This is a genomic window from Streptomyces sp. NPDC002577, assembly GCF_053594815.1.
The window spans coordinates 1-54642 of sequence record NZ_JBSFWK010000057.1 but is presented as its reverse complement, the minus strand read 5'-3'; the positions used below and the strand labels follow the sequence as shown (position 1 = coordinate 54642).

Sequence of the window (54642 nt, the reverse complement as noted above, 5' to 3'; positions counted from 1 at the left end):
AACGGGCCGAGCATCGCAACGGGACACCACCCGCACCGGACACCGTCACCGTCACCATCACCCGGCAGGACAGAACCTAAGTCACCGCCATTGGGGCTAGGCCGGCCTAGGCCGTGGCGGAGAAGGCGAGAACGGCCGTACCGTCATGGACCGACTTCACCCTGATGGTGAGCCCGTTGAGGATGCAGATGCCGCCGGCACCGCTCGTGGTCTGCAACGAGTTGCCGTTTCCGGTCGCCCGCATGGACACGGTGTCGGGGGTGACCAGGGTGACGGAGACCAGGTCGATCCCGAAGCGGCTGTCGACGGGGATCTCCGTGGGCTCGGACACCGCGATCTCGCATCTCCCGTCGAAGCACGCCTTCACATCGGAGTCGCGGGCGACCAACGGCGCAGAGTCCAGGTCCCGTGAGTTCGTCGAGTCCGTCGAGTTCCTCGAGTTCCTCGACGAGGACGAAGAGGACCCGCCCGAGGCGGAGTTCGACGCCCCCGCCGTCAGTCGCTCGCCGATCCGGCCGTCCGAACCGGAGGCCTGCCATCCACAGCCGACCACCCCCGCGAGGCCCAACACGGCCACCGCCGTCGCCGCCGTCACGGTGCGCCTGCGGCCGGCAGTCCTGTGCTCCGGTCCGGCCCCGGCTGCGGCCCGCACTTCGACTGCTCCTGCGTTCATGGTTTCCGTTCTCAACGATCAACCCGCCATCTCGTCCACGATTCTGTACATTCCGTGCGTCACCGGGCGGCATCGGCCCAGCCCGGCCCGCACTTGTGTAACGGGTGAACCGAGGAACGGTCCCGGAGCGGATGGAGCACCTTGACCCGGATGGAGCACCACGGCACCCTCGGCAGAGCCCGATGTCCTCAGCCGACGCGCGCGGCGGGACACCGACCCATGACCATCGAGGAGCACGATCCCGAATGGCTGTGCCCACTCGCGGCGAGCGGCGCCCGGCGATGACGCTCGACGACCTCGTCACCCGTGCCGCGTCCCTCGTACGGCCGGACCGGCGCGCGCTCCTCGGCATCACGGGCAGCCCTGGGGCCGGGAAGACCACGCTCGCCGAACAGCTGGTCCAGCGGCTCAACGCCGACGGACCGCCCTGGGCCGCCCATGTACCGATGGACGGCTTCCATCTCGCCGACGTCGAACTGGACCGCCTGGGCCGCCGCGACCGCAAGGGCGCGCCCGACACCTTCGACTCCGCGGGCTACGCCGCGCTGCTGCGCCGCCTGGGCGACGAGGAGGACGACATCGTCTACGCGCCGGGTTTCGAGCGCGTTCTGGAACAGCCGATCGCGGGCGCCATCCCCGTGCCGCGCACCGCCCGGCTGATCGTTACCGAGGGCAACTACCTTCTGCTGACCGAGGGCTCGTGGGCGCGTGTCCGGTCCCTGTTGGACGAGGTCTGGTACTGCGAGCTCGACGAGGACGAGCGCGTACGGCGCCTGGTCGCCCGGCATGAGCAGTTCGGCAAGGGCCACGAGGAAGCGGTGGCGTGGGTGCTGGGCTCCGACCAGCGCAATGCCGACCTGATCGCCGGAAGCCGTCATCGCGCCGACCTGATCGTCACCGCGGCCGCCCTGCCGGGCCGGCGCGGCGGTGACCCGGACTGATCGCCGCCGCCCCAGCAGTCACCGCCCTCGCCGTCACCGCCCATGCCGGTGCCGAGCGGTCAGCCGATGCGGGCGCCTTCATCCCAGCTTGCGCAACTCGTCCACCCATCCGTCCAGGGCCCCTCGGCAAAAGGCCAGGTGCTCGGCGTCGTAGCCGCGCGGTCCGCACTCGACGACGAGGATCAGGCCCAGGTACAGCCGGTAGAGGGCAAGGCGGTGCTCGAAAGCCGGGCCGGAGCCGAACCGGCCGCCTGCCTCGGTGTAGCCCGCGACGAGTTCGCTGTCGGGGCCCGTTTCGCCGCCGAAGGCGAGCGAGACAAGCTCGGCGGCCGGGTCGCCCCAGAAGGCACGTTCGTGGTCGATGATGCCGGTGACACGGGGTGCCGAGCCGTCGACGAAGACGTTGCCGGGCCACAGGTCGAAGTGGACCAGACGGGGCTCGGTGATCTCGTCCAGCGCGTCCCCTCCCTCCGCGACCAGAACCCGTACGTCCGCCGCGCTGATCCCCAGCGGGGACTGCCAGCGCGCGGCGTCGTCCAGGATGGCCTCGACCATGGCGGTGAACGCGCTGCGCCAGTCGGGCGCGGAGAGCCCTGCCTCAGGTGCCGGGTAGCCGAAGCGGCCGTCCTCGGACGTGAGTGAGTGCAGACGTGCGGTGAGCCGGCCCAGCTGGTGTCGCATGGTGGAGTGTGCGGAGGCCGGCAGAGCGTCGGACAGCTTGTCCCAAGGGGTGCCGTCCAGCACGGACACGGCCAGGAAGTCGGCGCCGTCGAAGAGGAGTTCCGGCATGGGTATGCCGGCCGGGTCCCCGCCGGCCCGGCGGTAGACCATGGCCTCGGTGGCCATGATGCCGCGCTCGTAGCGCAGTACGGGGACTTCGGGGGGCGGTGCCAGTTTGACGATGGCGGAGCGGCCGTCGTCGAGCAGGACCCGGTACGCCGTGTTGAACCAGCCGTCCGTCAACTCGGCTTCGAGCCGGCATCCGGTCCCGGCGGATTCCCTCAGGAGGGCGTCGAGTTGAGCGGCGGTGAGACGGCGCTTGGTCTGACTCTGCATCGCGGGAACACTTTCGGTGGCTGTGGCTGTGGCTGCGGGGGTTCGGGAGCGCTCCCATGATGGTTGCCGTCTTGGGCTGACGCTAGCCGTTTGTCACGCTGCTCAACTCCGCGACGAAGGCGGCATCAGGTTCGTACACGCCTCCGCCGTGCCGCAGCATGGCGGAATGCAGTGCGGCCAGCTGCACGGCCGTCACCCGTCCTTCGGGGAGGTTCAGGTGGAGGAGCAACCTGCGCCCGTCGGTTTTCGGGACGGCGAAGGCCTTCGGAGTGTTCTGGGCGGCACCACCGAGAACAGTGACTTTGAGCCCCAGGCTGGTCAGGCTCTTCCTGCTTGTCACCGCCAGGGTGACGCTGATCAGGTCGCTCCACGACTTGTGCCAGGTCGTTCGTCCGGATGTGAGGTGCAGCCCGTCGCGCTCTGCTCTGACGGACACTTTCCGGGTACGTCTGAAGGCCGCATCCGCGCCTATGGACAGCAGCGTGCAGAGCACAGCCGTCACCGTGATTGCTGCCGTCACTGGGAGCCGGAACCCGACGAGGAGCGCCAGAACGGTCATCGGCCCGAGAAACAGCAGGGCCATGAACAGCGTGAAACCGCCGCTCACCTTGGTCGCGTTCGCGGACCGGGTCTCGAGGCGGTAGCCGTCGTCCGTGGCCGACGATGCGAAGGCTCGCGACTCGTTCCGCCGACCCTCTTCGTGCGCCCTCGCGTCCTCGCCTCCGCCCGGTCCCGGCTGAGGGCCCTCCGCCTCCGGCTCCACCACCGCCGGCTCGGGGTCCGCCACCGTGACACGACCCGTCGGTCCAGGTGGCGGTACGGGGCCGGTGCGGCTGCCGTCCGCTGCCCATGACGCCCCGCTCGGCTGGGCGGCACCGTCGTGTCCGGCGTTCCCGCCGGCCAGCACATCGAGCAACTGCGAGGCCGACGGCCGCAGTTCCGGGTGCTTGTCCAGGCACATGCTCAGTACCTGCCGCAGCCGCTCCGGCACCGCGGTCAGGTCCGGTTCGTCGTGCACGACGCGATAGAGGAGCGCGGGGACCGTGCCCTCGCCGAAAGGGCCCCGGCCCGTGGCGGCGAATACCAGTACCGAGCCGAGCGAGAAGACGTCGCTCGCCGTGCCGACCGGGGCGCCGGAAGCCTGTTCCGGGGACATGAAGCGGGGCGTCCCGATGACCATGCCGGTGCCGGTCAGGCCCGTGGTGGTGCCTTCCAGCGCCTTGGAGATGCCGAAGTCGATGACGCGCGGGCCGTCGTCGGTGACCAGGACGTTCGACGGCTTCAGATCCCGGTGCACCAGCCCTGCCCGGTGAATGGACTGCAGGGCTTCCGCGAGCCCCGTCCCCAGCTCCTGCACCTCGTGCTCCGCCAGCGCCCCGCTGCCGGTGACGAGGGCGCCGAGGTCGGGAGCGGGTACGTACTGGCTGGCGACCCAGGGCATGGCGGCGTCCGGGTCGGCGTCGACCACCGGTGCGGTCCAGAAGCCGCCCACCCTGCGTGCGGCATCGACCTCTTGCCGGAAGCGGCTGCGGAACCCCGGGTCGGCGGCGATCGCGGCGCGCACGATCTTGATCGCCACGGCCCTGCCGCTGCGCGAACGACCGAGGAAGACCTCGCCCATGCCGCCGGAGCCGAGCCTTCCGGTGACCGTGTACGGCCCGACCTGCCGCGGGTCGTCCGGCCTCAACTCCTGCACGCCTGCCCCCCGATGCCCGCCTTCCGGACAGCGAGCAGGCTAGCCGAGAAAGGGCGGGCCGTCAGGGCTTCTGCAGGTGAGAGGAGGGGCCGAAGGCGCAGGTGACGAGGGACCGAAGGAGGCGGCCTGTGCACAGCACCTGAGCGCGACGGGGCCGGGCTCCCGATGCGGTCCGGTGCCGCCCCACGGCGGCGCCTACGGGACGGGCGCAGACCGCGCCCCCACCATGGGCGTATGCAAGGCAGGCCCGTATGAGAGCGCTTCTGCTCCGTGTTTCCGACCGCATGTTCCCGCACGGCATGAACCGCTTCGGCGCCGTGCCGGCTCTGCTCGTTCTGCTCACCGTCGTGACCGGCATCGTCGACGCGGTGAGCTACCTGGGCCTCGGCCATGTCTTCGTCGCCAACATGACGGGGAACGTGGTCTTCCTCGGCTTCGCCATGGCGGGCGCGGGCGGTCTCTCGGCCTGGGCGTCCACGCTGGCCCTCGGCGCGTTCGTGCTGGGGGCCTGGTCGGCCGGACGGCTGCACCTGCGCACTGATGACCCGCAGCACGTGTTCGTCCGGGCCACCGCGGGACACGCCGTTCTCGTGGCAGCCGCGGTGGCCGTCGCCGGATTGGCGGGTCAGAACGGCACGGTGGCCCGTGCCGTTCTCATCGCACTCCTCGCGGGCGGGATGGGCCTTCAGAACGCCGCCGTGCGCAAGCTGGCCGTACCCGAACTGAGCACCACCGTCGTCGTGACCTCCACCCTCACCGGGCTGGCCGCGGACACCCCCGGTTTCGCGCTCCTGCGGCGCCTGTGCTCGGTCGCCGCGATGATCGTGGGTGCTGTGTTCGGGGGGCTGCTCCACCTCCACGCGGGACCCGCGTCGGCACTCGGGCTGGCGCTGGTGCCGTTGGTCGTCGTGGCGGCCACCGCCACCCGTCCGCGGGCCGAGACCCCGTAGCCCGGCAGGCCGCACCTACCGCTGCTCCCCCGAAGCGCTCTGCCGCAACCCGTCCCGGTAGGCGCCGGGCGGAGCTCCGTACCGCTGCCGGAACACCCTGCTGAAGTGGAACGGGCTTGTGAAGCCGGACAGCGCGGCAACCCGTTCCGCCGGCAGTTCTGTGACCTCCAGCAGCCGGGCCGCATGGCGCAACCGTGCCTGTTGCAGCGCTCGCATCGGCGACTGGCCGACCTGCTGCGTGAACAGGTGGGCGAACCGGGAGGGCGACAGCGCGACTTCGGCGGCGAGCGACCGGACCGTGTGCGGCGCTCCGGGATCGGCGTCCATCAGTTCCTCGGCCTGCCGCACTCGGGGGTCGATGCCGGACTCGTACCGATCCGCACGGGCGGTGGCCGTGGCGAGCAGCACGACCTCCTCCAGGGAGCAGAGCGCGAGTTCCCGCGCGGCGGTGCCGTGGGCGACGGCGACCTGCCCGGTCGCCGGCTCGGTCTCGGGCCGGGGCGTGCCGTGCCCCGTCCAGCGGGCGTCGGCGAGCATCCGGCGGAACGCCGTGTCGACGCGTCCCCGTATGCCGGTTGCGGGCGTGACGGCGTACGTCCGGTCGCCCCGGGCGTACGGGCGCAGCCATGTGGACCACGACGCCCTGGCCTGGCAGTGCACCCACCAGAACGCCCAGTGGCGTGCCCCGGGAGCGACCGCGTACCGGTGCGGTGTGCCGGGGCCCAGCACCACCAGGTCCCCCGCTGCCGCATCCACCGGCACCGCACCCTGGACGAGCTGTCCACACCCGCCCGTGGTCCAGGTGAACAGCCAGCTGTCCGCGCCGTGCGGCCGGTTCACGGCGTATCCCGGCGGCTGGTCGAAGCAGCCGATGGTCACCAGGCCGGACGGTGGGGACGGCGCGGTACGCGGCAGTGCACCCGCCGCAGCGGACGCCCCGGGAGACGAGACGTCAGCAGTCTCAGGCAATCCATCAGCATGCACAGGCATCCTCCCGGCTCCGGTCACGACCTAGCGTGACCTGCATACTCCCCCGACCGGAAGGGTCCAGCGCATGGCAGTCACAGATATGGACGTCGACAGCGACAGCGCCGCACTCCTCGATGCCGCCCGCCGGCAGTTCGACGAAGAGGGCTTCACGGTAGTGCGCGCTCTGTTCGCCCCCGCCGAAATCGAGGCACTGAACGCCGAGTTCACCGCGCTCCACGCCGCCGGTCCCATACCGGGGCACTTCGAGCCGCGCGCGACCGGGACCGGCACTCCCGCCGACCCTCTGCACCTCTACCCCCGGGTGATGCACCCGCATCGGATCAACGACCTGGCCCTGCGTTTCCTCCTCGAGCCGCGGCTGCGCGACGTCCTGGAGGCCATCCTCGGCGAGGAAGTCCTGGCCGCCCAGAGCATGTTCTACTTCAAGCCGCCCGGCGCACGCGGCCAGGCGCTGCACCAGGACAACTTCTATCTGCGGGTGGAGCCGGGCACCTGTGTCGCCGCCTGGATCGCCTGCGACGTCATCGACCGGGACAACGGCGGCCTGGAAGTGGTGCCGGGCACGCACCGGATGGACCTGTTCTGCCCGGAGGAGGCGGACCCAGGTGTGTCGTTCGCGCGCGAGTATGTGCCTCCGCCGCCCGGCCTGACCGCCGTGCCCGTCGACATGGCCCCCGGCGACGTCCTGTTCTTCAACGGCAGCCTGGTCCACGGCTCCCAACCGAACCGCACCACCGACCGCTTCCGCCGCTCGTTCATCTGCCACTACGCCGGTCGCTCCGCTGAGCGGATCGGGCACTGGTACGACGCCCTGACGATGGACGGCCGGCGTCTCGCCCTCCCGGAGAGCGAGGGTGCGGGCCCCTGCGGCACGGAGTTCGCTCCGAACGGCCCGCACTGACCGGCATCGACCTGATCCGCCGCGGATCACGGTTCGTCCCGGACACAAAGGTGCCCCCGTGCGCCGTACGAGCACGGGGGCACCCTCACATGCCGGCCGGGGCCGGGAGGGGTCAGTCCTGCGCGGTCGCGGACCTGCGGCGCCGGAACACCAGGTAGCCGCCCGCCGCGACGAGGGCTGCCGCCGCCGTCGACAGGACGCCGACCGGTGCGCCGTTGCCGGTCTCGGCCAGGTCACCCTCGGCACCCTGCGCCGAGGGAGAGGACGAGGCCCCCGAGGCCGCCTCGGCCGAGGAGGAGGATGACGACGTCGGGCCCGCGGTGCCTGACGGCGTTGCGGACGCGGACGCGGACGCGGACGGCGTGGTGGCTCCGGCTTCGGTGTCGTCCTCGCAGTCGGTCCAGAAGACCTTGTGCTTGGCCCGGCCGTTCTCACCGTCGAAGTTCCAGAACAGCTTGTAGTGGCCGTCCGGGAGGGACAGGTCATCCGAGCGGCCGTGGCCATCGTCGTCGAGCGTCAGCGAACCGGTCTTGACCGTCTCGCCCTTGACGTCGGCCGTCGGGGCCCACGCCTCGATGTGCCAGTCGACCTCCTGGCCGGCGTCGAATCCGAAGGCGTCGAGGTAGAAGGTGCAGACGTGCGGTTCGTTCTTGCGGAGTTCCTCACCCGTGGTGGCGTCGTGAATCTTCACGGTGCCGTTGTCGCCGGGAACGGTGGCGAAGGCGGAGGGGGACATGACCAGCGAGACCGCGACGGCGGCCACGGTCGCGCTGGCGGAAGCGAGCGTGCGCATGGGCAATCCAACGTGGGAAGGGAGGGATGCCGTGGGGGGCGGCTCAGCTTCCTGTGTTACTGATCAACACGTCAAGACGCAGGGCTGCGTATACGCACCAGAAGGTGCCACTCGCCCCATTGGTCCGCGTAACGATCGGGTCAATGCGGTCAACGCGCTGTTCAACGCCGCTCCTTGACGGCTCTGCGGTAGACCTGTGGTCATGCGTCCACGACCTGGTGAAGTCCTGCATTTCTCGGAAGACCCCGCCATCACCGTGTTCCGTCCGCACGTCGCGGCCACGGCCCGGCAGCCGGAGGCGTACGTGTGGGCCGTCGACGATGTCCGGGCGCCGGACTACTGGTTTCCCCGCCAGTGCCCGCGGGCCATGGCCTGGACCGTGCCGGGCACATCGGAGAGCGACCGGGAGCGCATTCTCGGGCCGGGCGGCGGTGAGCGGGTGCATGCGGTCGAGTACGGCTGGGTGAAGCAGTTCCTGAGTGTCGAACTGTTCGCGTACAGGTTGCCGGCCACCTCTTTCCGGCCGTTCGGCGAGCCCGTACCGCACGCCCATGTGGCCGTCGAGCCGGTCGAACCGCTCGGTCCCGCGGAGCCGGTCGGCGATCTTCTCGAGCTCCACCGGGAGGCGGGCATCCAGGTGCGCGTGCTCGACAACCTCTGGGAGTTCTGGGATGCGGTGATCGGCAGCACGCTGGGGTTCAGCGGCATCCGGCTACGGAACGCCGCGCCGAGGCCCGTACGGAGCTGAGGGGGGCGTCCGGACTACGGTCACCCTGTTCGCCGCCGAAGATGCGACACGCCTGCGCACCTGGGCTTGACTGGTGGACATGATCCGCCTCGACCGGGTGCCCATGGCATCACGCCGTACCGTCGCGGCACTGGTCCTGGTGACGATCGCGGTCGCGGCCGGCTGTACCGGTCCGCGGGCGCTCAACGTGGACCTGCCGAACGGCACCGTGCCGCCGTCCGCCCTGGCCAGTGCTCCGCCGCCGCAACCCCCGCCGCAGCTCACGCAGGCCAGGGTGGAGGAGGCGGTGGACCGGCTCGACGACGTGGTCCGCGGCGCCATGCGGCGGACAGGCGTGCCCGGTGTGGCCGTGGGAGTCGTTCACCGCGACCGTGTGCTCTATCTGAAGGGATTCGGAAAACGCAAGATCGGAGAGCCGGGCACGGTCGACGCGGACACCGTGTTCCAACTCGCCTCGGTGTCCAAACCGCTCGCCTCCACCGTCGTCGCCGCAGCCGTCGGCCAGAAGGCGGTCGGCTGGAACGACCCGGTGGTGAAGTACAGCCCCGGCTTCGCGCTGAAGGATCCGTGGGTCACCCGCCATGCGACCGTCGCCGACCTGTTCTCCCACCGCAGCGGTCTGCCCGACCACGCGGGCGATCTCCTCGAGGACCTGGGTTATGACCGCGCGTACATCCTGAGCCGTCTGAAATACGAGCCGCTCGCGCCGTTCCGCGCCTCGTACGCGTACACGAATTTCGGCGTCACCGCGGCCGCGGATGCGGTGGCCGCGGCGGAGGAGACGAGTTGGGAGGAGCTGTCCGAGCGGGAGTTGTACAAGCCGCTGGGCATGACATCCACCAGCTCCCGCTTCGCCGACTACGAGCGGGCGTCGAACAAGGCCGTCACGCATGTGAGGGTCGACGGCTCCTGGCAGGCGAGGTACGTACGGAACGCCGACACGCAGAGCCCGGCGGGCGGCGCCAGCTCCACGGTCCGGGACATGACCAAGTGGCTGCGGCTGCAGCTCGCCGACGGCAGGTACGACGGGCGGCAGATCATCGACTCCGCGGCCCTGGACGAGACGTATGTCCCGCACATCCTCTCCCAGCCACCGCCGGCCGCGGCCGGCCGATCCGGGTTCTACGGCCTGGGCTGGAACGTCGGCTACGACGACCAGGGGCGCGTGCGCCTCAGCCACTCCGGCGCCTTCGACCTCGGCGCGGCCACCAATGTCACAATGCTGCCGTCGGAACAGCTCGGCATCGTCGTCCTCACCAACGGCCAGCCCGTGGGCGTCGCCGAGGCGATCGCCTCCGACTTCTTCGACATCGCGCAGACCGGCCGGCCCACGGTGGACTGGCTGACGCTCGTCGGCCGGGTCTTCCAACGGCAGGCGGAGGCCGCACACTCCCGGACCGACTATTCCAGGCCCCCGGCAGAGCCGAGGCCCGCTCGGGCGAACAGCGCCTACACGGCTACCTACGCCAACGACTTCTACGGCCCGATGACGGTGAGCACCGAGGACGACGCCCTGTTCATGCAACTGGGCCCGAAGAACATGAAGTTCCGGCTCCGGCACTACGACGGCGACACCTTCAGCTACGAGACCACGGGCGAGAACGCCTCCGGCCTGTCGGGTGTCGAGTTCACCGCCGACCCCGACGGTGAGATCACGAAGGTCCGCGTGGAGGCGCTCGACGCGAACGGGCTCGGTACCTTCACACGGAGTTGAGTTCCTGCATCCGCGACGCGGGGTCGATCGCCTGACGGGGACAGTTCGAAGGCCCTCGGCCCGCGCCCCGCCTGTCGCGAGGTGCGGGCCGACCGGTTTTGTCCTGCACGGAGTCTTGTGGAGAGTGCCGCTCCTTCCTTACTTTCCAGTAAGCCGGGCCGAACGCGAGCATTGTTCAGGTTCCGCCACCCTGCCGTCCGAGCGAACCGCACCCCCACCCCCACCGGCTTGTCATGCCCCGGCAATAAGGAGACCGACGATGCCCGTCCCCGGAACCAGGCACGTCTGCACCATGGCCGCCGCCCTCGCGCTGGCTCTCGCCGGGCCCTCGACGGCGACCGCCGCCCCCGCCGCGTCCGTGCAGCAGAGCGCCGGCGATCTGCGCGAGGTCATGTTCGTCGGCAACAACTGGGACGGCACCGCCGACGTCATCGAGTCCCGGGGCGACTTCGCCAGGATCGGCCGTGTCGACGTCGTCCCGGACAAGGACGAGCGCCTCAAGGAGATCTACCTCGACCCGATCAAGCTGATCTACTTCCTCGGGGTCCGGAACGGGCCCGGCGAGGGACACGACCAGTTCGTCGACGACATGTACTCCACGCCCGACGGGTCGGCCGTCGTCGTGTCCCGCCCGAGCTTCGCCGACGTGGTGTCCATCGACCTCGCCACCGGCCGGATCAACTGGCGCTTCCCGGTGTCGGGTTACCGCGCGGACCACATGGCGGTGTCCCCCGACGGCACCCGTGTCGCCGTCTCGGCCTCCACGGCGAACACCGTGCACGTCCTCGACATCGACACCGGCAAGCAGCTCGGGTCGTTCGCGACCGGCGACAAGCCCCACGAGAACGTCTTCACGGACGGCGGGAAGTATCTGTGGAACATGTCGATCGGCGAGGTGACCACGGCCCTCGACGACCCGTTGCTGGACTGGACGAAGGGCGACCGCCGTATCACCGTCGTCGACGCGAACACCTTCGAGCAGGTCAAGGTCATCGACATGCGGGAGCAGCTCGACGCCTTCGGCCGCAAGGACCTCTCCGACGCGGTCCGGCCGGTCGCGTTCACGCCCGACGAGTCGAAGCTCTACTTCCAGGTCTCGTTCTTCAACGGCTTCGTCGAGTACGACGTCGCCTCGGACAGGATCACCCGCGTCAAGACCCTTCCGAAGAACCCCGCGACCAGCGAGGACCGCACCACCTGGGTCAACGACTCCCGCCACCACGGTATGTCGATGAATCCACAGGGCACCAAGCTGTGTATCGCCGGGACGATGGACGACTACGCGACGGTCGTCGACCGGGAGACGCTCCAGGAGGGGCCGCTGGTGGCCGCGTCGAAGCCGTACTGGGCGACGGTGAGCGGCGACGGGAAGTCCTGCGTCATCTCCGAGAGCGGCGCCGACCAGGTCACCGCCATCGACTTCGCGACCGGCCGGAAGGTCGTGTCCGTGCCGGTCGGCGACCATCCTCAGCGCGTGCGCCTCGGCCATGTGGCCGCGGGCTGGACGGGCCCCGCCGAGGGCTGAACAAGCCCTTCACGCGTACGTTGTGCCGTGGCCGGGCTCAGAACTCGACGGGGTCGCGGACGATCGGGCAGGTCATGCAGTGCCCGCCGCCGCGCCCCCGGCCGAGTTCGGCGCCGACGATGGTGATGACCTCGATGCCCGCCTTGCGCAGCAGGGTGTTCGTCTGGGTGTTGCGGTCGTAGGTGACGACGACTCCCGGCTCGAGGGCGACGGCGTTGTTGCCGCTGTCCCACTGCTGCCGTTCGGAGGCGTAGACGTCGCCGCCCGTCTCCACGACTCTCAGCTCGGGAAGTCCGAGGGCCTTGGCGACCACGTCGACGAACGGGCGGGACCCTTCGTCGGCGATCTCGATGCCGGGGGCCTTGTCGCTCGGCCGCAGGGAGAAGGTGTGCACGCCGTCCATGATCGTCGGGTACAGCGTCACCAGATCGCGGTCGGCGAAGGTGAAGACGGTGTCCAGGTGCATGGCGGACCGCAGTTTCGGCATGCCTGCGACGATCACGTGCTGGGCAGCCCCCTGTTCGAACAGTGCGGCGGCGACCTGCGTGATCGCCTGGCGCGAGGTGCGTTCGCTCATGCCCATCAGGACGACGCCCTTGCCGACCGGCATGATGTCGCCGCCCTCGAACGTCGCCTGGCCCCAGTCGCGTTCGGGGTCTCCCCACCACACCGTGGAGCCGGCGAAGTCGGGGTGGAAGGTGTAGATCGCCTTCATCAGGAGGGTCTCGTCGTGCCGGGCGGGCCAGTACAGCGGGTTGAGGGTGAGGCCGCCGTACAGCCAGCAGGTCGTGTCGCGTGTGTAGAGGGTGTTGGGCAGCGGTGGCATGAGGTATTCGCGCCCGCCCGTCGACTCGCGGGCCAGGGCGAGGTAGCCGGAGCGGAACTCGTCCGGCAGGTCGACCGTGGCGAGCCCGCCGATCAGGAACTCCGTGAGCGCCCCGGGGTCGAGCGTCTCGAGAAAGGCACGCGTGTCGTCGACGAGCCCGAGCCCCACCTCGTTGGCGGTGATCTTGCGGTCGAGCAGCCAGGTCTTCGCCTCGGGGATCGCCATCGTCCGGGCGAGCAGGTCGTGCAGCTCGACGACGTCGACGCCGCGCCCGCGCAGCTTGTTGACGAAGTCGGCGTGGTCCCGCTGGGCGTTCTCCACCCACATCACGTCGTCGAACAGCAGGTCGCCGGCGTTGGTGGGGGTGAGCCTGCGGTGCGCGAGTCCGGGCGCGCACACCAGGACCTTGCGCAGCTTGCCGACCTCGGAGTGGACGCCGTAGGCGGGCGGGGTCGTCGGGGTGGAGTCTTGGCTAGTCACGGGGTGCCCTTTCTGGACGTACGTGGGTGGGTCCCGGGGACGCGATCGGGCGACCGGTCAGAGGCTGATCCATCCCATGGCCAGCGCGATGACGCCCATCACCGCACCGGCGACGGAGACGGCGAGGATGACCAGCTCACCCGGTGAGAAAAGCCGTCTGCCCTGCTCGCGGCGGGCCATCACGAACAGCACCGTCGCGGGCGCGTAGATGATGAACGACACCAGGAGGTACTTCAGACCGGCGGCGTAGAGCAGGAAGACCGTGTAGACGGTGGCGAGCAGGGCCACGACGATGTTGCCGGCCGAGCCCTCCCGCCGTCCCGCCGAGCCCTGTCCGCCGCCGGACCGTCGTGCCGCGACGACCTTGACGGCGAAGGCCGCCGCGAGCAGGAACGGGATCAGGGTCAGCGCGCTGGTCAGATCGAGGGCGAAGTTGAACGCGTCCGCGGAGAACAGGGTGACGATGAGGACGATCTGGACGAGGACGGTCGTCATCAGCAGGGCCGGCACGGGCACGTCGGCGTCGGTGGCGCGCCGCAGGAACCGGGGCATGTCGTGGTCCATCGCGGCCACGTACAGCACCTCGGCCGCCATCAGCGTCCAGGCGAGGTAGGCACCGAGCACCGAGATGATCAGCCCCACGCTGACGAAGACCTTGCCCCAGGTGCCCACCGCGCTCTCCAGCACCCCGGCCATGGAGGGCTGGCGCAGATCGGCGATCTCGCCCATCGGCAGCAGGCCGTACGACACGATCGTGACCGACGCGAAGATGGCGAAGACGCTCAGGAATCCCAGCACCGTGGCGCGCCCGACGTCCTCGCGCCGCTTGGCGTGGCGGGAGTAGACACTGGCGCCCTCCACGCCGAGGAACACGAAGACCGTGGCCAGCATGGTGCCTTTGACCTGCTGGAACAGTGGACCGGCGTAGTCCGCGCCGCGGAAGTTCTCGGCGAATACGTGGGGGTCGAGATAGAACAGCGCGATGACGACGAAGACCAGGATCGGGACGACCTTGGCCACGGTGACGATCCGGTTGATGGCCGCCGCTTCCTTGACGCCCCGTTTGATCAGGAAGAAGAACGACCACAGGCACACCGAGGAGATCACCACCGCGAGGACGGTGTCGCCCTCACCGAGGGCGGGCGCGACGGCACCGATCGTCGACATGATGAGCACCCAGTACGTCACGTTGCCGACGCAGGCGCTCGCCCAGTAGCCGAACGCCGAGAAGAAGCCCAGGTACTCGCCGAAGCCCGCCTTGGCGTAGGCGTAGACCCCTGAGTCGAGGTCGGGTCTGCGGATCGCGAGCATCTGGAAGACGAAGGCGAGCATGAGCATGCCGGTGCCGGCGACCGCCCACGCGATCAGCGCACCCGCTACCCCGGTCTCCTCGGCGAAACGGGCCGGAAGCGAGAAGACACCCGCGCCGACCATCGAGCCGACGACCATCATGGCGAGTGTCAGCAGCGACAGCTTCGCCGGATGCGCCGGCGCCTCGGTGCCGGTGTCCGATTCGGTGTGGGTCATGTCCGTCCTACTGGTGCAGCCGGATTCCCGGGTCGCTGCTCGGTGTGTTGACGGGCCTGCCGGCACCTCCCCGCACGCAGAGATATTAGCCAGCAACATGGTGAAATGTCGCGATAGTCCGTTTGGCGCGCGGCGGCCCGTACGGGAGCAGCCGACCGAACGTGGGCGGCGACCGCCTGGCAGCCCGACCAACTCCCCTTCCCCCTCGCCCTCTTGACGCCCAGAAGGAACCCTCCTACCGTCTGGTCGACTTCCCGGACCATGTCCGATATTTCGAACTACGAGCCGTTCGACCTTCGCCCATTCCCATGTCGTCGAAGGGACACGACACGACATGAGCCGCATCAGCCGCGCCCGTTCCAGATCCGGTGATCCCGACCCCGTGACCAGTTCCGCAGCGACAGCCAGGACCCTCGCCCCACCCCTCCCCCGCGCCCGCCTGCTGGCGGCCGCCGTGGTCGCGTGCCTGCTCGCCGCGCTGCTCGCCGCCCTGCCGACGCGAGCGGCGGCAGCGGCGGCGGACGGCCTCGTCGTCCACTACCCGCTCGACCAGACGAGTGGCACGACCGCCACCGACGCCTCGGGCAATGGCCGGAACGCGACCGTGAACGGCGGCGCCACCTGGCTGGGCAGTGAAGGCCTGAGCCTGGACGGCACGGACGACTACGTCCGGCTGCCCGACGACCTGATGCGCGACCTCACCTCGATCACCGTGTCGGTGCAGGTCCGCATCGCCGAGGCCCAGGGCACGCCGTACTTCGTATGGGGCCTCGGAAACAGCTCCGGCAGCAGCGGCAACGGGTACCTGTTCACCACCGGGGACACGTACCGGACCTCGATCGCCACGGGCAACTGGTCGACCGAGCAGACGGTGTCGGCCGGGCGCAACCTGGCACGCGACGTCTGGAAGACGCTCACCTACACGCTCAGCGGCGGCACCGCTGTGCTCTACGAGGACGGCGTCGAAGTGGCCCGCAAGACCGGCGTGACCATCACGCCCGCCCAGATCGGCGGCGGCACGACGGCGGCGAACTACCTGGGCCGCTCCCTCTACAGCGGCGACCGCTATCTCATGGGCCAGGTGCGTGACTTCCGGCTCTACGACAGGGCGCTCACGGCGTCCGAGGTCGCCGGGATAGGCGCGGTCTCCGACACGGAACGCGTATCGCGCGACATCGCGGCGCTGGACCTCGGCGACACCTCGTCGGTGACGCAGGACCTCACACTCCCGGCGACCGGGCCGAACGGATCCTCCGTCACCTGGTCGTCCAGTGACGAGAGCGTCGTGAGCGCGAGCGGAGCCGTCATCCGGCCCGCGCCCGGCAGCGGTCCGGCGACCGTCGTGCTCACGGCGACCGTCGCGAGCGGAGAAGCAATCGCGCAGAAGCAGTTCACCGTCGTGGTTCCCGCCGACCTCACGGACGAGGAGAAGGTGGCCGAGGCCGCCGACGCCCTGAAGGTCTGGGGCGCCGATGACATCCGCGGCAACATCACCCTCCCGACGACCGGCCTGCACGGGACGCGCGTCTCGTGGAAGTCGACGGACAAGAAGACCGTCACGGAGACCGGCGAGGTGAACCGCCCCGCGTACGGGGAGCCCGAGGCCGCGGTCAAGCTCACCGCGACGGTGCGGCTCGGCGACGAACAGGCCAAGCGGCGGTTCCACCTGACCGTCCGTCCGCTGCCGAAGAAGGAACCGCTGGAGGGCTACTTCTTCAGTTTCTTCGCCGGTGAGAAGTACACCGACGGAGAGCAGATCCATTTCGCCGCGAGCCGCGGCAACGACCCGCTGCACTGGGACGACCTCAACGGCGACAAGCCGGTGCTCACCTCGTCCCTCGGCGAGAAGGGCGTACGCGACCCGTTCGTCATCCGCTCGCCCGAGGGCGACAAGTTCTACCTCATCGCCACCGATCTCAAGATCAACGGCGGCAAGGGCTGGGACTACGAGATGCGGCACGGCAGCACGTACGTGGAGGTCTGGGAGTCGACGGACCTGGTCCACTGGTCCGAGCAGCGCCACGTCCGGGTTTCCAGCGACGCGGCGGGCATGACGTGGGCGCCCGAGGCGACGTACGACGAGAAGCTCGGCGCGTACGTCGTGTACTGGGCGTCCAACCTCTACGGCGCCGACGACCCCGACCACACGGGCAGCTCGTACCCGCGCATGGTGTACGCGACCACCCGCGACTTCCGCACCTTCACCGAACCGAAGGTGTGGAACGACCCGGGCGCCGGGGTCATCGACGCGACGGTGGTCAAGGACGGGGACTACTACTACCGGTTCACGACGGACGACAAGGTCATCGGCTCCTGCACGCGCGACATCGTCCTGGAACGCTCCACGTCCCTGACCGCCGTCGACCTGCCCGGCACCGAGCCGCGCAACTGGCAGCTGGTGGACGACTGCATCAGGACCGGCGTCGGCACGGACTGGGTCGAGGGCCCGACCGCCTTCAAGTCCAACACCGACGACACCTGGTACGTCTTCATGGACGAGACGCCCCGGCGCGGCTACGTACCGTTCACGACGCCGAGCCTCGAGAACCCCACATGGAGCATCCCCGCCGAGTACGAACTGCCGAGCCGCCCCCGGCACGGCACGGTCCTGCCGGTCACCAAGGCGGAACTCGACCGGGTCCGGGCGGCCTTCACACCGGTCTCGTAAGCCCTGATGCCGTGTCAGTCCGTGTCGGCCCTCGTCATACGGAGGCAGCTCCGACGACCAGGTCGTCGGAGCTGACCGAGCCCGGCCCGGTGTGCCCGGACAGGGCCAGCGTCAGGTCGAACTCCGCGAGCAGGCAGCGGATGACGTGGTCGACGCCCGCCTGCCCGTCGAGGCCGAGACCGTACGCGTAAGGGCGTCCCACCAGCACCGCGCGGGCGCCCAGTGCGAGGGCCTTGAAGACGTCGTCGCCGGTGCGCACTCCGCTGTCGAAGAGCACGGTGAGCCGGTCACCGGCCGCCTCGACGACACACGGCAGGGCATCGGCGGCGGCCACGGAGCCGGCCACCTGACGGCCGCCGTGGTTGGACACGACGACGCCGTCCATACCCGCGTCCGCGGCGCGGCGGGCGTCGTCCGGGTGCAGGATGCCCTTGAGCACGATCGGGCCGTCCCAGTGCGCACGCAGGAAGTCCAGGTCGGGCCAGGTCTTGGCGGGATCCGAGAACATGCCGACGAAGTGCATCACGGCCGCGTTCGGGTCCTCGTGCACGGGCTTGGCGAGCCCGGCCTGGAACGCGGGGTCGGTGAAGTAGTTCGCGGTGCCCACGCCGTGCAGGAAGGGGAGGTACGCCTGGTCCAGATCGCGCGGGCGCCAGGCCAGGATCGGCGTGTCGAGGGTGACGAACAACGCGCTGTACCCGGCCGCCTTGGCCCTGTCGAGGAAACTCCTCGCCACCTCGCGGTCCCTCGGCCAGTACAGCTGGAACCAGCGCTCCCCCTCCCCCATCGCCTCGGCGACCTGCTCCATCGGCGTGCTGGAGGCCGAGGACAGGATGTACGGAACGCCGCGGGCCGCGGCCGCACAGGCGGCGGCGGGCTCGGCGTCCGGGTGCATGATCGACAGGACGCCCACGGGTGCGAGGGCGATCGGCGCAGGGATCCGCCGCCCCAGCAACTCCACGGACAGATCGCGCTGGTGCACGTCTCGCAGCATGCGCGGCACTATCCGCCACCGGTCGAGTGCGGCGCGGTTGGCGCGCGCCGTGCTGCCGTTGCCCGCGCTGCCTGCCACGTAGCCGACCGGGCCGGGGCCGAGCCGCTGCTCCGCCAAAGTCTCCAGCCGCGTCAGGTCCGTGGGCAACCGGGGCACCGCGCCCGTCATACCGTTCAGATAGATCTCGTACTGGAAGTCCGCCCAGTGCGGCGTCGTCGCCATCCGCAGGTCCCGCCTCTCGTCTCCGACTGCGCTTGCCATGCCCGCGCATCCCAGCACGTAACTGTGCTGTACATCTGGCGATCTTGACCAGAGTCGCACCCGGGGATACAGCCCGGTTCCAAGGAGTCCTCGCGACACTGCGGGTCTTCGGATGTCCGCGGCTCCAGGTCGTATCGTCCTGGGCATGGAGCCAGTACGCGCGGTCTTGATCGACATCGACGGTGTGCTCACGGTCTCGTGGAAGGCGCTGCCCGGCGCGGTCGAGGCGCTGCGGCGGATCCGCGCATCCGGGGCCGAGGTCGGCCTGATCACCAACACGACGTCCCGTACCCGTGCCTCGATCGCGGACGCCCTCGCCGCTGAGGGCTTTCCCGTCGGGCCCGAGGACATCCTCACCGCACCCGCCGTCACCGCCGCGTATCTCGCGGAACACTGTCCCGGCGCGCGGTGCTCGCTGCTGAACAGCGGTGACATCCGCGAGGACCTCGCGGGCGTGACGATCGTCGACGATGAGGACGCGGACACCGTCCCGGACGTCGTCGTGGTGGGCGGTGCCGGGCCCGAGTTCGACCACGCATCCCTCAACCGGGTCTTCGGCCACCTCCAGCGGGGAGCCCGGCTCGTGGCCATGCACCGCAATCTGTACTGGCGTACCGACCAGGGACTGCAGCTGGACACAGGGGCGTATCTGCTCGGCCTGGAGCGGGCCGCGCGTACGGAGGCCGAGATCACCGGCAAGCCGGCGCCCGCCTTCTTCGAGACGGCGCTGGCACGTCTCGGTGCACGCCCCGGCGAGGCGCTGATGGTCGGGGACGACATCGAGTCCGACGTCCTCGCGGCGCAGCGCACCGGGATCACCGGCGTCCTGGTCAAGACGGGCAAGTACCTGCCCGAGACCCGTCGCGCGGCGAGCGGCACGCCCGATCACGTCCTGGATTCGTTCGCGGACATGCCCGAGCTGCTGGACCGGCTCTCCTCGGGTTGTGCCCGGTGATCACGCTGGTCACCGGCGCGAACCGGGGCATCGGCCGGGAGGTCTGCCGGCAGCTCGCCGGGCTCGGGCACACGGTGCTGCTCACGGCCCGTTCGGAGCGGGCCGCAGAGGCCGCCGCGGACGAACTCGGCCCGCACGTGCACCCTTTGACGCTGGACGTCACCTCGCCCGAGGACGCCGCACGGGCGGCGGCCGAGATCCGCGAGCGGTTCGGCCGGCTGGACGTCCTGGTCAACAATGCCGCGATCACGTACGACACGTGGCAGCGCGCGATCACCGCGGATCTGGACGTCGTGCGCGAGGCGGTCGAGACGAACGTGTACGGGCCCTGGCGGCTGATCCAGGCGCTGCTGCCGCTGCTGCGGGCGGGTGAGCACCCGAGGATCGTCAACGTGTCGAGCGGCGCCGCGTCGCTGTCCATGATGGGCGCCGGGACACCCGCGTACACGGTGTCGAAGACCTCCCTCAACGCCCTGACCCGGATGTGCGCCGCCGAACTGCGGGGCGACGGCGTACTCGTCAACGCGGTGTGCCCCGGGTGGGTCGCCACCGACATGGGCGGTGCGGGCGGCCGGCCCGTCGCCGAGGGCGCGGCAGGTGTCGTCTGGGCGGCGACACTGCCGGACGACGGGCCTACCGGGGGCTTCTTCCGGGACGGGCGGCCCCTGCCCTGGTAAGGGCCGTTTCGGACCGTTCCGGGGTCAGGCAGGCAGGCGCCGGACCTTGACGGTGTTGTCGGTCCGGACGGTCGGCTGTCCGTCGGGGCCGTTCCGGATGCGTTCGTGCTCCTCGCTGAGCAGTACCTCCCACGGGCCGTCCGCGAGGCCGAGAGCGTCGATGACCTCGTCCGGCGTCGGGAAGTGCACGTCGGGGTGGGGATGGTGCTCCCAGGCGGGGAAACCGGCGTGCCCTTCGATGAGGAGGACCCCGCCGGGCGCGACGGCCGATGCGGCGTTCCGCAGGATCTTCTCGCGCGGCATCTCGACGGGCGAGTGCAGGAACTGCGCGGAGACGAGGTCGAAGGTGCCCGCCGGGAACGACGTGCCCAGGTCGTGCTGCTGCCAGTCGATCCGGTCGCCGACGCCCTCGGCTGCCGCATGCTCGACGCCGCGGTCGAGGGCGAGGCGGGAGATGTCGACGGCCGTGACCTGCCAGCCCTGCCCGGCCAGCCAGATCGCGTCGGCGCCCTCGCCGCAGCCCAGGTCGAGGGCCCTGCCCGGCTCGAGCCCGGCGGCCTCCCGGACCAGTACGGGGTTGGGCTTCCCGCTCCAGATGCGGTCGCTCTGGGCGTACCGGGCCTGCCAGAACTCCTCGGCCGAGACGTTTTCGTCGGTCATCCGCGTGTCGCCCTTCGTGTCGTGCGTGTCATGCATGCCGTGTTCGCGAACCTGGTGCACCTGGCTTCGCTCTCATCGCTGACCCGACCATGCGCCCGCCATCGCCCACGGCACAAGAAATGTTGCCGGTCCGGCAAAGCCACCCCCCTTGCGCGGCCCGGACCGTGCCGCGCACGCGGCGCCCTCGACTTGACAAAGCACCTTGCCGAGTCGGCAAATGAAGAAATGGCGGACGACAACGACCTCGCGAGTGTGCTGACCGCTGTGGGCCCGCGTCTGCGCGCACTGCGCCGGGAACGAGGCACCACGCTGGCCCAGCTGAGCGAGACCACCGGGATCTCACTGAGCACGCTGTCGCGTCTGGAGTCGGGGCAGCGCAGACCCACCCTCGAACTACTGCTTCCGCTGGCGCGGGCGCACGGTGTCCAACTGGACGAGCTGGTCGGCGCCCCGCCCACCGGGGATCCGCGCGTGCATCCGCGGCCCTTCACCCGCAACGGCAGGACCTTCGTGCCGCTGACCCGCCACACCGGCGGCGCGCAGGCCTACAAACTGATCATCCCTCCCGGGAACCCCGACGACCCGCTGCCCGAGCAGCGCGTGCACGAGGGCTACGACTGGCTGTACGTGCTCTCCGGCCGGCTGCGGCTGGCCCTGGGCGAGCACGATCTCGTCCTCACCGCCGGTGAGGCCGCCGAGTTCGACACGCACACGCCGCACGTGTTCACCAACGCCGGTCGCCAGCCCGTCGAGTTGCTGTGCCTGTTCGGCCCCCAGGGCGAGCGCATGCATGTGCGCGCCCGCCCCAAGGGCAGGTGAGCCCGGCGGTCCGAGGGCCGTGGCCGGGAGTGCGGTCAGCTGCCGGGGCGCTCGGCCGCGGCCAGAGCCGCTCGCAGCGTCGCGGTGTCGGCGCTGGCCCCCGGGTCGTCCAACGAGATCCCGAGTCCTTGCGGGTTCTTCGCGTACGGAACGACATACGCGGGCGTGTCGCGCTGGAAGCGCCAACTGTCGGCCAGCGTCCCCGCGTCGACGGCGTCGTAGCCGAGGAGGTCGAGCAGCCGCGCCGCCGAGGCCCGTGCCTCGGGGTCGTCGCCCGCGATCGGCAGGGCCGAGCGGTCGGGGGCACCGGCGGGCCGGGCAAGCGAGGCCAGATGCCTGAAGAAGATGTTGTTGAAGGCCTTGACCACCTTGGCGTCCGGCAGATGCCGTTGGAGCAGCTCGCTCGTGGTGGTCTCCTCCGCGTCGAGTTCGGGGATCCGCCCGTCGCGCTCCGGGTAGTAGTTGTCGGTGTCCAGCACGATCTTGCCGGTCGTCGGTTCCACCGGGACCTGGCGGTAGTTCTTCAGGGGGACGGTGACCACCACCCAGTCCCCCGCGGCCGCGGCCTCGGCGGGCGTCGCGGCGCGCGCCCGCGGCCCGAGCTCCGCCACGAGGTCCGCCAGGGTCTCGGGTCCACGTGAGTTGCTGAGTACCACGTCGAGGCCGGCGTCGACCGCGAGCCTGGCCAGGGTTGAGCCGATGTTTCCACTGCCGATCAGTCCGAGAGTAGCCATACGGGCGGCAACGGGAGGCACGGCGGTCGTATTCCTGCCCGGGACGCGACGTTCGATGCCGACACGTTGCGGCACGGACCCTCGTCCGGGGAACCTCGCCGTGACGTTTCGCCCAAGGCTGCCGTGCCGGAGGTGTAGCGCGCTAAGCCTTGCGGACAAAGGCCGTGCCCCGCAGGGGAGGGCCTGCGGGGCACGTGTTCGATGTCAGCGCGACAACAGCGCTTCCGGCCCCGCGCCGGTGCCCGCGACCCGTTCGGGGCTCAGGAGCTCCGCCAGCCGGTCGGCGGGCAGCAGGCCCTTCTCCAGGACGAGTTCGGCGACACCGCGCCCGGAGGAGAGCGCCTCCTTCGCGATGTCGGTGGCTGCCTCGTAGCCGATGTGCGGGTTGAGCGCGGTGACCAGGCCGATGGAGTTCTCGACCGAGGCGCGCAGCACGTCGGTGTTGGCCGTGATGCCCTCGACACAGCGGTCGGCGAGCGTCAGGCAGGCGGCGCGGAGGTGGGTGATGCTCTCGGACAGGGAGTGCAGGATGATCGGCTCGAAGGCGTTGAGCTGGAGCTGTCCGGCCTCGGCGGCCATGGTGATGGCCACGTCGTTGCCGATCACCTCGAAGGCGACCTGGTTGACGACCTCGGGGATGACCGGGTTGACCTTGCCGGGCATGATGCTCGAACCGGCCTGCACCGGCGGCAGGTTGATCTCGTTCAGCCCGGCGCGCGGGCCGGAGGAGAGCAACCTGAGGTCGTTGCAGCTCTTGGAGAGCTTGACCGCGATCCGCTTGAGGACGCCCGACATCTGGACGAAGGCGCCGCAGTCCTGCGTCGCCTCGACCAGGTTGGCCGCGGTGACGAGCGGCAGGCCGGTGATCTCGGCGAGATGGCGGCGCGCCGACTCGGCGTATCCGGCGGGGGCGTTGAGCCCGGTGCCGATCGCGGTGGCGCCGAGGTTGATCTCGTGGATCAGCTCGACGGCCTCGGCGAGGCGGCTGCGGTCCTCGTCCAGCATCACCGCGTACGCGGAGAACTCCTGCCCGAGCGTCATGGGCACCGCGTCCTGCAGCTGCGTACGGCCCATCTTCAGCACGTCGTGGAACTCGACGGCCTTGCGGGCGAAGGCGTCCTGCAGCACCGCCATGGCCTTCAGCAGACCGCGCACCGCGAAGACCGTGGCGATCTTGACGGCGGTCGGGTAGACGTCGTTGGTCGACTGGCCGAGGTTGACGTCCTCGTTGGGGTGGAGGTGCTCGTACTCGCCCTTGGCGTGGCCGAGCAGCTCCAGCGCCCGGTTGGCGACCACCTCGTTGGCGTTCATGTTCGTCGAGGTGCCGGCGCCGCCCTGGATGACGTCGACGACGAACTGGTCGTGCAGCTTGCCGTCCCGGATCTCCCGGCAGGCCTCGACTATGGCGGCCGCCTTCTTGGGAGCCAGCAGGCCGAGCTCCTCGTTGGCGCGTGCGGTGGCCTCCTTGACGGCGGCGAGCGCGTCGATCAGGTGCGGATAGGCGGAGATCGGCGTGCCCGTGATGGGGAAGTTCTCCGTGGCGCGCAGGGTGTGGACGCCCCAGTACGCGTCGGCGGGGACGTCGCGGTCTCCGAGCAGGTCGTGTTCGCTGCGGTGGGCTGCGGCGGTCATGTCGGTGAGGGTCTTCCTTCAGGAGGTACGGGAGGTGGGTGGACGTACGCCTGCGCCCTGCTGCTCAGGCGTACGTGACGTGCGGGGTCGTGACCGCGAGCGCGTCGGTGGCGAGCGCGGGCGCCGGCCGGATGTCGCCCACCACCGCGCCGCCACCGAGCAGCGGCACGGTGGCGAACTCTGCGAGCGCCGCGGGGTCGACGCCGCAGCGGGCGAGGGCTGCCGAGGCCACCGGTACGCGTGCCCGGTCCGCGCCGTCGGCGATCTTCACCGCGGCGGCCCGGCCGTCCGGCAGCGCCGCGACCTGCACACCTTCGAAGCCGTCCTTGGTGAGCAACCCCGGCACGGCCCGCATCAGCGAGGCCACGTCGCGCCCGGATCCCGAGGCCATCTCGGCGTGCTCGCGCATCGCGTCGGCCACGCGCGCCTCGGGGGTACCCGGTGCGGCCGTCGTGATCCGGGCCGCGGCCCGTGCGAGCCCGTGCAGCGAGACAGCGAACAAGGGCGCACCGCAGCCGTCGACGGTCACCCGGGCGATGCGCTGCCCCGTGAGGTCCTCGACAGTTTCCGCGATCGCCTGCTGCAGCGGATGGCCCGGGTCGAGGTAGTCCTCGAGCGACCAGCCGTTGAGCTTCGCCGTGTACAGCATCGCCGCATGCTTGCCCGAGCAGTTCTGCGCGAGCCGGGACGGCAGCCGCCCCTCGCGCACCCAGGCGTCGCGCACGACCGGGTCGTACGGCAGGTCCGGCACGTTGCGCAGGTCGTCCTCGCCGAGGCCGGCCAGCTCCAGGATCCGCCGGGTCCCGGCGAGGTGGCGTTCCTCGCCGGAGTGGCTGGCCGCGGTCAGTGACAGCAGGTCGCCGTCGAGCGGCAGTCCGGCCCGCGACATCGCCACGGCCTGAAGCGGCTTGAGTGCCGAGCGCGGGAAGAAGGCGGCCTCGGTGTCACCGAGCTGGAACTCCACGGCTCCGTCGGCGCCGAGGACGACGACCGAGCCGTAGTGGATGCCTTCGACGACGCCCCCGCGGATGAGGTGGGCGACAGGGGCGTGGCGGGGCTCCCGGATCACAGGAGCCTCGGCCACCGGATTTCCGTACAACACTGCGTGGTTCACACATTCACCTTGGGGACTTAACTCGGGCGACCCGTCCGCGTATGCCGTACCAGCCGGCCACCAGGGCCGCCACGATCAGCGGCAGGCACAGCACGGTCGTGCGGCCGGCGCCGCCGTCGGCGTACATCAGGACGAATACGGAGGCGAGGAAGGCCAGCGTGACGATCTCGGTGAACGGAGAGCCGGGCAGGCGGTAGCTCGGGCGGGTCAGCTCGCCGTTCTGCGTCTTCCGCCAGAACAACAGGTGGCAGATCATGATCATGCCCCAGGTGGAGATGATGCCGATCGCCGCGAAGTTCAGCACGATCTCGAACGCGTCGGCGGGCACCACGAAGTTGAGGCCGACACCGAGGACGCAGATTCCGCTGGTGAGCAGGATGCCGCCGTAGGGGACCTGGCTGCGGCTCATGACACTGGTGAACTTCGGCGCGGAGCCGGACATCGCCATGGAGCGCAGAATGCGGCCGGTGGAGTACAGACCGGAGTTGAGCGAGGACATGGCCGCGGTGAGCACGACGAGGTTCATCACGCCGCCCGCCGCCGGGACGCCGATGTGGGACAGCACGGTCACGAAGGGACTCTGACCGGCCGTGTACTTGTTCCAGGGCAGCAGCATCGACAGCAGGACCACGGAGCCGACGTAGAAGAGGCCGACGCGCCACATGATGGAGTTGATGGCCTTCGGCATGATCTTCTCGGGGTTCTCCGTCTCGCCCGCCGCGACGCCGACCAGCTCGACGGAGGCGTAGGCGAAGACGACGCCCTGGATGATCAGCAGCATGGGCAGCAGGCCGTTGGGGAAGACGCCGCCGTGGTCGGTGATCAGGGACGGGCCGGGGGTGGCGCCGTCGACGGGGTGCTGGGTGACCAGCAGGAAGATGCCGATACACATGAAGATCACGAGGGCGCTGACCTTCACGATGGCGAACCAGAACTCCAGTTCGCCGAAGATCTTCACCGAGATGAGGTTCACGGTCAGCACGATGGCGAGCGCGATGAGGGCGATCACCCACTGCGGGATGTCGGAGAACATGCCCCAGTAGTGCGTGTAGGTGGCCACCGCGGTGATGTCGGCGATGCCGGTGGTCGCCCAGTTGAGGAAGTACATCCAGCCGGCCGTGTACGCGCCCTTCTCGCCGAGGAACTCCCGGGCGTACGACACGAAGGCGCCGGACGAGGGCCGGTACAGGACGAGTTCGCCGAGCGCCCGCACGACGAGGAAGGCGAAGACGCCGCAGACGGCGTACGCGATGAAGAGGGAGGGGCCTGCGTCGGCGAGGCGGCCGCCCGCGCCGAGGAAGAGCCCGGTGCCGATGGCGCCGCCGATGGCGATCATGTTGACGTGCCGGGACTTCAGCGACTTGCTGTAGCCCGCGTCTCCGGCGTCGACGTGCCCGGATCCGGCGCCGGTGTGCGCGGCCGATCGCTCGGCCCGTATGGCGTCTTCCTGAAGGGACTTCTCGCTCACGCCTCGGGTCCACCTTCCGTGGGTGCGTCCGTGCGCGGGGCGCGCACGATGTCGGTGAGGGTCGTCTCGACCCGGTCGAGGTGGTGGGACATGGCCTCCACCGCGTCGTGCTCGGATCCGTCGATCAGCGCCTCGACAATCGCACGGTGCTCGCGGTTGGATTGTTCACGCCGTCCGCCGAGTTCGTTGAGGAATGTCGACTGCCGGGCCAGCGCGTCCCGGATCTCCTCGATCACCTTGCGGAAGACGGGGTTCCCGGCCGCCTGGGCGACGGCGAGGTGGAAGAGCGTGTCCATCGCCACCCATGCGGTGGTGTCGGTCTCGTGCTCCATCCGCTCCAGCAGGTGGGCGAGCTGGTCGAGGTCCTCGGGCGTACGGCGCGCCGCCGCATAACCCGCCACCGGGATCTCGACGTGGCGGCGGACCTCCAGGAGGTCGCTCGCCGCGTAGTCGCCGAAGGTGGGGTCCTCGACGGGGCCGTTGGAGATGACGAAGGTGCCCTTGCCGGTGCGCGAGGCGGTCAGGCCCATGGTCTGCAGGGCGCGCAGCGCCTCGCGGAGCACGGGCCGGCTGACCTCGAGCCGGCGGCACAGCTCGGCTTCCGAGGGGAGCTTGTCCCCCACGGCGTAGTCGCCGCGCTCGATGGCGCTGCGCAGGTGGCCCAGCACCGCTTCCATCGCGCTGACGCGACGCGGTACCGAGCCACCTGTCTGGCTGTCTGACAGGTTCACGATGGTGATAATCCAGGTGGCCGGACGCGGCTGTCAAGGGTTTGTATGCGCTGCTGTTCATTTCCATTCATTTCCATGGGGCCTCGGGCCTCGGTTCCCCTGGAACACCCCGTCCGGCCACTTTGGGACCGGCCGGGGGCGCACTCGCGGACCGGGCCCGCGAACCGGGAAAATGGGTTCACAACCGAACGCACAACCGACGCCAAGGAGCGGGCACATGCAGCACGAGCGGGCGGGGCAGCCGGCCCAGCCAGAGGACCTCATCGACGTCGCACGGCTGGTGACCGCGTACTACGCGCTGCACCCCGACCCGGCCGAGCCGGGCCAGCGCGTGTCCTTCGGCACCTCCGGCCACCGCGGATCGTCGCTCGCCACCGCGTTCAACGAGGACCACATCGCCGCGACCAGCCAGGCCATCTGCGAGTACCGGGCCCGGCAGGGCACCGACGGGCCGCTGTTCCTCGGCGCTGACACCCATGCGCTGTCCGAGCCGGCCAAGGTGACCGCCATCGAGGTGTTCGCCGCGAACGGCCTGACCGTGCTCATCGACGCCGCAGACGGCTACACCCCCACCCCGGCCGTCTCGCACGCCATCCTCACCCACAACCGCGGCCGCACCTCGGGCCTCGCGGACGGCGTCGTGGTCACCCCGTCGCACAACCCGCCCGCCGACGGCGGCTTCAAGTACAACCCGCCGAACGGCGGCCCGGCCGGGTCCGACGCCACCTCCTGGATCCAGGACCGCGCCAACGAGATCATCGCCGGCGGCCTCAAGGAGGTACGGCGGCTGCCCTACACCCAGGCCCTGGCGGCACCCACCACCGGGCGCTACGACTTCCTCGGCTCCTACGTCGAGGACCTGCCCAGCGTGCTGGACCTGGATGCGATCCGGGCGGCGGGCGTGCGCATCGGCGCCGACCCGCTGGGCGGGGCTTCGGTCGCGTACTGGGGCCGTATCGCCGAGCAGCACCGGCTGGACCTGACGGTGGTCAACCCGCTGACGGACCCCGCCTGGCGTTTCATGACGCTGGACTGGGACGGCAAGATCCGCATGGACTGCTCGTCGCCGTACGCGATGGCGTCGCTCATCGAGCAGCGCGACCGCTTCCAGATCGCCACCGGCAACGACGCCGACGCCGACCGGCACGGCATCGTCACCCCGGACGCCGGCCTGATGAACCCCAACCACTATCTCGCCGCGGCCATCGCCTACCTCTACACGCACCGCGACCAGTGGCCCGCAGGCACCGGCATCGGCAAGACGCTGGTGTCGTCGAGCATGATCGACCGGGTCGCCGCCGACCTCGGCCGTGACCTGGTCGAGGTGCCCGTCGGCTTCAAGTGGTTCGTGGACGGGCTGGTCGACGGCTCGATCGGCTTCGGCGGCGAGGAGTCGGCCGGGGCGTCGTTCCTGCGACGCGACGGCTCCGTGTGGACCACCGACAAGGACGGCATCATCCTGGCCCTGCTCGCCTCCGAGATCCTCGCGGTCACCGAGAAGACGCCCTCGGAGCACTACGCGATGCTGGCCGACAGCTTCGGCGAGCCCGCGTACGCCCGTATCGACGCGCCCGCGTCCCGCGAGGAGAAGGCCGTCCTCGCCAAGCTGTCGCCGGAGCAGGTCACCGCCGACAACCTGGCCGGAGAGCCGGTCACGGCCGTGCTCACCGAGGCGCCCGGCAACGGAGCCCCCATCGGCGGCATCAAGGTCACCACGCCCAACGCGTGGTTCGCGGCCCGCCCGTCCGGCACCGAGGACGTCTACAAGATCTACGCCGAGTCGTTCCTGGGACCCGAGCACCTCGCGCAGGTCCAGGAGGAGGCGAAGGGCGTGGTGTCGGCGGCGCTGGGCAGCTGACGCGAAGGGGGCCGGGTCCTGCAACCCCGGCCCCCACGTGCGGCGTTACGCGGCGTTACGACGTTCAGTTCACATCGGCTCAGCTCACGTCGATGGCCGTGTCGTCGACGACGAACGACGTCTGCAGGACGGAGCCCTCGGTGCCGGTGAACTTGAGTGTGACGGTCTGTCCGGCGTACGAGCTGAGGTCGAAGCTGCGGCGCGTGTACCCGGTCGCCGCGTTGAGGTTGGAGTAGGTGGCCAGGGTGGACAGGACCGTGCCGCTGCTGTTCAGCACCTGGACCTTGAGGGTGTCGTAGGCCGTGCTGGTGGTGGTCTCGTCCGTGTCGACGTGCAGATAGAAGCTGAGCGCCGCCGAGCAGCCGGACGGAATGGTCACCGACTGGGACAGCGTGTCGGTGTGCGCGGAGGCGTATCCGTTGAGCCAGGCCTTGTACGAGCCGGTGCGGGCCGCCTCGCCGGAGTCGTTGGTGATGACGCCGCTCGTGGCGGACCAGGAGGTGGCGCCGGACTCGAAGCCGGGGTTGGCGAGCAGCTGGGCGGCCGTGCAGCTGGTGCCGCCTCCCCCGCCGCTGTCGCCTTCGCCGCCCGAGAGCCACTCGGTGGCGTTGAGGGCGAGGGCGGCATTGGTGCCGGCGGTGTCGTTCCAGCCGTCGTAGAGCGTGTTGCCGGACTGGCCGGTTCCGTCGTCGATGGGCGAGCTGTCGCCCCATACGGCGACCCGCCCGCTGCCGAAGGTGCTCGTCGCGAAGAAGGCGCCGGTGTTCCCCGAGTAGCCGGAGCGGTAGACCAGGCCCTTCACCGCGGAGTTGGCTGACGGGGTCAGGGTGACGGTCGTGCCGCTGCGGATGATGCTGCCGGTGACCTTGCCGAACGATCCGTTCAGCACCGGGTCGGCGGTGTCCGTGATGGCCTTCGGGTCCTCGCTGCTGATGCTCAGCGAGTCGACGGAGAAGCCGAAGGGGTTGGTGCTGTCGACGCTGTTGTTGGACATCAGGTCGTTGATGACCTCGACCGCGTCGTAGCCGTCGTTGTTGCGGTCCGCGCCGGTGTGGTCGGAGATCAGGAAGAGACCGCCGCCGTTCTGCACGAACTTCATGACGGCCGTCTTCTCGGCCGTGCTGAGCAGCACGTTCGGCTCCGGCAGCACGAACGTGTCGAAGTTCTGCAGGTCCAGCGCGGAGGACGTGCCGTAGGTGATGGTGTTGCCGGAGGGCAGCGTCTTGAGCGAGTAGTCGCCCGTCTTCTGCAGGGCGACGCCCCACGCCGAGATGGCACCGGTCCAGTCCGTCTCGGCGGACGGCGACGCGTTCTGGCCCAACGGGTCCGGCTGGCTGGTGCCGATGATCCAGTCGGCGTTGCCGGCGGTCTCGGCCTTGGTGTTGTCGAAGAGCACGCGGTGCGGGGTCGCCGCGGCGGCCACGGCGGCCTGGGTGGACGCCGCCGCGGTCGTGTCGGCCTGGGCGGCTCCTGCGGTGCCCGCGGCCGCGCCGGCGGACAGCAGCCCGCAGACGGCCAGGGCTGCGGTGGCTGAGAGTCTGTGGCGGGATCTTCTGGATCCGAGCATCCGGCATACCTCCGTGAGGGGTGGGGGAAGGAGCGGTGCGGGTGTCCGCGGTCCGGTCTGCGCGCGTAGACAGCTGGATCGAACGAGTCATGGAGCAGGAGTGGGGCGCATGCAACGTACATGACAACGCCCTCCTCGCAACAGACCGGGCTGAGTGAACACCTGGTGAGCCGGGTGGCGGGAGCGCTGTGCCAGGATGCCGCGGAGTCGTCAGATCGAGATACATCGAGATACGGAGTCCTGTGAGCCAGCCCGACGTCACCACGGCGCCCCCACGCCCCCTGCTTCTCGTGGACGGACGGCCTGCCGCCGAAGCCTGGTCCCTGGACCCCGCGCAGAAGCACCTCAACCACGGCTCGTTCGGAGCGGTTCCGGTCCTGGCACAGGAGGAGCAGAGCCGGCTGCGGGCGGAGATGGACCGGTCTCCGGGCCTGTGGTTCCCGGGCCTGTCCCAGCGGGTCGCCCGCGCTCGGGCCGAGATCGCGGCGTTCCTCCGCGTCGCCGCGGAGGATCTCGCGCTGGTCCCCAACGCGAGCGGCGGCGCGAGCGTCGTCTATGCGAACGTCCCGTCCCGGCCCGGCGGCGAAGTCCTCGTCACGGACCACGGCTACGGCGCCGTGACCATGGGGGCCGAACGTCTCGCCCGGCGCTGGGGCGGCACGGTCCGTACGGCTCATGTGCCGCTCGATGCCGACGAGGACCAGGCGTACGAGGCCGTGGTCGCCGAGATGACCGAGGCGACCGGTCTGATCGTCCTCGACCACATCACCTCGGCGACCGCACGCTGGATGCCTGTCGAACGGATCGGTGCGGAAGCGCGGGCCAGGGGGATTCCGATCCTGCTCGACGGGGCGCATGTGCCGGGACTGGCCGAGGACCCGTTGTCCGGAGTGGTGTGCGATTTCTGGATCGGCAATCTCCACAAGTTCGGCTGCGCACCTCGGGGTACGGCTGCGCTCGTCGCCCGCGGTCCACTGCGCGACGGGCTCTACCCCCTGATCGACTCCTGGGGCGCTCCCGATCCGTTCCCCGACCGTTTTGACACCCAGGGAACGCTCGACGTCACCAGCTGTCTGGCGGCCCCGGCCGCGCTCGGCTTCGTCGAGTCCAACTGGGGCTGGGACACGGCCCGTACGTACATGCGCGATCTCGCCGACTATGCCGAGCGGGTCCTCGCCGAAGCCTTCGCCGGACTGACGGGCGAAAGCGCCACCGTCGACGTCGGCATGCCGGTCAACGCGCTCCGCCTGGTGCGGCTTCCGGACGGTCTCGCGCCGACGCGCGTCGACGCGGACGCCCTGCGGGACCGGGTGGCGCGGGAACTGGGTGCCGAAGCGGCCTTCACCAGCTTCGACGGCATCGGCTACATGCGCCTGTCGACGCACGTCTACAACACCGCCGAAGACTTCGAGTACTTCGCCGAGCGCTGTGTCCCGGTGCTGGGTGCGTGGGCCCGCCGACGGCTCAGCGGGGCGGTGTGACGGGTTAGCAGCCCGACTGCACCGCACGCTCGTCGGCGCCCGATCGCGGGTCCGTTTTCGGAACCGCCTCGTCAGACTCCAGCCGAGTTCCGGGGCCGTTCCGGGACCGAGGCGGGCCCGGTTCCCTGGGGCGAGGCGGGCGCGGCGGGCTAGGCGGGCTAGGCGGGCTAGGCGGGCTAGGCGGGCTAGGCGGGCTAGGCGGGCTAGGCGGGCTAGGCGGGCTAGGCGATGGTGGCCGTCGCGCCGCCCCGTGGGTTCCCGGATTCCGCAGGGCGCGGGGACTGGGAGGCGTGGCGGGACGGCGGGGGTTCGGAGGCATGGGAGTCGGGGGCTTGGGGGTTCCGGGGGCCGGAGGAGTCCGGGGATTCTGACGAGCCCCGGGGTTCCGGGGAGCCGGAAGACTTCGGGGAGTCCGAGGATTCCCGGGAACCGGAGGACTTCGAAGAGCCCGAAGAGCCCGAAGATTCCCGGGAGCCGGAAGACTTCGAGGAGTCCGAAGAGCCCGAAGATTCCCGGGAGCCGGAAGACTTCGAGGAGTCCGGGGATTCCGGGGAGCCCGGGGATTCCGGGGATTCCGCGGAATCGGAGGACTTCGGGGAGTCCGGGGAGGGCTTCGGTCCCGGGGGCCCCGTGTGGTCCGGCGGCGTCGTCGGCCCCGGTGTCCTTTCCGGCTCCGGCGCTCGCGAGGACTCCGCCGCGCCCGGCGACTGGGAAGACACCCGCGGGTTCGGGGACTCGCGCGAGTCGGGCGGCCTCGATGCTGTCGACGATCCCGAAGGGTCAGGGGACTCAGGGGACTTGGGCGACTGAGAGGGTTTCGGCGGCTCGGAGGACTCGCGCGGTGCCGAACTCCCCGAGGGCTCGGACGGCTCGGGCGGCTGCGACTCCGGAGACGACGTGCCCGGCGACGCCGTGCCCGTCGTCGGCGTGGGTTCCCCCACCGGCAGTGTCGCCTCGGCGCCTTGCGCAGTCGGCTCGTCGGTCGTCGGCCGGGACGTCTTCCGGTCGTGCGTACCGGTGTCGCCCGCTCGGCGCGAGAACCAGTCGTGCTTTTCCGGGTCGACCATGACGAACTCGTCCACCGCCTGCGGCGCGGGTGTCACGATCACGACGTTCGACGGCTGGTACGCGGGCCATGAGTCGCCCGTCGTGTCGGGCGTGCCCTTCTGCGCGACCGGAGGCAGCAACGGGTTTCCGCAGTCGCACCGCACCCGCGGCACACCGTGGTCGTCGACCAGGACGGCGGTACCGGCCTGCAGTACAGCCTGATAACTGGTGACAGCGCCGTTCCGGTAACCGTGGCCAGTGACCCGCGTGTCCACCCGCAGTCGTACGGGTGTGAGCGACCGCAGATAGTCCGGCACCTCCGCGGGGTCGATGCCCAGTGCCTCGGCGAACGCCTTCTTCTTCGCCGGATCCGCGTCGAGTGCGGCGATCTGCTTCTCCACATCACAGCTGGAGACGTTCCGCGTCCCGCCGTACAGACCAGGGGACGAACCGTCCACGCCGCGTGTCATGTTGGCCGTTTCCGTGCCGCTGGGGCCGGAGCTGGGCAGGGAGGGTGGCGACGGCGGCGGAGAGCTGTCCCGCGCGGTCGACTCCGTGAACGGGTCCGGCCCCGTCTTCCCGGCAGCCTGGAGGAAGACCTCGCCCTGCTGCTGCGCCGTGCCGCCGTCGGGCCGGCTCAGGACCGCGACGAGGGCCACCACGGCCGCGATCACGGCGACGATCGCCCAAAGCCTCTGCGCCGACCGCCGCCTGGAACGGCCGGGGTTTCCGGGGGCCTTGCCCGGCGTCCCCTCACCGTCGCGGCCTCCCACGCCGGGCTCTCCGCTCCTCGCAGCCATCGGCCGGTCCGCGCCTGACCCGGATCCACCCGCGAGCGGACCGGGCGGCGGCCCATCGGGAAGGTCGGGCGACGGCGGTCCGACAGTCACGAGCTGCTCCTCGTACCGGACACGCCACGCGACGGCGCCGCGCATACGGGTCGGGCGAGCAGCCGCGCGACTCGCGCACGCAGTCGGTGCAGTCCAAGGCGGACGCGAAGGCGCAGGCCGAGGCGGAAGCGAACAGATCGGCTCATGGGGATCACAGCCCCAGGGCGATGGCCAGTCGCGTGAGCTCCGCCGTGCTGTTGATGCCGAGCTTCGCCCGGATACGGCGGAGGTACGCGTCGACCGTGTGCCTGGACAACCCCATGTGGCGGGCCGTCTGGAGATAGGTGCAGCCTGCGGCGATGTGCCGCAGGGCCTCCCGCTCACGCGGGGCCAGCGCGAGGCGCGCGGCTGCGAGCGCATCGGCCTGCGGCGTGGTGGTGAGGCTCATGGGACTTCCTCCGGGGGATCGGCTCGGTTTTCGCTGCTCACACCCTCGGAAGCAGAGACCAAATGCCTGAATATCAGTATTTGCACCTATTCACGCCATGAGCGCGAGGCCGGTTCCCAGCCATCGCAAGCTTTTCGAAGATTCTTTCGCCTATCCCGCCCAGGCCTCAGGCGGCGGCCCCCGCACGTACGACCCGGGGTTCTCGTTGCCGCCCGACTCGGCACGGCGCCGGTGCCCGCACCAGTGCCCACGCCGACGCCGCTCTCCGTGTTGGTGCTCCGCGCCCCGCAGGATCATGCTTGTCAGTAGAGCCCTGGCTGTGCAGGTGCCCGCGGGGAGAGCGGGCCGGGAAATGAGCGAGGGCGAGATGAGCGGCCATGGAGCGACTTCCCACCCCTCCTGACGAGCGGCCTGACACGCCGGACGAGTCGGACGCCTCCTTCGAGTCTGCGTACACAGCCACGGCCACCATCGACGAGCAGGGCATCGTGACGGGATGGAGCGAGGGTGCCCGGCGGCTGCTCGGCTACGTGCCCTCGGAGGTGGTGGGCCGGCCCGCCGCCAGGCTCCTCGCCGACGAGAGCGCCGCAACGGCCCGCCGTACTCCGGCCGGGAAGGAACGCTGGTGCGGCACCCTGGCGCTACGGCACCGGGACGGCCACCGGCTGGAGACGGGACTGCTCGCACACCGGCGGTCGTCGGAGGGCGGGATCACCGAGTGGCTCGTGGTGTCCGCCGTGGCGGGGAGGCCGCGCACGCCCGCGGGCGAAGCGCTGAGGGAATGGACGTTCACCCAGTCCCCCGACATCCTTGCGATCTTCGACACCGATCTGCGGCTGGTGGGGGCGAACGCCGGCATGGAGCGGGCGCTGTCCCTGACGGAGAACGAGATGCGGGGGCTGCACCTGACGGAGATCGCCCCGTATCCGGTGAGCGACGAGGCCGAGAGGAAGATGCGGCTGGCGCTGGAGACGGGTGAGCCGCAGTACGTGGAGGCGTACATCCGTCCCACGGGTGTCAGCCCGGAGCGAGGCTGGTCGACGTCCTTCGCACCGCTGAAGGACCCGGACGGCAGGCTGTGCGCCGTGTGCCTGACGGCGCACGACAGGTCCGGGGAGTACCTCGCCCGCCAGCGGATGCTCCTGCTCAACGAGGCCGGTTCGCGTATCGGAACGACGCTGGACATCGCGCACACCGCACAGGAGCTGGCCGATGTCGCCGTCCCGCAACTCGCGGACTTCGCAGCCGTGGATCTGCTGGAGGTCCGGCAGCACGGCGACGAGCCGGCCGCCGCGCCGTCACCCGGACCGGTCACCCTGCGCCGGACCGCTCTGCGGTCGGTCGCCGAGGAGAGCCCCGAGTCCTCGGTCTCGGTCGGCGACACGACCGTCCACCCCGCGCTCTCCCCTCCGGCCGAGTGCCTGACCACGGGCCGTGCCGCGCTGTACGAGATGACCGACTCCGCCATCGCCGGATGGGCGGCGCAGGACCCGGGAGCCGCCTGGATCCGCGAGTACGGAACACACTCGGTGATGGTGGTCCCGATGCGTGCCCGCGGCATCACGCTCGGCGTGGCGCTCTTCACCCGGCACCGGCGCCGCGAGCCGTTCGAGTCGGACGACCTGCTGCTGGCCGAGGAGCTCACGGCCCGAGCGGCCGTGAGCATCCACAACGCCCGCCGGTACACCCGCGAGCGCACCACCACGATGACCCTGCAGCGCAGTCTGCTCCCGCACACGCTGCCCGATCAGGCGGCACTCGAGATCGCCACCCGCTATCTGCCCGCCGGGACCCGGGCCGGCGTGGGCGGCGACTGGTTCGACGTGATCCCGCTGTCCGGCGCGCGGGTGGCGCTCGTCGTGGGCGATGTGGTGGGCCACGGGATACGCGCCTCCGCCACCATGGGCCGGCTGCGTACCGCGGTGCGGACCCTGGCCGACGTCGACCTGCCGCCCGACGAACTGCTCACACACCTGGACGACCTCGTCATCCACCTGTCCGCCGACGCGGGCAGCGGTGATCCCATCGCGGAAACCGCCGGGGGCATCGGCACCACCTGCCTGTACGCGGTGTACGACCCGGTGTCCCGCCGGTGCACCCTCGCCCGGGCCGGCCATCCCCCGCCCGCCGTGGTCACCCCCGAGGGCGCCGTCTACTTCCTCGACGTCCCGGCCGGACCGCCGCTGGGCCTCGGCGGCCTGCCCTTCGAGACCTTCGAGACGGAACTGCCCGAAGGCAGCGTCCTGGCCCTGTACACCGACGGCCTGCTCGAGGCCCGGGACCACGACATCGACGAAGCCCTGGACAAGCTGTTCTCGGCTCTCGCACTCCCCGCGGCCACGCTGGAGACGGTCTGCGACAGGGTTCTCACGTCCCTGCTGACCCACCGCCCCGACGACGACATCGCCCTGCTCATCGCCCGCACCCGGGCCCTCCACGCCGACCGGGTCGCCGCCTGGGACCTGGTCTCCGACCCCGCCGTCGTGGCCCAGGCCCGCAAGAACGCCACCGACCAGCTGGAGGCGTGGGGCCTCGACGACGCCGTCTTCATCACCGAGTTGATGGTCAGCGAACTCGTCACCAATGCCATCCGCTACGGCCATCCGCCCATCCAGCTGCGGCTGATCCACGAGAACAGCACCCTGATCTGCGAGGTCTCCGACTCCAGCAGCACCACTCCGCACATGCGGCGCGCCCGGACCTTCGACGAAGGGGGGCGGGGCCTGCTGCTGGTCGCCCAGCTCTCGGAGCGCTGGGGCACGCGGCATGCGGCCGTCGGCAAGACGATCTGGGCTGAGCAGTCGCTTGCCGGGGTCTGAAGAACGTCCAGTTCAGGCGTGACCGGGCCATCTCCGTTCCTGGACTCCTGGAACATGTCGGCGGCCTGGCTGGGTGGATGTGCCACCCAGCCAGGCCGCGAACTCAATCGATGCTCTCCGCGAAGGTCCGGCCTTTACGCGCCGCCGCCACCGCCGCCGCCACCACCGCCGCCGTTCTGGCCGCCGCCACCGCCGCCGCCACCACCGCCGCCGTTCTGGCCGCCGCCACCGCCGCCGCCACCACCGCCCCCGCCGTTGCCCTTCTTGTTGTTCTTGCCCTTGTTGTCGTGCTTGTTGTTGTCGTGGTTCTTGTGCTTGTTGTGGTGATCCCCGTCGTGCCTGCCGGCGACGAGAGTCACGGCCGAAGAGTCAGGCACCGAGGCCGCCGTCGCGGCGCTTGCCGGCAGGATGACGCCCCCAGCGACCACAACGGCCGAGGCCACGACCGTCGCTATGCGAAACCGGCGCTTGGGATGGGCGCTGTCATGGGAGTGGATGTCACGGGTCATGGGTCTTCTCCTACTGGTATAGAGGGCACTTTGACGTGGCCCCGGATATTCCGGTTGATGTCTGCGGATCGGTTTTCACCGGAACCGTCATGCCGGGACAGTCGGTGTTTCGGTGAGCGAGAATCCTCTGCGAGGATTTCCGCCGCCTTACCCTGCTGCCTCGTTTCCTTTCCGGTATTTCCGGTGAGGTCCGCACTTCAAGTAGGCCCGAATCGCAAAACGCGGTCATGTTCCGAGGACTCGGGACTTGACGGAGCCAAAGACGGCGGGTAAAAGCCCGCCCGAAAACATGCCAGAGGCCGCCTCCGTAAAGCGGAGGCGGCCTCTGGCATGTACGAGGTCCCGGCGGGACGTCTCACCCAAGGATGACCGTGTGCCAAGCCACCGCTCCAAGGCTCGCGGCTGCGAGCCTTGGAGCGGAACAGGCCGACCGGGCCTTCGGGCGCACGTCGTCGGCGTGTCGAAGCCGGTTCGTACGGACGCCGCCCGCAGGGGCCCCTGTGGCCGTCACCTCTGGGGCGGCTCCTGGTCCCGGCTGATGCCGAACTCGTCCTTGAGCCTGTCCTGGGCGGTGTCGACCTGACCGCTGTACCGGCCCTGAGTCTTGTCGTCGATGTAATCGCCCGACTTGTCGATGGCCTTGTCGGCCTGGCTCTCGTGGCCCTTCAGCAGCTGCTTGATCTTGTCCATCATGGACATGGCTGATCCTCTTTCGGAGACAACCCCCCACCACTCCAGGTTCACCGCATGACGCATGGCTCGCATCCGGGCGCGCACCAGACCCAGACGGACCGCAGGAATCTCCCGGACCGCGCCTTCGGGTGCCTGACGCCTGCCTCAACTCGCGCCGCCCCCGTCGCCGCCACCCGTCTCGGGCGGCTGCGACCCGGGCGCCGACTGCTCGGGGCTGCCCGGTGTCCCGGGCGCCGAAGTCTCCGGTGCCGGCGGCGAGCCTCCGGTGGGTGCGGACTCCGTGCCGGGCGAGGACTCGGGCGACTTGGTCTCCGGCGGCGTCGAGGGCTCCTCCGAGAACTCCCGGGACGGCGTCTCCGACTTCTCGGACTCCGACGGCTTGGACTCCTCCGGCTTGGACGGCGTGGACTCCTCCGGCTTGGACGACTTCGACTCCTCCGGCTTCGACTCCTCCGGCTTAGACGGCTTGGACTCTTCCGGCTTCGACGACTTCGACTCCTCCGGCTTCGACGACTTCGACTCCTCCGGCTTCGACGACTTCGACTCCTCCGGCTTCGACGACTTCGACTCCTCCGGCTTCGACGACTTGGATCCCTCCGGCTTCGACTCCTCCGGCTTAGACGGCTTGGACTCTTCCGGCTTCGACGGCTTGGATTCCTCCGGCTTCGACGACTTCGACTCCTCCGGCTTCGACTCCTCCGGCTTGGACGACTTCGACTCCCCCGGCTTAGACGACTTCGACTCCTCCGGAGACGTGGACTCTTGCGGCGGCGTAGAGCCCTCCGGCGACGTCGACTCCTCCGGCGGCGGGAACGCCGGCTTCTTCGGCGCCGCCGTCTTCTTGTCGTGCTCTCCCGTCTTGTCGCCGTTCTTCCGAGCGAACCACTCGCCGTTGTCGGGGAACGACGAACTCCTTCACCGGTCGGGGTGCGGGCACCACGACGACGGTGTTCGTCGGCTGGTAGCCGGGCCACGAGTCGCCTGTGCGCTTGGGATTGCTCTTCTGCGCGACCGGAGGCTTGAGAGGGTTGCCGCAGGCGCAGCGCACCCGCGGCACGCCGCGGTCGTCGACGAGGACCGCGGTGCCGGCCTGCAGCACCGCCTGATAGGAGGTGGCGGCGCCGTTCCGGTAGCCGTGGTTGGTGACCCGGGTGTCCGCCTGCAACTGTACGGGGGTGAGGCCTCGCAGATAGGAAGGGACTTCGGAGGGGGCGATGCCCAGCGCCGAGGCGAACGCCTTGTTCTTCGCCGGATCCTCCTTGAGCGCGCTGATCTGCTTCTCCACGTCGCAGCTGGCCACGCTCCGCGTACCGCCGTAGAGGCCCGGGGCGCTCCCGTCCACGCCCTTCGCCACGTTGCCCGTGGCGCTCGACGTCCCGGACGGCGAGGACCGTGGCGGCGCGACGGTCTTCCGTGCCGTCGACTCGGTGAAGGGGTCCGGCCCGCTGCTCGCGGCGGGCTGGAGGAAGATCTCACCCTGCTGCTGGTTCGACGAACCGTCGGGCCGGGTGAAGACGACGATCAGGGCTACCGCCGCCACGATCGCGGCGGCGATGGTCGCCACCTGGGGAACCGACTTCCACCAGGGCCGACGAGGACCTTCTCCTTTGCCGCCGCCCCGACGACCGCGGACCCGTCCTCCTCCGCCCGGCGGCCCACCCGCGGGAGGCCTGCCGCCGCTGGGCGGAGGCGGTGTGCGGTGCCGTTGCGAGGGGCCCGAGAGCGGACCTGACGGTGGGCCTGTGGGGCGCTCGGACGGCGGAGGTTCGACGCTCACGAGCTCTTCTCCCCTGCTAGGGGCGTGCGGTTCTTCGGGCCCGGTAGGGCGGGCGGAGGTCCCACGGCGGGGCGGCGGCACTCCGCGCGGCAGAAGCCACGGCAAGGCGGGCGTCCCGCAGCGGGAGGGTCCCAAGGAGGCGGACCCGTCCTTCCGCAGCAGAGGCCCTGCGGCGCAGGAGCGGGACACGGCCCCGGCAACCCGGCCCCTGGTCCGGAAACCCGGCCCCAGGAAGGCTGCGAATCATTGCGAACCATGCGGCCAGAAGGCCGTACGCCACTCTTCCCTCTGCATTTCCATTGTGTGCGCCCGCTCTGCGGGGCCCGCAAGTCGGCGCGGTCGGCTCTCCCGAGGGGCGGGTCGGCGGCGTGCTGCTTAGCGTGACAGCGTGAGCCGTGAGATGCCGACCGACCGGGCAGGCGCCCAGCATGCCTACGACGACCGGCAGAGGAGCGTCCCTGTCCCCCGGCAGGCCCGTCACGGCTGGCTCGAGGCCCTCGTGGTGGTGCTCGCCGGGCTCCTCGTCATGGCCGTCGTCGCGGCCCTCGGCCTGTGGGCCGCCGGCGCGTCACGCCTTCCGGGCGCGGCGTTCCCCCGCGTCGTGGCGGGCGTCGTCGTGATGGCGGTCGGCGGCTCCGTACGCCTTGCGGGCGACGTGGGAGCGCTCGCCCGGACGCGTGCGGACCTGTCCGTGGTACCGCTCTCGGTCACGGTCGCCGGAGCCCTGGTGATCGCCGTCGGGATCCTCCGGCCACTGCGCCATCGTGCGGTCGCCGAGGCCCGCGAACTGGCGGGGTGGGCCGGCCGCCTCGCGGTCCTGTGGGCCCTGGCACTTGTCGGCCTGTCGTTCCTGGCACGTCAGACGTTCGCCGTGCCCACGGGGAGCGAGACGCTCAGCGACCTCGGCGACCTGCTGGACATCTCGCCCAGGATCGGGTTCGAGACGGATCTGCCGCTCACGCTCCTTTTCGGCCTCCTCTGGCTGGTCGGCCTGTTCGTGCTGACCTTGCTGGTGTCCCGCAGGGCGCCCCTTCCGGCCCGTCTGGTGCGCTTCCAGGAGTCGGTACGCCCGGCCGCGTTCGCGATGGTCGTCCTGCTCCTGGTGTGCGTCGCTCTGGGAACGGTCGTCGGGCTGGTCTCGGCGGCGACCGGAGGAGGCGCCGCCGACGAGCTCGCCGTGGTGCTGCTCTGCCTGCCGAACCTGACGTGGCTCGCCCTCACCGTCGGTCTCGGCGCCTCCTGGGAGGGCAGGGTCGAAGGGCAGCCGCTCGACCTGCCCATGCCGCATGCGCTGGACACCGTGCTGCGCAGCGCGAACGAGTCCGTCCTCAACCTGCGCAGCCTCACCGAGGTTGACGGCCGCTGGTGGTGGCTGGCGGTCGCCGCCGGGATCCTCGTCCCGGCCTGCGCCTTCCTGATGGCGGCCTGGTCACCGGCGCGTATGCGGGCCTGGCAGCATGCGGTGCACATGGCGGTGGCGCTCACCCTGACGGTGCTCACCATCTGTCTCGTCGGACGGGTCTCGGCGCACTTCGCCCTGTCGATCCTGGGCCTCGGCGACCTCGGCGGAGGGCTCTCCGGAGAGGTGTCGCTGCACCCCCAGATGTGGACCGCGCTCGGCTTCGCCGTGCTGTGGGGGTTCATCGGCGGCTTTCTGGGCGGCCTGCTCGCCCGGCCGGTCCATCGGCGGGGCGAGATCGGGGCTGCCGGCCGGCCCGCCGCGGCACACCAGTCCTGAACTCGCGGCGGGAACGACGAGGGGCCTGCCCCGCGCCGCGGCGGGACAGGCCCTTTCGTCGGGCTTCGGTCGGCCCTTTCCGTCGTCCCGTCAGGCCTTGTCAGGCCTGTCGGTGACGCGGATCGCGTTGACGAGCGGCTTTCCGGCACTCGCCACGAACCGCACATCGAGCACGCCGTCGGTGACGGTGACCGTGACCGTGCGCCTCAGCGCCTTGTAGGTGCCGGCCTCGAGCGAAATGTCCAGGGACGACACCACCTCGGTGCCCTCGGCGAGGACGTCGAAGACCCGCTTGGTCGGCTTGGTGGTGGACAGCTCGGCGAAGTCGAGTTCCACCGTGTAGACGCCGTTGGGCACGTTGTCGAAACGATACTCGTACATACCTTCCCTGGCGTTCTGGAAGAGCTCCGGTTCGTCGGTGCCGGCGATGGCGTCCTTGGTCGTCCTGACGCTCGACGTGCCCTGGAAGCCGTACGAGCCTGCCGTGTACTCCTGGTCCGGCTGCCAGGTGTCGCCGAGAGCGTCCAGGACCCCCTCGCCCGACGCGCCCGTGTCGAGCGCGGCCTGGTAACGGGGCACGACGACCTTCACCGGAACGGTGACCACGGGTGCGCGGCCGCTGTCGGACTTCACCTGGACGTCGGCGGTGAGCACCTCGCCCGGCTCGTGTCCGGCCGTGTCGACCGAGAGCGTGCCGACGGCGTTCGCACCCGCGTCGAGGTCTCCGTCGGCCAGGCTGACCGACAGCCACGACGCGTCCTCGGTGACGGTGAACGCCGTCGCGGAGCCGGAGTTGGAGAGCGCGAAGCTGCGCTCGCGCTTCCCGCCCTCGGGGACGACGATCTCGTACGACTCCTTCGCGACCGCCACCTTGCCGGTCTTCAGCGAGTCCGAGACCGACTCGACGCCGCCCGCGTCCAGCTTCACAGCCTTCTCGGCCGACTGGTATGCGGGAGCGGTGAGCTTCACCGAGGTCTCGCCGGCCGGGGCCTGGACGAGGTAGGACCCGTCCGTCCCGGTGGTGGCGGCGACGGCCGTGCTGCCCGTGCCCACGGTGACCGTGGCACCGCTGACGGCCTCACCGTCGTTGGCGTCGAGCACGGAGCCGCGCACCACGCCGGTCTTGGTCGTACGGAAGCCGATACCGAGACCGTCGGAGAGGGTGCCGCCCGCGTTGTACGAGTACTGGAAGCCGTCGGTGCCTGTGGCGTTCTCCGCACCGACGGTGGCGCTGGAGCCGGACTCGTAGCTCAGGCCCGTCATGTCCTTGTAGTGGTAGGAGATCCTGCCGTCCTCGCCGATGACAGCGGAGAACGAGAACGGCTCGGACTGTGCCGAGTAGTGCGCGACGTTGCGCCACTCGACGACGAACGAACGGTGCGGGGCGGTCCCGATGACACCGGTGTAGACGCCCGCGGTGCTCGCGTTGACCACGAGGTCGTCCCAGAAGGGGTACAGCGCCGCGTTGGGCGTGGTCGTGCGCGGGAGCGTGTTGTTGGCGGCCGAGGTCGAACTGGAGGCGAACATCAGCGCGCCGTTGGTGCTGACCCATCCGGACGCGTAGGTCTTGCCGTACAGCGGGACCGGGAACGGCAAGCTGACGGCGAGCGTCGCGGTGTCGCCGGACAGCGTGGTCTTCTCCGTGCCCGCGACGTAGTCGTCCTTGGCGGCCACGCACGCGTACCCGAAGGTGTCGACGATGTCCGGCAGGGCGATGTCCGCGGTGATGTCGTTGTTCACCGCGGCCTGCGCGGCGCCCTCGCTGGTGCACTTGGAGGGGCCGGACGCTGTCAGGTCGTACTCGCCGAGCGGCAGGGTGACCTCGTAGTGGCCCTTGGCGTCCGCGGTGGCGGTGACGGGGGTGTTCTCCACGGTGACGGTGGCGTCGGCCACGGGTCCCGTGTACGAGGTGACGGTTCCGGAGAGCTTGGCCGACGGGGCCTGCTCGACCGCGATGTCACGGGTGGCGGTCTCGCCTTCGGCGATCTTCACATCCCCGGTGCCTTCGAGGTAGCCGAACTTTGTGACAGTGACCGTGTAGTCGCCGACGGAGAGCACGGGCAGGGCGAAGGTGCCGTCCGACGCGGTGTTGACGGTGCGGTCGATCGGGCCGTCCACGACGACCTTGGCACCTCCGACGGCCTCGCCGCCGGAGGTGACCGTGCCGTTCAGACCGCCGGTTGCACCCCGCGGGGTGGCAGAGACGGCCGCGAAAGCGTCGAGCCGGCCCTCACCGAAGACGTTGTTGTCGGCTGCGGTGCCGCCGCAGGTGGTGTTGTCGACGTCGATGGCGGTCCCGTCGAGCAGCGCCTCCGTCTGGGCGATGTCGCCCGCGATGGCGGGGGCCGCCGACCACATCAGCGCAACGGTGGCCGCGGTGTGCGGGGACGCCATCGAGGTGCCGTCGTACGAGGCATAGCCGCCGCCGGCGACGCTGGAGCGGATGTTGACGCCCGGGGCTGCGAGGTTCGGCTTGATCGCCCCGTTCTCACCCGAGCCGCGGGCGGAGAAGCCGGCGATGGCGTTGCTGCTGTCGAACGCACCGGAGCTGTAGCTGCTCACGTACGAGCCGGGCGAACCGGCGGTGTTGCAGGACGGTCCTGCGTTGCCGTTGGAGAACGCCGGGAAGATGCCGGCGGCGCGCCAGGCGGACACGACCTCCCCGTACCAGGCGTCGTAGGTGTTGGCTCCCCAGGAGTTGTTCACCACGTCGGGGGCGAGGTCCGGGCGCGGGTTGGCGCCGGTGAGGTCGGTGGGCGCGACGATCCACTGCCCGGAGGCGAGGAGGGACTCGCGGGAGCAGGAGTTGGACTCACAGCCCTTGGCGGCGATCCACTTGGCACCGGGAGCGACGCCGATCTTGTTGTCGGCGCCGTCGTCACCGACCATCGTGCCCATCGTGTGGGTGCCGTGGCCGTTGTTGTCGCAGGGTGCGGCGGTGGAGCAGACGGAGGCCGGGTCGAACCAGTTGTAGTTGTGGTCGTAGGTGCCGTCGCCGTTCAGGCCGCGGTACTGGTTCTTGACCGCCGGGTGGTCGTACTGGACACCGGTGTCGATGTTGGCGATGACGATGCCCTCGCCGCGGACCCCGAGCTCGTTCCAGACCTTGGGGGCGTTGATCCGGTCGATGTTCCACTCGACGGCGTCGACCGTGGGCTCGGTGTCGCCCTTGATCGGTTCGTCGATCGTGATCTTGTCGTCCGCGCTGATCCCCTCGACCTCGGGGACTTCGGCGAGCTTCTCGACGAGTTCCTCGCCTCCCACGACCTTGATGGAGTTGTCGATCCAGTAGGAGGTGTAGTCGACGTCCGCCGACTCCAGCAGCTCCACCACGTCCGCCTGGGACTCCTCGGCGTGCTGCTTCTTCGCCTCGTAGACCTCGGCCGCCATCCCGGCCTTGGTGGTCGCCTTCGCCGCCGCCTGGAGGTCGGCGTCGCTGTCGAGCTCTATCCAGAAAGTGACCTTGTCCTTGTCCTCGAGCTGGTCGAGGAGCTCGGCTTCGGCCTTCTGCTCGACCACGCTGATGCCCGAGGGGTCCGGCTGGGCGAACGCGGTGCCGCTGGTGAGCGGTATCACCACGAGCGAGGTCATGGCCGCGAGGGCCGTCTGCAACGGTCTTCTCTTCCTTGCCACGGGTCTCCTTGACTACGTCGGCGGGGGTGGCCCGCCTTGGGGTGTCGGAAACGTGAGTGGTGCAAGTACGGCGTTGCGGGTCACCTGCGCACGCCGAAGCGGCCGTCGGCGACGGTCAACGGCATGAGCAGGCGGAGAGAACGTTGACGATCCTCGGGCGAACAGCGGCCGCAATCAAGATATTTGCATGGCACATGCATGCCATGGCATGAACACGCCATAGATTTTTGCTCACAGAGCGTCAAATACCAGATATCTAGGGCCAATTGGCCACACCGACAGCAGGCCGAAGCCGTCGCCCGGCCTTGTGGGACGACGCCGCGGCCGGCGCGCCGGAGATGCCGCGGCTAGCGAGGCGGATGCGGGAAGACCGGCAGGGCCCAGCGGGGCGGCTCCGGAGGCGGCCCCGGGTGTGCGGGCGCCTCCACGATCCGCATGTCGACCTCGGTCGGCGCATGGCCGCCGCTGCCGGTACCCGTGCCGGTGGCCGTCGCCGCGGCACGCAGTGCGGCCACGAACTCGAGGCAGGAACCGTAGCGGTCGTCGGGTGTCTTGGCCAGGGCCTTCGCCATCACGCCGTCGACGGCGGGGGGCAGGTCCGGTTGCTTCTCGGTCAGCGGAGGCGGCTGGTCGTACTGGTGCGCCCAGAGCAGCGCCATGTCCTCCTCGCGCTGGAAGGGCGGCTTCCCGGTCAGGGTCTCGTAGACGACGCAGGCGAGGCTGTAGACGTCGCATCTGCCGTCCACGGGGCGGCCGGAGATCTGCTCCGGTGCCACATAGTCGAGCGTGCCGACGAACTCGCCCACGGTGGTGAACCCGGTGAGCGACAGGGACTTCTTGGTCAGCCCGAAGTCGGTGAGGTAGACGTGCTCGGGATGGTCGATGTCGGTGCCCTTGGCGACCAGGATGTTGCCGGGCTTGACGTCCCGGTGGACCAGGTTGTGTTCATGGGCGGCGTCGAGCGCGGACGCCACCTGGCCGGCGATGCGGATCGCGGTCGCCGGGGGGAGCGCGCCGTCCCGGTCGAGCATGGCCCGCAGGTCGACACCCGAGACGTAGCGCATGGCGATGTACAGGACGCCCTCGGTCTCGCCCGCCTCGAAGATCGGCACGATGTGGGGATGGTCGATGGCCGCGGCCACACGCGACTCGTGTGTGAAACGGCGGCGGAAGGTGTCGTTGCGGGCGAGCTCGGGGGCGAGCAGTTTGAGCGCGACGGTACGGTCGAGGCGCAGGTCCTTGGCGCAGAAGACGACGGCCATGCCGCCTCGGCCGATCTCGCGCTCCACCCGGTAGCCCGCTATCTGCTTGCCGATCAGACCCGAGGGCCGCCCGGAGTACGGGCTCATGTCGTGCGATGCGAAGCTCATGACGCGTCACCGCCCGCGCTGCCGGTCGTCACCCGAGGGCGCCGGTTCGTCCGTCGCGGGTGGGATCACGCGGGTCGGCTCGCGATGAACGTCGCCGCTCTGCCCCGTGCCGCCCGGTTCGCTCCCGGCCGCCCGCGCGGCCTCGGCCGGCCCCTCCGGGTACGCACCGCCGCTCCACTCGCTACCGGACCTCGTCTCCGCACGACCGCCCGGTTCACTCTCCGCGGCATGGCTCGAGGGCTCGCCCGAGATCGCATACGTGCTCAGATGTGTGCCGTCGCTGTAGACCCACCGCTCGTGTTCGGCGTCGTACAGCCAGGCCCCCTCGCCGTCGACGACCATCCCCACGCGCAGGCCCCGGGTGCGGCTGCGGAACGTCTCGCCGTCGATGCGGCCCGCCATCAGCTCCTCCGTCGCGCGCCGGTAGCGGCCGAGCTGGTCCTCGGACCTGGCCAGCAGCGGGCGCGGGTCCGCCGTGCGGACGAGCGGGCTGCCGGCGGCCGGCGGCTCCTGCGGTACGGCGACGAGGAGCCGGCCGTCGACCCAGCCCGACCACCCGTTGGAGCACACGATCCGGCCCCAGTCGCCACGCCGGTCGACCAGCTGGACCGGCAGCAGCCCGTCGAGCGCGGCGCTCGGACGCGTGGCGTCCGGAGTCTCCCAGGAGGGCAGTCCGTCCTGGGGGACCACATGGGTGGGGCGGAAGTCCTCAGTGGTCATCGAGCGTGCTCCTACTTCCGCATCAGGGCGGGTTCGCGCCGCCGCAGCAGCCGCATGACGGCGAATCCGAAGACGGCCGCGAGGACGACGAGCATGCCCATGTTCAGCAGCCACGTCCCGGCGGCGTGCTCGAACATCGGATCGTCCGTCAGATCTCCCGGCACGGTCCGGGCCAGCCCCACGGTCCCCGCCATCGCCCCCACCGCCCACCGGGAGGGCATCAGCCACGCCAGTTGCTCGAGCCCTGGCACGCCGTTCAGGTCCAGCAGCAGACCGCAGAACACGACCTGGACGATGGCGAGCAGCACCAGCAGCGGCATCGTCACCTCTTCCTTGCGGACCAGGGCGGAGATCAGCAGGCCGAGCATCATCGACGTGAACGCCAGCAGCGCCACGGCCAGCGTGATCTCGAGCAGCGGCGGCATCAGCACACCGTCGTCGCGCGGGGCGTTCAGGTCGACGCCGAACAGCGCCACGAGGGTCAGTACGACGGCCTGCGCCACCGTGACGGTGCCGAGCACGACGACCTTGGACATGAGATACGCGGATCTGGACAGCCCGACCGCGCGTTCCCGCTCGTAGATCACGCGTTCCTTGACCAGCTCGCGCACCGCGTTGGACGCACCCGTCAGTACCGCGCCGACGCAGAGGATGAGCAGCGCGTTGATCGCGGTCTGCGAGGTCAGCCGGCTCCCGCCGAGGGCTCGCGCCATCACGCCCATCACGAACGGCAGCGCGATCATGATGGCGAGGAAGACCCGGTCGGCGCTGAGCACGGCCGCGTACCGCCGCACCAGCGTGCGCAGCTGAGCCCCCCAGCTCTGCGGCTTCGGCGGCGCTCCGACCGCCGGGGCCCCGGCCGCCTGCGGCGTGTGCAGCTGGGCCGTGGAATCGCCGATGTACGTCGGATGGAACGCGGAGCGCCGGTAGTTCTCGGCCCAGTCGCGCCCCCGGTCGTTCTCGAAGGCCTCGAAGGCCTCGGGCCACTGCCGGAAGCCGAAGAAGCGCAGGGCGTCCCGCGGCGGGCCGTAGTAGGCGATCCTGCCGCCCGGCGCGAGCACCAGCAGCCGGTCGCACACGTCGAGGCTGAGGACGCTGTGTGTGACGACGATGACGGTGTGGCCGTGGTCGGCGAGCCCGCGCAGCATGTGCATCACCGAGCGGTCCATGCCGGGGTCGAGTCCGGATGTCGGCTCGTCGAGGAAGAGCAGCGAGGGCTTGGTCAGCAGTTCGAGCGCGACGCTCACTCGCTTGCGCTGGCCGCCCGAGAGGCTGTGGATGGTCTGGTCGGCGCGCTGCTCCAGGCCGAGTTCGCGCAGGACCTCGTCGACCCGCGCCCACCGTTCCGCCGGCGCGGCGTCCTGGGGGAAGCGCAGCTCGGCCGCGTATCCGAGCGCGCGGCGCACGGTGAGCTGCGTGTGCATGATGTCGTCCTGCGGTACGAGGCCGATGCGCTGACGCAGCTCCGCGTAGTCGTGGTAGAGGTCGCGGCCGTCGTACAGCACCGTGCCGTGGTCGGCGGGGCGCAGCCCTGTCAGTGCGTTGAGGAGGGTGGACTTTCCGGCGCCGCTTGGGCCGACCACGGCGAGCAGGCACTTCTCGCCGACGGGGAAGGACACGCCGTCGAGGAGCGTGTGGCGGCCCCCGTCGACCACGACCGTCAGATCCTGGACGTCCAGCGAGACCTCGCCGGTGTCGACGTACTCCTGCAGCTGGTCGCCGACGAGGCAGAACGCCGTGTGGCCGATGCCCACGATGTCGCCCTCGGAGACCGGCGCGTGATCGACCGGCTGGCCGTTGAGGAAGGTGCCGTTGTGGCTGCCGAGGTCGATGATCTCGTAGGTTCCGTCATGGTGCACGTGCAGTTCGGCGTGCCGGCGTGAGACCCCGAGGTCGTCGATGACCAGGTCGTTGTCGTCGGCGCGGCCGATCCGGACGGTGCGGGCGGGCAGTGGCCGCACCGTGGTCGGCCTGCGGAAGGTGCCGGTGGCGGCGGGCGCGACGACGGCCGACGGTCGCTCGGGCTCATGGGCCGGGGGGCCGGCCTCCTCGGAACCGGGCGCGGCACCGGCCGCGCCGGAGTCGGGTGCTTCCCGGCCGACGAGGACGGCGCGCGGGCCGTCGGCGGGGTTGCCGAACCGGATGACGCTGCCCGGGCCCACTCCCTGTACGTGGATCCGCTGACCGTCGGTGTACGTGCCGTTCGTGCTGCCCGTGTCCTCGAGCGTCCAGCACCCGGCCTCGGCCCGCAGCACCGCGTGGTGCCACGAGACGCGGGCATCGTCGATGACGATGTCGCTCATCGGGTCGCGCCCGACGAGATAGTCCCGGCTCGGAGTCATCACCGTCGATCCTGTCTCGGTCTCGATGACGAGCTCAGGCGCAGTGGGCGCGACAGACCGCTCTCCCATGCCGGAATTCTAACGATTGATCCATATGTGCGCCTGATCCTCATCCGAGGGGGCGCCGGATCCGGAGGGTGGCCCCCGACGTGCCGTCCGCAGAGGAAACCGCAGGTCACCCGTGCGGCAGCGTCAGGGTGCACGACTCGCCGGGCGCGACGGCCACCGTGCGGTCCGGCAGGGTGATGTCGATCGGGTCCCGGTCGGATTCCGGCACCGTGACCTCCAGCTGTCCCGGGCGCAGCACGATCCGCACACCCCAGTGGCCCTGGTAGCGGACCGAGAAGCCGTACTCGGACAGTTCGGGAAGCGGCACCGGATCCAGGCACAGGGCGCCGGCCCGGGTCTCCAGGCCGGTCAGTCCGCGCTGGACGAAGTCGAGAGTGCCGGCCATCGCGCCGAGGTGGATGCCCTCGCCCGTGGTCCCGCCCTGGACGTCGGCGATGTCTCCGGCCAGCGCCTCCTGGCAGTACAGCCATGCCTCCGCGCGCTGAACCCGCGCCAGTACCCAGCCGTGGACGAGGCTGCTGAGCGTGGAGCCGTGGCTGGTGCGGTGCAGGTAGTAGTCGACCGTGCGGTGCCAGGTCTCCTCGTCGAGGTGGTGACCGAGCCTGCGGAACAGGCCCTGGAGCTCCGCGGGCGGGAAGAGGTAGCCGAGCATCAGCACGTCGGCCTGTTTGGAGGCCTGGTAGTGGTTGACCGAGTCGCCCTCGGCCTCCAGGATCCGGTCGAGTCGCCGGATGTCCCCATAGCGCTTGCGGTAGCCCTCCCAGTCGAGCTCGGCGAGGTCACCGAAGCCCTCGAACTGGCTGATCACGCCCGCGTGGAAGGGCACGTGCAGCTTGCGGGAGACGTCCTCCCACAGCTCGGGTTCCTCCGGCCCCAGCCCGATGCGCTCCAGGAGCTGCCGGCGGCGCGGTTCGGGCAGGAGGTGCAGCACGTCGATCGCTCTCGCGAGCACCCAGGCGGCGGTGACGTTCGTGTACGCGTTGTCGTTCAGACCCGCTTCCTTCGCCCCCGGGTAGGCCTCGTGGTACTCGTCGGGGCCGACGACGCCCAGGATCCGGTACCGGCCGAGCCGGTCGTCGTACGTCGCGGAACTCGCCCAGAAGCGCGCGATCTGCACCAGCATCTCGGCGCCCTTGGTGTGCAGGAAATCCGCGTCGCCGCTGGCCTCGCAGTACTGCCACACGTTGTACGCGATCGCCGAGCCGACATGGTGCTGAAGGTGGGAGTGGTCCAGCAGCCACCGTCCCGAGCGCGGGTTGAGATGCAGCTTCTGCGTCTCCTCGCGGCCGTCGCTGCCGCTCTGCCACGGGTACATGGCTCCGGCGCGGCCGACGTCGGCGGCGGCCCAGCAGGCGCGTTCGAGGCGACGGTGGCGGTAGTCGAGCATCGCCCGCGAAACCTCGGGGAAGTGCAGGTTCAGATACGGCAGCACGAACAGCTCGTCCCAGAAGACGTGCCCTCGGTAGGCCTCCCCGTGCAGGCCGCGGGCCGGCACGCCGACGTCCAGGTCGGCGGTGTTCGGCGACAGCGTCTGCAGGACGTGGAAGAGGTGCAGGCGCAGGATGGAGCCGGAGCCGCCCGGCACGTCCAGCTCCGCGATGTTCCACAGCTGCTGCCAGGCGGTGTACTGGGAGGTCCGCAGCGCGTCGGCGGACGGGGCCCGGCGGATCCGGTCGACCGCGGCGTGCAGCGGGTCGCTGATGGCCCGGTCCCGGGACGTGTGCAGGGCCACGGTCTTGTCGACGGTGACGGTGCGTCCGGCGATCAGCGGGAAGCGCAGGACGTGGACGACCTTCATGTCCTCGTGGCGGATGACCGACTCGCACGGCGTGTCCGCGGTCGTACGGGCCGCCAAGCCGATGCGGATGTCGGAGGTGCTGGTGCGGCAGCGAAGCCATACCGTGTCCTCGGCCGACGAGCCGGTGTGGACGTGCGTGAGATGGCGGGTGTTCAGCTGCCGGTACCGCTCGACACCGGTGTTCTCCACCGTCCCGTCGATGGCGGACTCGACCTCGAAATCGCCTTCCCACCCCTCGGCGGTGAACTCGGTGCGCAGCACGGCCAGATGGGGCTGGAACATATGGACAAGGCGCAGTTGCCGTACCGCGACGCGTCGGCCCAGCTCGTCCTCGTAGCGGAACACGCGCGCGAGCGTGCCGGAGTCCAGGTCCAGCGTCTGGCGGTGGTAGACGAGCTTGTGCGTCTCCGGCGTGAACCAGCCCATGTGGCCGGGCTCGGCGGGCAGGGGCGCCTGAGCGGTCTGGAGGGTCCGGGTGGCCTCGATGGTCGCGGAGGCTGCCGGGGAGGCATGGGAGCCGCCGGATCGCCCGCCGTCCTCGGACGGCGGGGACCACTGTGATCGCTCTTCGTGCCCTGATGGATTCGATCCCTCCGGCCGCTCCGGGCGGATACGGAAGCGGAGAGGCAGCCAGTTGGGCATGTTCACGACGTCTTCGTTCTCGACGATCCGCCCGCTCACAGCCGACTTCAGACGGTTGTAGCAGCCCGCCACATAGGTGCCGGGGTAGTGAATGGCGTCCGCCGTGCACTCGGGGAGGGCTCCCCGCGTCGCGAAATAGCCGTTGCCGAGGGTGCAGAGGGATTCCCGCAGCCGTTCCTGCACCGGGTCGTAACCCTCATACTCCCAGGTCAAATGGCTCATCGTCACATCTCCGGGCGTTCTTCGGTGAGGAGCTCCTCAAGGTCGTCCACCACCAGGTCGGCTCCCTGCTTCAGCAGTTCAGCACGCGTCTGCGGAGTGCGCGCGCGGTCCACTCCGATGACCAGCCCGAAGCCGCCGCGCCGCGCCGCCTCGACACCGGCCAGGGCGTCCTCGACGACGGCGGCGGCTGCCGCGAGGACCCCCAGGCGCCGGGCCGCCTCCAGGAACAGCGCGGGATCGGGCTTGCCGGGCAGGGCGAGGCGGGCCGCCTCGACGCCGTCGACGAGGGCGTCGAAGAGATCCAGTACACCCGCACGTTCGAGGAGTTCCCGGGCGTGCCGGGACGCGGACGCGGCCGCCAGCGGGACCCCTGCGGAGTGCAGCACGGTCAACAGCCGCACTGTCCCCCGGTAGGCGTCGACGCCGTGTTCGCGCAGCCGGTCGGTGAAGAGTCTCTCCTTGAGCGCGGCGACCGCCCGCACGGTGCCCGTGCCGGGCTCGTCCGCGGGGTCGCCGAGGGGCAGGCCTAGCCCGCGGGAGGCAAGGAAGTCCGCTGCGCCGTCCAGGCGGGACTTGCCGTCGACGTGCCGCAGATAGTCCTCGCGTACGTCGAAGGGGCGGCGCTGGGCGGGGTCGGATGGCGGGTGGTCGCGCAGGCAGGCGTCGAAGGCCTCCTTCCACGCGGCGGCGTGCAGCCGCGCGGAGTCGGTGATCACGCCGTCGTTGTCGAGGATCACGCCCGCCATGCCGCGCAGGATCCGGGGCACTGCTTCCGCCGCCGTGTTCATCCGGCCCAGACCCATTCCGCGATCTCCGGCATGTCGACGCCGTGCGCACGGATGAAGTCGTGGTGCCGGGTCCTGGCGTCGGTCATCTCCTGCCGCACCGCGGCGGCGCGGACCGCGAGGCCGGGCACACGCTCCACGACGTCCATGACGAGCCGGTAGCGGTCCATGTCGTTGCTGACGACCATGTCGAACGGCGTCGTGGTCGTGCCCCGCTCCAGGTAGCCGCGGACATGGAAGTGGGGGTGGCCCGCCCGGCGGTACGCCAGCCGGTGGATCAGCCATGGATACCCGTGGTAGGCGAAGATCACCGGCTTGTCGCGGGTGAAGAGGCCGTCGAACTCGAAGTCGCTCATGCCGTGCGGGTGTTCCTTCTGCGGCATCAGCCGGGCGATGTCGACCACGTTGACGACGCGCACGACGAGGTCGGGCAGATGACGGCGGAGCAGCCCGGCCGCGGCCAGCACCTCCTGCGTCGGCACATCGCCGGCGCAGGCGAGGACGACGTCGGGTTCGCGCCCGTCGTTCTCGGTGCCGGCCCACTCCCAGATGCCGGCGCCGCGCGCGCAGTGCGCCCGCGCCTCGTCCATGGACAGCCAGTCGAAGGTGGGCTGCTTGCCGGCGACGATCACGTTGACGTACTCGCGGCTGCGCAGGACGTGGTCCGCGACCGACAGCAGGGTGTTGGTGTCCGGCGGCAGATAGACCCGTACGACCTCGGGGCTCTTGTTGAGGACGTGGTCGACGAAGCCGGGGTCCTG

Annotated in this window: 40 protein-coding genes and 2 pseudogenes; 15 read left to right on the top strand and 27 right to left on the bottom strand. The window is 70.3% G+C overall.

Features of this window, described 5'->3' with window-relative positions; genetic code table 11:
- Nucleotides 1-106 precede the first annotated feature (106 nt).
- The gene (locus ACWD4J_RS39275) at nt 107-673 is read right to left on the bottom strand and encodes a hypothetical protein (protein ID WP_451400342.1); all 567 of its coding nucleotides are present in this window, start codon (nt 671-673) and stop codon (nt 107-109) included.
- Between the two features lie 281 nt (nt 674-954).
- Here ACWD4J_RS39275 and ACWD4J_RS39270 point away from each other — a divergent pair, with 281 nt between their 5' ends.
- Nucleotides 955-1614, top strand: a complete 660-nt coding sequence (locus ACWD4J_RS39270) for a nucleoside/nucleotide kinase family protein (protein WP_451400347.1) — start codon at nt 955-957, stop codon at nt 1612-1614.
- Nucleotides 1615-1692: 78 nt separating this feature from the next.
- Here the strand turns inward: ACWD4J_RS39270 and ACWD4J_RS39265 are convergent, their stop codons facing one another.
- On the bottom strand, nt 1693-2670 hold the full coding sequence (locus tag ACWD4J_RS39265) for a phosphotransferase family protein (protein ID WP_451400341.1): 978 nt from the start codon (nt 2668-2670) through the stop codon (nt 1693-1695).
- An 82-nt stretch (nt 2671-2752) separates the two neighbouring features.
- Entirely contained in the window at nt 2753-4366 is a 1614-nt protein-coding gene (locus ACWD4J_RS39260) for a serine/threonine-protein kinase (protein ID WP_451400340.1), read from the bottom strand.
- Nucleotides 4367-4617: 251 nt separating this feature from the next.
- On the opposite strand from ACWD4J_RS39260, the gene ACWD4J_RS39255 reads away from it, so the two are divergent.
- Complete coding sequence (locus ACWD4J_RS39255; protein WP_451400339.1) at nt 4618-5316, top strand: YoaK family protein; 699 nt, start codon at nt 4618-4620, stop codon at nt 5314-5316.
- Between the two features lie 15 nt (nt 5317-5331).
- Here ACWD4J_RS39255 and ACWD4J_RS39250 read toward each other — a convergent pair whose 3' ends face one another.
- Nucleotides 5332-6306 carry a helix-turn-helix domain-containing protein gene (locus ACWD4J_RS39250; RefSeq protein WP_451400338.1) on the bottom strand — a complete coding sequence of 325 codons (975 nt, stop codon included), beginning with the start codon at nt 6304-6306 and terminating at the stop codon, nt 5332-5334.
- A gap of 79 nt (nt 6307-6385) precedes the next feature.
- On the opposite strand from ACWD4J_RS39250, the gene ACWD4J_RS39245 reads away from it, so the two are divergent.
- Nucleotides 6386-7207 carry a phytanoyl-CoA dioxygenase family protein gene (locus tag ACWD4J_RS39245; protein ID WP_451400346.1) on the top strand — a complete coding sequence of 274 codons (822 nt, stop codon included), beginning with the start codon at nt 6386-6388 and terminating at the stop codon, nt 7205-7207.
- Nucleotides 7208-7319: 112 nt separating this feature from the next.
- On the opposite strand, the gene ACWD4J_RS39240 is transcribed toward ACWD4J_RS39245, so the two are convergent.
- Nucleotides 7320-8000, bottom strand: a complete 681-nt coding sequence (locus ACWD4J_RS39240) for an LPXTG cell wall anchor domain-containing protein (RefSeq protein WP_451400337.1) — start codon at nt 7998-8000, stop codon at nt 7320-7322.
- Between the two features lie 202 nt (nt 8001-8202).
- Between ACWD4J_RS39240 and ACWD4J_RS39235 the strand changes: the two genes are divergently transcribed.
- The 3 genes from ACWD4J_RS39235 (at nt 8203) to ACWD4J_RS39225 (ending at nt 11987) form a co-directional block, all read left to right on the top strand.
- Nucleotides 8203-8748 (top strand): DUF6886 family protein, encoded by a 546-nt coding sequence (locus ACWD4J_RS39235; RefSeq protein ID WP_451400336.1) that lies wholly within the window; start codon nt 8203-8205, stop codon nt 8746-8748.
- A gap of 79 nt (nt 8749-8827) precedes the next feature.
- Nucleotides 8828-10462, top strand: a complete 1635-nt coding sequence (locus ACWD4J_RS39230; RefSeq protein ID WP_451400335.1) for a serine hydrolase — start codon at nt 8828-8830, stop codon at nt 10460-10462.
- A 259-nt stretch (nt 10463-10721) separates the two neighbouring features.
- Nucleotides 10722-11987, top strand: coding sequence for a YncE family protein (locus tag ACWD4J_RS39225; RefSeq protein ID WP_451400334.1), 1266 nt, complete (start codon nt 10722-10724; stop codon nt 11985-11987).
- Between the two features lie 37 nt (nt 11988-12024).
- On the opposite strand, the gene ACWD4J_RS39220 is transcribed toward ACWD4J_RS39225, so the two are convergent.
- On the bottom strand, nt 12025-13293 hold the full coding sequence (locus ACWD4J_RS39220; RefSeq protein WP_451400333.1) for an arginine deiminase: 1269 nt from the start codon (nt 13291-13293) through the stop codon (nt 12025-12027).
- Between the two features lie 57 nt (nt 13294-13350).
- On the bottom strand, nt 13351-14820 hold the full coding sequence (locus ACWD4J_RS39215; protein WP_451400332.1) for a basic amino acid/polyamine antiporter: 1470 nt from the start codon (nt 14818-14820) through the stop codon (nt 13351-13353).
- 382 nt (nt 14821-15202) lie between these two features.
- Between ACWD4J_RS39215 and ACWD4J_RS39210 the strand changes: the two genes are divergently transcribed.
- Nucleotides 15203-17488: an immunoglobulin-like domain-containing protein gene (locus ACWD4J_RS39210; RefSeq protein ID WP_451400331.1), complete on the top strand. Its 2286-nt coding sequence runs from the start codon at nt 15203-15205 to the stop codon at nt 17486-17488.
- A gap of 34 nt (nt 17489-17522) precedes the next feature.
- Here the strand turns inward: ACWD4J_RS39210 and ACWD4J_RS39205 are convergent, their stop codons facing one another.
- Complete coding sequence (locus tag ACWD4J_RS39205; protein WP_451400330.1) at nt 17523-18743, bottom strand: lactate 2-monooxygenase; 1221 nt, start codon at nt 18741-18743, stop codon at nt 17523-17525.
- 145 nt (nt 18744-18888) lie between these two features.
- On the opposite strand from ACWD4J_RS39205, the gene ACWD4J_RS39200 reads away from it, so the two are divergent.
- Nucleotides 18889-19698, top strand: a complete 810-nt coding sequence (locus ACWD4J_RS39200) for an HAD-IIA family hydrolase (protein ID WP_451400329.1) — start codon at nt 18889-18891, stop codon at nt 19696-19698.
- The gene (locus ACWD4J_RS39195) at nt 19695-20375 is read left to right on the top strand and encodes an SDR family NAD(P)-dependent oxidoreductase (protein ID WP_451400328.1); all 681 of its coding nucleotides are present in this window, start codon (nt 19695-19697) and stop codon (nt 20373-20375) included. The genes ACWD4J_RS39200 and ACWD4J_RS39195 overlap by 4 nt, the downstream gene beginning before the upstream one ends.
- Nucleotides 20376-20399: 24 nt before the next feature.
- Here the strand turns inward: ACWD4J_RS39195 and ACWD4J_RS39190 are convergent, their stop codons facing one another.
- On the bottom strand, nt 20400-21035 hold the full coding sequence (locus ACWD4J_RS39190) for a class I SAM-dependent methyltransferase (RefSeq protein WP_451400345.1): 636 nt from the start codon (nt 21033-21035) through the stop codon (nt 20400-20402).
- A 225-nt stretch (nt 21036-21260) separates the two neighbouring features.
- Here ACWD4J_RS39190 and ACWD4J_RS39185 point away from each other — a divergent pair, with 225 nt between their 5' ends.
- Nucleotides 21261-21854: a helix-turn-helix domain-containing protein gene (locus ACWD4J_RS39185; protein ID WP_451400327.1), complete on the top strand. Its 594-nt coding sequence runs from the start codon at nt 21261-21263 to the stop codon at nt 21852-21854.
- Between the two features lie 35 nt (nt 21855-21889).
- Here ACWD4J_RS39185 and ACWD4J_RS39180 read toward each other — a convergent pair whose 3' ends face one another.
- The 5 genes from ACWD4J_RS39180 to ACWD4J_RS39160 form a co-directional block, all read right to left on the bottom strand.
- Nucleotides 21890-22588: an NADPH-dependent F420 reductase gene (locus ACWD4J_RS39180; protein ID WP_451400326.1), complete on the bottom strand. Its 699-nt coding sequence runs from the start codon at nt 22586-22588 to the stop codon at nt 21890-21892.
- A 204-nt stretch (nt 22589-22792) separates the two neighbouring features.
- Nucleotides 22793-24220 carry an aspartate ammonia-lyase gene (gene aspA, locus ACWD4J_RS39175; RefSeq protein ID WP_451400325.1) on the bottom strand — a complete coding sequence of 476 codons (1428 nt, stop codon included), beginning with the start codon at nt 24218-24220 and terminating at the stop codon, nt 22793-22795.
- A gap of 64 nt (nt 24221-24284) precedes the next feature.
- Nucleotides 24285-25334 (bottom strand): asparaginase, encoded by a 1050-nt coding sequence (locus ACWD4J_RS39170; RefSeq protein ID WP_451400324.1) that lies wholly within the window; start codon nt 25332-25334, stop codon nt 24285-24287.
- Between the two features lie 4 nt (nt 25335-25338).
- Nucleotides 25339-26802: an amino acid permease gene (locus ACWD4J_RS39165; RefSeq protein WP_451400323.1), complete on the bottom strand. Its 1464-nt coding sequence runs from the start codon at nt 26800-26802 to the stop codon at nt 25339-25341.
- Nucleotides 26799-27533 carry a FadR/GntR family transcriptional regulator gene (locus ACWD4J_RS39160; RefSeq protein WP_451400322.1) on the bottom strand — a complete coding sequence of 245 codons (735 nt, stop codon included), beginning with the start codon at nt 27531-27533 and terminating at the stop codon, nt 26799-26801. The genes ACWD4J_RS39165 and ACWD4J_RS39160 overlap by 4 nt, the downstream gene beginning before the upstream one ends.
- Before the next feature lie 217 nt (nt 27534-27750).
- Here ACWD4J_RS39160 and pgm point away from each other — a divergent pair, with 217 nt between their 5' ends.
- Entirely contained in the window at nt 27751-29391 is a 1641-nt protein-coding gene (gene pgm, locus ACWD4J_RS39155) for a phosphoglucomutase (alpha-D-glucose-1,6-bisphosphate-dependent) (RefSeq protein ID WP_451400321.1), read from the top strand.
- A 79-nt stretch (nt 29392-29470) separates the two neighbouring features.
- Here the strand turns inward: pgm and ACWD4J_RS39150 are convergent, their stop codons facing one another.
- Nucleotides 29471-30958 (bottom strand): hydrolase, encoded by a 1488-nt coding sequence (locus ACWD4J_RS39150; RefSeq protein ID WP_451400320.1) that lies wholly within the window; start codon nt 30956-30958, stop codon nt 29471-29473.
- 242 nt (nt 30959-31200) lie between these two features.
- Here ACWD4J_RS39150 and ACWD4J_RS39145 point away from each other — a divergent pair, with 242 nt between their 5' ends.
- Nucleotides 31201-32439 carry an aminotransferase class V-fold PLP-dependent enzyme gene (locus ACWD4J_RS39145; protein WP_451400319.1) on the top strand — a complete coding sequence of 413 codons (1239 nt, stop codon included), beginning with the start codon at nt 31201-31203 and terminating at the stop codon, nt 32437-32439.
- Between the two features lie 228 nt (nt 32440-32667).
- Nucleotides 32668-33249, top strand: a complete 582-nt coding sequence (locus tag ACWD4J_RS39140) for a hypothetical protein (RefSeq protein WP_451400348.1) — start codon at nt 32668-32670, stop codon at nt 33247-33249.
- A 272-nt stretch (nt 33250-33521) separates the two neighbouring features.
- Here the strand turns inward: ACWD4J_RS39140 and ACWD4J_RS39135 are convergent.
- Together ACWD4J_RS39135 and ACWD4J_RS39130 are read right to left on the bottom strand one after the other, a co-directional pair.
- A pseudogene (locus ACWD4J_RS39135) lies at nt 33522-33956 on the bottom strand (DUF6777 domain-containing protein); the annotation flags it as partial.
- A gap of 571 nt (nt 33957-34527) precedes the next feature.
- On the bottom strand, nt 34528-34764 hold the full coding sequence (locus ACWD4J_RS39130; RefSeq protein ID WP_451400318.1) for a response regulator transcription factor: 237 nt from the start codon (nt 34762-34764) through the stop codon (nt 34528-34530).
- 377 nt (nt 34765-35141) lie between these two features.
- On the opposite strand from ACWD4J_RS39130, the gene ACWD4J_RS39125 reads away from it, so the two are divergent.
- Nucleotides 35142-37583 (top strand): SpoIIE family protein phosphatase, encoded by a 2442-nt coding sequence (locus tag ACWD4J_RS39125; RefSeq protein WP_451400317.1) that lies wholly within the window; start codon nt 35142-35144, stop codon nt 37581-37583.
- 134 nt (nt 37584-37717) lie between these two features.
- Here the strand turns inward: ACWD4J_RS39125 and ACWD4J_RS39120 are convergent, their stop codons facing one another.
- The 3 genes and pseudogenes from ACWD4J_RS39120 to ACWD4J_RS39110 all read right to left on the bottom strand — a co-directional run.
- A complete protein-coding gene (locus tag ACWD4J_RS39120; protein WP_451400316.1) occupies nt 37718-38092 on the bottom strand; it encodes a hypothetical protein in 375 nt (124 codons plus the stop codon).
- Between the two features lie 507 nt (nt 38093-38599).
- Nucleotides 38600-38791, bottom strand: coding sequence for an antitoxin (locus tag ACWD4J_RS39115; RefSeq protein WP_451400315.1), 192 nt, complete (start codon nt 38789-38791; stop codon nt 38600-38602).
- A 525-nt stretch (nt 38792-39316) separates the two neighbouring features.
- Nucleotides 39317-40562: pseudogene (locus ACWD4J_RS39110) on the bottom strand (DUF6777 domain-containing protein); the annotation flags it as partial.
- 526 nt (nt 40563-41088) lie between these two features.
- Here ACWD4J_RS39110 and ACWD4J_RS39105 point away from each other — a divergent pair.
- Entirely contained in the window at nt 41089-42300 is a 1212-nt protein-coding gene (locus ACWD4J_RS39105) for a streptophobe family protein (RefSeq protein WP_451400344.1), read from the top strand.
- Nucleotides 42301-42390: 90 nt separating this feature from the next.
- Here the strand turns inward: ACWD4J_RS39105 and ACWD4J_RS39100 are convergent, their stop codons facing one another.
- The 7 genes from ACWD4J_RS39100 to ACWD4J_RS39070 form a co-directional block, all read right to left on the bottom strand.
- Nucleotides 42391-45933 (bottom strand): S8 family serine peptidase, encoded by a 3543-nt coding sequence (locus tag ACWD4J_RS39100; RefSeq protein ID WP_451400314.1) that lies wholly within the window; start codon nt 45931-45933, stop codon nt 42391-42393.
- 347 nt (nt 45934-46280) lie between these two features.
- The gene (locus ACWD4J_RS39095; RefSeq protein WP_451400313.1) at nt 46281-47303 is read right to left on the bottom strand and encodes a serine/threonine-protein kinase; all 1023 of its coding nucleotides are present in this window, start codon (nt 47301-47303) and stop codon (nt 46281-46283) included.
- Nucleotides 47304-47309: 6 nt separating this feature from the next.
- The gene (locus ACWD4J_RS39090) at nt 47310-48023 is read right to left on the bottom strand and encodes a hypothetical protein (protein ID WP_451400312.1); all 714 of its coding nucleotides are present in this window, start codon (nt 48021-48023) and stop codon (nt 47310-47312) included.
- 11 nt (nt 48024-48034) lie between these two features.
- Nucleotides 48035-50434 carry an FHA domain-containing protein gene (locus ACWD4J_RS39085; RefSeq protein WP_451400311.1) on the bottom strand — a complete coding sequence of 800 codons (2400 nt, stop codon included), beginning with the start codon at nt 50432-50434 and terminating at the stop codon, nt 48035-48037.
- A 106-nt stretch (nt 50435-50540) separates the two neighbouring features.
- Nucleotides 50541-53096, bottom strand: coding sequence for a glycoside hydrolase family 65 protein (locus tag ACWD4J_RS39080; RefSeq protein ID WP_451400310.1), 2556 nt, complete (start codon nt 53094-53096; stop codon nt 50541-50543).
- Nucleotides 53097-53098: 2 nt separating this feature from the next.
- Complete coding sequence (locus ACWD4J_RS39075; protein WP_451400343.1) at nt 53099-53884, bottom strand: HAD family hydrolase; 786 nt, start codon at nt 53882-53884, stop codon at nt 53099-53101.
- On the bottom strand, nt 53881-54642 hold a 762-nt coding region (locus tag ACWD4J_RS39070), incomplete at its 5' end, for a phosphoketolase family protein (RefSeq protein WP_451400309.1). The genes ACWD4J_RS39070 and ACWD4J_RS39075, both read right to left, overlap by 4 nt.

Coding starts and splice junctions, on each gene's coding strand:
- ACWD4J_RS39275 (WP_451400342.1), bottom strand. CDS start 673: ATGAACGCAGGAGCAGTCGAAGTGCGGGCCGCAGCCGGGGCCGGACCG.
- ACWD4J_RS39270 (WP_451400347.1), top strand. CDS start 955: ATGACGCTCGACGACCTCGTCACCCGTGCCGCGTCCCTCGTACGGCCG.
- ACWD4J_RS39265 (WP_451400341.1), bottom strand. CDS start 2,670: ATGCAGAGTCAGACCAAGCGCCGTCTCACCGCCGCTCAACTCGACGCC.
- ACWD4J_RS39255 (WP_451400339.1), top strand. CDS start 4,618: ATGAGAGCGCTTCTGCTCCGTGTTTCCGACCGCATGTTCCCGCACGGC.
- ACWD4J_RS39250 (WP_451400338.1), bottom strand. CDS start 6,306: ATGCCTGTGCATGCTGATGGATTGCCTGAGACTGCTGACGTCTCGTCT.
- ACWD4J_RS39245 (WP_451400346.1), top strand. CDS start 6,386: ATGGACGTCGACAGCGACAGCGCCGCACTCCTCGATGCCGCCCGCCGG.
- ACWD4J_RS39240 (WP_451400337.1), bottom strand. CDS start 8,000: ATGCGCACGCTCGCTTCCGCCAGCGCGACCGTGGCCGCCGTCGCGGTC.
- ACWD4J_RS39235 (WP_451400336.1), top strand. CDS start 8,203: ATGCGTCCACGACCTGGTGAAGTCCTGCATTTCTCGGAAGACCCCGCC.
- ACWD4J_RS39230 (WP_451400335.1), top strand. CDS start 8,828: ATGATCCGCCTCGACCGGGTGCCCATGGCATCACGCCGTACCGTCGCG.
- ACWD4J_RS39225 (WP_451400334.1), top strand. CDS start 10,722: ATGCCCGTCCCCGGAACCAGGCACGTCTGCACCATGGCCGCCGCCCTC.
- ACWD4J_RS39215 (WP_451400332.1), bottom strand. CDS start 14,820: ATGACCCACACCGAATCGGACACCGGCACCGAGGCGCCGGCGCATCCG.
- ACWD4J_RS39205 (WP_451400330.1), bottom strand. CDS start 18,743: ATGGCAAGCGCAGTCGGAGACGAGAGGCGGGACCTGCGGATGGCGACG.
- ACWD4J_RS39200 (WP_451400329.1), top strand. CDS start 18,889: ATGGAGCCAGTACGCGCGGTCTTGATCGACATCGACGGTGTGCTCACG.
- ACWD4J_RS39190 (WP_451400345.1), bottom strand. CDS start 21,035: ATGACCGACGAAAACGTCTCGGCCGAGGAGTTCTGGCAGGCCCGGTAC.
- ACWD4J_RS39185 (WP_451400327.1), top strand. CDS start 21,261: ATGGCGGACGACAACGACCTCGCGAGTGTGCTGACCGCTGTGGGCCCG.
- ACWD4J_RS39180 (WP_451400326.1), bottom strand. CDS start 22,588: ATGGCTACTCTCGGACTGATCGGCAGTGGAAACATCGGCTCAACCCTG.
- aspA (WP_451400325.1), bottom strand. CDS start 24,220: ATGACCGCCGCAGCCCACCGCAGCGAACACGACCTGCTCGGAGACCGC.
- pgm (WP_451400321.1), top strand. CDS start 27,751: ATGCAGCACGAGCGGGCGGGGCAGCCGGCCCAGCCAGAGGACCTCATC.
- ACWD4J_RS39150 (WP_451400320.1), bottom strand. CDS start 30,958: ATGCTCGGATCCAGAAGATCCCGCCACAGACTCTCAGCCACCGCAGCC.
- ACWD4J_RS39140 (WP_451400348.1), top strand. CDS start 32,668: ATGGTGGCCGTCGCGCCGCCCCGTGGGTTCCCGGATTCCGCAGGGCGC.
- ACWD4J_RS39130 (WP_451400318.1), bottom strand. CDS start 34,764: ATGAGCCTCACCACCACGCCGCAGGCCGATGCGCTCGCAGCCGCGCGC.
- ACWD4J_RS39125 (WP_451400317.1), top strand. CDS start 35,142: ATGGAGCGACTTCCCACCCCTCCTGACGAGCGGCCTGACACGCCGGAC.
- ACWD4J_RS39120 (WP_451400316.1), bottom strand. CDS start 38,092: ATGACCCGTGACATCCACTCCCATGACAGCGCCCATCCCAAGCGCCGG.
- ACWD4J_RS39115 (WP_451400315.1), bottom strand. CDS start 38,791: ATGTCCATGATGGACAAGATCAAGCAGCTGCTGAAGGGCCACGAGAGC.
- ACWD4J_RS39105 (WP_451400344.1), top strand. CDS start 41,089: ATGGCCGTCGTCGCGGCCCTCGGCCTGTGGGCCGCCGGCGCGTCACGC.
- ACWD4J_RS39095 (WP_451400313.1), bottom strand. CDS start 47,303: ATGAGCTTCGCATCGCACGACATGAGCCCGTACTCCGGGCGGCCCTCG.
- ACWD4J_RS39090 (WP_451400312.1), bottom strand. CDS start 48,023: ATGACCACTGAGGACTTCCGCCCCACCCATGTGGTCCCCCAGGACGGA.
- ACWD4J_RS39085 (WP_451400311.1), bottom strand. CDS start 50,434: ATGGGAGAGCGGTCTGTCGCGCCCACTGCGCCTGAGCTCGTCATCGAG.
- ACWD4J_RS39080 (WP_451400310.1), bottom strand. CDS start 53,096: ATGAGCCATTTGACCTGGGAGTATGAGGGTTACGACCCGGTGCAGGAA.
- ACWD4J_RS39075 (WP_451400343.1), bottom strand. CDS start 53,884: ATGAACACGGCGGCGGAAGCAGTGCCCCGGATCCTGCGCGGCATGGCG.